General features: G+C 69.5%; 58 protein-coding genes and 1 tRNA gene (1 of these 59 running past the window's edge). 32 read left to right on the top strand and 27 right to left on the bottom strand.

Annotated elements, in window-relative coordinates; all coding sequences use genetic code 11:
- The 6 genes from kdpA to BGP17_RS07260 all read left to right on the top strand — a co-directional run.
- Positions 1 to 390, top strand: the 3' end of a protein-coding gene (gene kdpA, locus BGP17_RS07285) for a potassium-transporting ATPase subunit KdpA (RefSeq protein WP_286711512.1). It extends 1,311 nt beyond the left edge of the window; 390 of the gene's 1,701 nt are visible here — the last part of the coding sequence; its start codon lies off the left edge, out of view; the stop codon is at positions 388 to 390.
- 11 nt (positions 391 to 401) lie between these two features.
- Positions 402 to 2,414: a potassium-transporting ATPase subunit KdpB gene (gene kdpB / locus BGP17_RS07280; RefSeq protein ID WP_167298189.1), complete on the top strand. Its 2,013-nt coding sequence runs from the start codon at positions 402 to 404 to the stop codon at positions 2,412 to 2,414.
- 113 nt (positions 2,415 to 2,527) lie between these two features.
- Positions 2,528 to 3,127: a potassium-transporting ATPase subunit KdpC gene (gene kdpC / locus BGP17_RS07275; RefSeq protein WP_167298190.1), complete on the top strand. Its 600-nt coding sequence runs from the start codon at positions 2,528 to 2,530 to the stop codon at positions 3,125 to 3,127.
- Complete coding sequence (locus tag BGP17_RS07270) at positions 3,124 to 5,784, top strand: DUF4118 domain-containing protein (RefSeq protein WP_167298191.1); 2,661 nt, start codon at positions 3,124 to 3,126, stop codon at positions 5,782 to 5,784. The genes kdpC and BGP17_RS07270 overlap by 4 nt, the downstream gene beginning before the upstream one ends.
- Entirely contained in the window at positions 5,781 to 6,464 is a 684-nt protein-coding gene (locus tag BGP17_RS07265; protein ID WP_167298192.1) for a response regulator, read from the top strand. The genes BGP17_RS07270 and BGP17_RS07265 overlap by 4 nt, the downstream gene beginning before the upstream one ends.
- A 51-nt stretch (positions 6,465 to 6,515) precedes the next feature.
- Complete coding sequence (locus BGP17_RS07260; protein WP_167298193.1) at positions 6,516 to 7,163, top strand: Crp/Fnr family transcriptional regulator; 648 nt, start codon at positions 6,516 to 6,518, stop codon at positions 7,161 to 7,163.
- On the opposite strand, the gene BGP17_RS07255 is transcribed toward BGP17_RS07260, so the two are convergent.
- From BGP17_RS07255 to BGP17_RS07225, 7 genes are all read right to left on the bottom strand, one after another.
- Positions 7,160 to 8,737 carry a tetratricopeptide repeat-containing protein gene (locus BGP17_RS07255; RefSeq protein WP_286711511.1) on the bottom strand — a complete coding sequence of 526 codons (1,578 nt, stop codon included), beginning with the start codon at positions 8,735 to 8,737 and terminating at the stop codon, positions 7,160 to 7,162. The genes BGP17_RS07260 and BGP17_RS07255 overlap by 4 nt on opposite strands.
- A gap of 21 nt (positions 8,738 to 8,758) precedes the next feature.
- Positions 8,759 to 9,364 (bottom strand): nucleotide synthetase, encoded by a 606-nt coding sequence (locus tag BGP17_RS07250; protein WP_167298195.1) that lies wholly within the window; start codon positions 9,362 to 9,364, stop codon positions 8,759 to 8,761.
- Positions 9,361 to 10,929 (bottom strand): toll/interleukin-1 receptor domain-containing protein, encoded by a 1,569-nt coding sequence (locus BGP17_RS07245; RefSeq protein WP_286711510.1) that lies wholly within the window; start codon positions 10,927 to 10,929, stop codon positions 9,361 to 9,363. Before BGP17_RS07245 ends, BGP17_RS07250 begins: the two co-directional genes overlap by 4 nt.
- 73 nt (positions 10,930 to 11,002) lie before the next feature.
- Positions 11,003 to 11,078 (bottom strand) — tRNA-Thr (locus BGP17_RS07240).
- Positions 11,079 to 11,152: 74 nt separating this feature from the next.
- A complete protein-coding gene (locus tag BGP17_RS07235) occupies positions 11,153 to 11,506 on the bottom strand; it encodes a YbaN family protein (protein WP_286711509.1) in 354 nt (117 codons plus the stop codon).
- Positions 11,507 to 11,543: 37 nt separating this feature from the next.
- Entirely contained in the window at positions 11,544 to 11,669 is a 126-nt protein-coding gene (locus BGP17_RS07230; protein WP_279589383.1) for a hypothetical protein, read from the bottom strand.
- Positions 11,653 to 12,465 (bottom strand): AraC family transcriptional regulator, encoded by an 813-nt coding sequence (locus tag BGP17_RS07225; protein WP_167298197.1) that lies wholly within the window; start codon positions 12,463 to 12,465, stop codon positions 11,653 to 11,655. Before BGP17_RS07225 ends, BGP17_RS07230 begins: the two co-directional genes overlap by 17 nt.
- Before the next feature lie 163 nt (positions 12,466 to 12,628).
- Between BGP17_RS07225 and BGP17_RS07220 the strand changes: the two genes are divergently transcribed.
- Entirely contained in the window at positions 12,629 to 13,375 is a 747-nt protein-coding gene (locus BGP17_RS07220; RefSeq protein WP_208413382.1) for a siderophore-interacting protein, read from the top strand.
- A gap of 102 nt (positions 13,376 to 13,477) precedes the next feature.
- On the opposite strand, the gene BGP17_RS07215 is transcribed toward BGP17_RS07220, so the two are convergent.
- The 5 genes from BGP17_RS07215 to BGP17_RS07195 all read right to left on the bottom strand — a co-directional run bounded on the left by BGP17_RS07215 (position 13,478) and on the right by BGP17_RS07195 (position 20,288).
- Positions 13,478 to 15,076 (bottom strand): serine hydrolase, encoded by a 1,599-nt coding sequence (locus BGP17_RS07215; protein ID WP_286711508.1) that lies wholly within the window; start codon positions 15,074 to 15,076, stop codon positions 13,478 to 13,480.
- A complete protein-coding gene (locus tag BGP17_RS07210; RefSeq protein WP_286711507.1) occupies positions 15,076 to 17,124 on the bottom strand; it encodes a TonB-dependent receptor plug domain-containing protein in 2,049 nt (682 codons plus the stop codon). Before BGP17_RS07210 ends, BGP17_RS07215 begins: the two co-directional genes overlap by 1 nt.
- A 21-nt stretch (positions 17,125 to 17,145) precedes the next feature.
- Positions 17,146 to 18,090 (bottom strand): hypothetical protein, encoded by a 945-nt coding sequence (locus BGP17_RS07205; protein ID WP_286711506.1) that lies wholly within the window; start codon positions 18,088 to 18,090, stop codon positions 17,146 to 17,148.
- 90 nt (positions 18,091 to 18,180) lie between these two features.
- The gene (locus tag BGP17_RS07200; protein WP_286711505.1) at positions 18,181 to 19,908 is read right to left on the bottom strand and encodes a M56 family metallopeptidase; all 1,728 of its coding nucleotides are present in this window, start codon (positions 19,906 to 19,908) and stop codon (positions 18,181 to 18,183) included.
- 2 nt (positions 19,909 to 19,910) lie between these two features.
- A complete protein-coding gene (locus BGP17_RS07195; protein WP_167298202.1) occupies positions 19,911 to 20,288 on the bottom strand; it encodes a BlaI/MecI/CopY family transcriptional regulator in 378 nt (125 codons plus the stop codon).
- Between the two features lie 185 nt (positions 20,289 to 20,473).
- Between BGP17_RS07195 and BGP17_RS07190 the strand changes: the two genes are divergently transcribed.
- Both BGP17_RS07190 and BGP17_RS07185 read left to right on the top strand, forming a co-directional pair.
- Positions 20,474 to 20,803, top strand: a complete 330-nt coding sequence (locus BGP17_RS07190) for a hypothetical protein (RefSeq protein WP_167298203.1) — start codon at positions 20,474 to 20,476, stop codon at positions 20,801 to 20,803.
- A gap of 60 nt (positions 20,804 to 20,863) precedes the next feature.
- Complete coding sequence (locus BGP17_RS07185) at positions 20,864 to 21,514, top strand: DsbA family oxidoreductase (RefSeq protein WP_286711504.1); 651 nt, start codon at positions 20,864 to 20,866, stop codon at positions 21,512 to 21,514.
- 8 nt (positions 21,515 to 21,522) lie between these two features.
- On the opposite strand, the gene BGP17_RS07180 is transcribed toward BGP17_RS07185, so the two are convergent.
- The 4 genes from BGP17_RS07180 to BGP17_RS07165 all read right to left on the bottom strand — a co-directional run bounded on the left by BGP17_RS07180 (position 21,523) and on the right by BGP17_RS07165 (position 24,582).
- Positions 21,523 to 21,888 (bottom strand): hypothetical protein, encoded by a 366-nt coding sequence (locus BGP17_RS07180; RefSeq protein ID WP_286711503.1) that lies wholly within the window; start codon positions 21,886 to 21,888, stop codon positions 21,523 to 21,525.
- Between the two features lie 119 nt (positions 21,889 to 22,007).
- Positions 22,008 to 22,871, bottom strand: coding sequence for a hypothetical protein (locus BGP17_RS07175; RefSeq protein WP_286711502.1), 864 nt, complete (start codon positions 22,869 to 22,871; stop codon positions 22,008 to 22,010).
- A gap of 29 nt (positions 22,872 to 22,900) precedes the next feature.
- On the bottom strand, positions 22,901 to 23,248 hold the full coding sequence (locus BGP17_RS07170; protein ID WP_286711501.1) for a hypothetical protein: 348 nt from the start codon (positions 23,246 to 23,248) through the stop codon (positions 22,901 to 22,903).
- The gene (locus BGP17_RS07165; RefSeq protein WP_286711500.1) at positions 23,245 to 24,582 is read right to left on the bottom strand and encodes a replication-associated recombination protein A; all 1,338 of its coding nucleotides are present in this window, start codon (positions 24,580 to 24,582) and stop codon (positions 23,245 to 23,247) included. Before BGP17_RS07165 ends, BGP17_RS07170 begins: the two co-directional genes overlap by 4 nt.
- Before the next feature lie 252 nt (positions 24,583 to 24,834).
- Between BGP17_RS07165 and BGP17_RS07160 the strand changes: the two genes are divergently transcribed.
- Positions 24,835 to 25,431 carry a PadR family transcriptional regulator gene (locus BGP17_RS07160; RefSeq protein ID WP_243857109.1) on the top strand — a complete coding sequence of 199 codons (597 nt, stop codon included), beginning with the start codon at positions 24,835 to 24,837 and terminating at the stop codon, positions 25,429 to 25,431.
- 77 nt (positions 25,432 to 25,508) lie between these two features.
- Positions 25,509 to 25,826, top strand: coding sequence for a DUF2218 domain-containing protein (locus BGP17_RS07155; RefSeq protein WP_380926292.1), 318 nt, complete (start codon positions 25,509 to 25,511; stop codon positions 25,824 to 25,826).
- A gap of 45 nt (positions 25,827 to 25,871) precedes the next feature.
- On the opposite strand, the gene BGP17_RS07150 is transcribed toward BGP17_RS07155, so the two are convergent.
- Positions 25,872 to 27,023 carry a glycosyltransferase family 4 protein gene (locus BGP17_RS07150; protein ID WP_167298210.1) on the bottom strand — a complete coding sequence of 384 codons (1,152 nt, stop codon included), beginning with the start codon at positions 27,021 to 27,023 and terminating at the stop codon, positions 25,872 to 25,874.
- Positions 27,024 to 27,202: 179 nt separating this feature from the next.
- Here BGP17_RS07150 and radA point away from each other — a divergent pair, with 179 nt between their 5' ends.
- From radA to BGP17_RS07095, 11 genes are all read left to right on the top strand, one after another.
- A complete protein-coding gene (gene radA, locus BGP17_RS07145) occupies positions 27,203 to 28,573 on the top strand; it encodes a DNA repair protein RadA (protein ID WP_286711499.1) in 1,371 nt (456 codons plus the stop codon).
- Positions 28,574 to 28,659: 86 nt separating this feature from the next.
- Entirely contained in the window at positions 28,660 to 29,211 is a 552-nt protein-coding gene (locus tag BGP17_RS07140) for a hypothetical protein (protein ID WP_286711498.1), read from the top strand.
- 41 nt (positions 29,212 to 29,252) lie between these two features.
- Positions 29,253 to 29,816, top strand: coding sequence for a lipocalin family protein (locus BGP17_RS07135; protein WP_286711497.1), 564 nt, complete (start codon positions 29,253 to 29,255; stop codon positions 29,814 to 29,816).
- A 63-nt stretch (positions 29,817 to 29,879) separates the two neighbouring features.
- Positions 29,880 to 30,440 carry a CvpA family protein gene (locus tag BGP17_RS07130; RefSeq protein WP_286711496.1) on the top strand — a complete coding sequence of 187 codons (561 nt, stop codon included), beginning with the start codon at positions 29,880 to 29,882 and terminating at the stop codon, positions 30,438 to 30,440.
- Positions 30,437 to 30,913, top strand: a complete 477-nt coding sequence (locus tag BGP17_RS07125; protein ID WP_286711495.1) for a hypothetical protein — start codon at positions 30,437 to 30,439, stop codon at positions 30,911 to 30,913. The genes BGP17_RS07130 and BGP17_RS07125 overlap by 4 nt, the downstream gene beginning before the upstream one ends.
- Before the next feature lie 65 nt (positions 30,914 to 30,978).
- Positions 30,979 to 31,404 (top strand): iron-sulfur cluster assembly scaffold protein, encoded by a 426-nt coding sequence (locus BGP17_RS07120; RefSeq protein WP_286711494.1) that lies wholly within the window; start codon positions 30,979 to 30,981, stop codon positions 31,402 to 31,404.
- Positions 31,404 to 33,188, top strand: a complete 1,785-nt coding sequence (locus tag BGP17_RS07115; RefSeq protein WP_167298216.1) for a monovalent cation:proton antiporter-2 (CPA2) family protein — start codon at positions 31,404 to 31,406, stop codon at positions 33,186 to 33,188. The genes BGP17_RS07120 and BGP17_RS07115 overlap by 1 nt, the downstream gene beginning before the upstream one ends.
- A gap of 100 nt (positions 33,189 to 33,288) precedes the next feature.
- Positions 33,289 to 33,561: a diacylglycerol kinase gene (locus BGP17_RS07110; protein WP_286711493.1), complete on the top strand. Its 273-nt coding sequence runs from the start codon at positions 33,289 to 33,291 to the stop codon at positions 33,559 to 33,561.
- Entirely contained in the window at positions 33,558 to 33,893 is a 336-nt protein-coding gene (locus BGP17_RS07105; RefSeq protein ID WP_286711492.1) for a DUF423 domain-containing protein, read from the top strand. Before BGP17_RS07110 ends, BGP17_RS07105 begins: the two co-directional genes overlap by 4 nt.
- Positions 33,893 to 34,534 carry an energy transducer TonB gene (locus BGP17_RS07100; RefSeq protein WP_286711491.1) on the top strand — a complete coding sequence of 214 codons (642 nt, stop codon included), beginning with the start codon at positions 33,893 to 33,895 and terminating at the stop codon, positions 34,532 to 34,534. Before BGP17_RS07105 ends, BGP17_RS07100 begins: the two co-directional genes overlap by 1 nt.
- A 55-nt stretch (positions 34,535 to 34,589) precedes the next feature.
- Positions 34,590 to 35,168 carry a class I SAM-dependent methyltransferase gene (locus tag BGP17_RS07095; RefSeq protein WP_286711490.1) on the top strand — a complete coding sequence of 193 codons (579 nt, stop codon included), beginning with the start codon at positions 34,590 to 34,592 and terminating at the stop codon, positions 35,166 to 35,168.
- A gap of 152 nt (positions 35,169 to 35,320) precedes the next feature.
- Here BGP17_RS07095 and BGP17_RS07090 read toward each other — a convergent pair whose 3' ends face one another.
- The 3 genes from BGP17_RS07090 to BGP17_RS07080 all read right to left on the bottom strand — a co-directional run bounded on the left by BGP17_RS07090 (position 35,321) and on the right by BGP17_RS07080 (position 40,233).
- Complete coding sequence (locus BGP17_RS07090; RefSeq protein WP_286711489.1) at positions 35,321 to 37,195, bottom strand: M1 family metallopeptidase; 1,875 nt, start codon at positions 37,193 to 37,195, stop codon at positions 35,321 to 35,323.
- Positions 37,196 to 37,265: 70 nt separating this feature from the next.
- Positions 37,266 to 39,281 (bottom strand): hybrid sensor histidine kinase/response regulator, encoded by a 2,016-nt coding sequence (locus BGP17_RS07085; protein WP_380926184.1) that lies wholly within the window; start codon positions 39,279 to 39,281, stop codon positions 37,266 to 37,268.
- 103 nt (positions 39,282 to 39,384) lie between these two features.
- Positions 39,385 to 40,233 (bottom strand): LytTR family DNA-binding domain-containing protein, encoded by an 849-nt coding sequence (locus tag BGP17_RS07080; protein ID WP_286711487.1) that lies wholly within the window; start codon positions 40,231 to 40,233, stop codon positions 39,385 to 39,387.
- Positions 40,234 to 40,366: 133 nt separating this feature from the next.
- Between BGP17_RS07080 and BGP17_RS07075 the strand changes: the two genes are divergently transcribed.
- Positions 40,367 to 42,301, top strand: a complete 1,935-nt coding sequence (locus tag BGP17_RS07075) for a TonB-dependent siderophore receptor (protein ID WP_167298223.1) — start codon at positions 40,367 to 40,369, stop codon at positions 42,299 to 42,301.
- Between the two features lie 3 nt (positions 42,302 to 42,304).
- On the opposite strand, the gene aroB is transcribed toward BGP17_RS07075, so the two are convergent.
- Entirely contained in the window at positions 42,305 to 43,393 is a 1,089-nt protein-coding gene (gene aroB, locus BGP17_RS07070; RefSeq protein WP_286711486.1) for a 3-dehydroquinate synthase, read from the bottom strand.
- Positions 43,390 to 43,929, bottom strand: coding sequence for a shikimate kinase (locus BGP17_RS07065; protein WP_167298225.1), 540 nt, complete (start codon positions 43,927 to 43,929; stop codon positions 43,390 to 43,392). The genes aroB and BGP17_RS07065 overlap by 4 nt, the downstream gene beginning before the upstream one ends.
- 75 nt (positions 43,930 to 44,004) lie before the next feature.
- Here BGP17_RS07065 and BGP17_RS07060 point away from each other — a divergent pair, with 75 nt between their 5' ends.
- The 5 genes from BGP17_RS07060 to BGP17_RS07040 all read left to right on the top strand — a co-directional run bounded on the left by BGP17_RS07060 (position 44,005) and on the right by BGP17_RS07040 (position 47,990).
- Complete coding sequence (locus tag BGP17_RS07060; RefSeq protein WP_167298226.1) at positions 44,005 to 44,142, top strand: hypothetical protein; 138 nt, start codon at positions 44,005 to 44,007, stop codon at positions 44,140 to 44,142.
- Entirely contained in the window at positions 44,123 to 45,940 is a 1,818-nt protein-coding gene (locus tag BGP17_RS07055) for a hypothetical protein (protein ID WP_208413384.1), read from the top strand. Before BGP17_RS07060 ends, BGP17_RS07055 begins: the two co-directional genes overlap by 20 nt.
- Complete coding sequence (locus BGP17_RS07050) at positions 45,937 to 46,845, top strand: tyrosine-type recombinase/integrase (RefSeq protein ID WP_286711485.1); 909 nt, start codon at positions 45,937 to 45,939, stop codon at positions 46,843 to 46,845. Before BGP17_RS07055 ends, BGP17_RS07050 begins: the two co-directional genes overlap by 4 nt.
- Entirely contained in the window at positions 46,842 to 46,970 is a 129-nt protein-coding gene (locus BGP17_RS07045) for a hypothetical protein (protein WP_286711484.1), read from the top strand. Before BGP17_RS07050 ends, BGP17_RS07045 begins: the two co-directional genes overlap by 4 nt.
- A gap of 72 nt (positions 46,971 to 47,042) precedes the next feature.
- Complete coding sequence (locus BGP17_RS07040) at positions 47,043 to 47,990, top strand: acetyl-CoA carboxylase carboxyltransferase subunit alpha (RefSeq protein ID WP_167298227.1); 948 nt, start codon at positions 47,043 to 47,045, stop codon at positions 47,988 to 47,990.
- A 2-nt stretch (positions 47,991 to 47,992) separates the two neighbouring features.
- Here BGP17_RS07040 and BGP17_RS07035 read toward each other — a convergent pair whose 3' ends face one another.
- From BGP17_RS07035 to BGP17_RS07025, 3 genes are all read right to left on the bottom strand, one after another.
- Positions 47,993 to 48,145 (bottom strand): hypothetical protein, encoded by a 153-nt coding sequence (locus BGP17_RS07035; RefSeq protein ID WP_167298228.1) that lies wholly within the window; start codon positions 48,143 to 48,145, stop codon positions 47,993 to 47,995.
- Positions 48,146 to 48,559: 414 nt separating this feature from the next.
- The gene (locus BGP17_RS07030; protein WP_086128950.1) at positions 48,560 to 48,727 is read right to left on the bottom strand and encodes a Flp family type IVb pilin; all 168 of its coding nucleotides are present in this window, start codon (positions 48,725 to 48,727) and stop codon (positions 48,560 to 48,562) included.
- Positions 48,728 to 48,858: 131 nt separating this feature from the next.
- The gene (locus BGP17_RS07025) at positions 48,859 to 49,014 is read right to left on the bottom strand and encodes a Flp family type IVb pilin (RefSeq protein ID WP_286711483.1); all 156 of its coding nucleotides are present in this window, start codon (positions 49,012 to 49,014) and stop codon (positions 48,859 to 48,861) included.
- Positions 49,015 to 49,108: 94 nt separating this feature from the next.
- Between BGP17_RS07025 and BGP17_RS07020 the strand changes: the two genes are divergently transcribed.
- Complete coding sequence (locus BGP17_RS07020) at positions 49,109 to 49,543, top strand: (deoxy)nucleoside triphosphate pyrophosphohydrolase (RefSeq protein ID WP_286711482.1); 435 nt, start codon at positions 49,109 to 49,111, stop codon at positions 49,541 to 49,543.
- Here BGP17_RS07020 and BGP17_RS07015 read toward each other — a convergent pair.
- Positions 49,540 to 51,063 (bottom strand): FAD-dependent monooxygenase, encoded by a 1,524-nt coding sequence (locus tag BGP17_RS07015; RefSeq protein WP_286711481.1) that lies wholly within the window; start codon positions 51,061 to 51,063, stop codon positions 49,540 to 49,542. The two genes, BGP17_RS07020 and BGP17_RS07015, sit on opposite strands and share 4 nt — an antisense overlap.
- Before the next feature lie 226 nt (positions 51,064 to 51,289).
- Entirely contained in the window at positions 51,290 to 52,135 is an 846-nt protein-coding gene (locus tag BGP17_RS07010; protein ID WP_286711579.1) for a methyltransferase domain-containing protein, read from the bottom strand.
- Between the two features lie 72 nt (positions 52,136 to 52,207).
- Between BGP17_RS07010 and BGP17_RS07005 the strand changes: the two genes are divergently transcribed.
- Genes BGP17_RS07005 through BGP17_RS06995 form a run of 3 tightly spaced genes read left to right on the top strand, consistent with a single transcriptional unit; the run spans position 52,208 to position 53,702 of the window.
- A complete protein-coding gene (locus BGP17_RS07005) occupies positions 52,208 to 52,924 on the top strand; it encodes a ComF family protein (RefSeq protein WP_286711480.1) in 717 nt (238 codons plus the stop codon).
- A gap of 34 nt (positions 52,925 to 52,958) precedes the next feature.
- Entirely contained in the window at positions 52,959 to 53,216 is a 258-nt protein-coding gene (grxC, locus tag BGP17_RS07000; protein WP_286711479.1) for a glutaredoxin 3, read from the top strand.
- Positions 53,217 to 53,231: 15 nt separating this feature from the next.
- Positions 53,232 to 53,702 carry a DUF1178 family protein gene (locus BGP17_RS06995; RefSeq protein WP_286711478.1) on the top strand — a complete coding sequence of 157 codons (471 nt, stop codon included), beginning with the start codon at positions 53,232 to 53,234 and terminating at the stop codon, positions 53,700 to 53,702.
- Positions 53,703 to 53,807 lie beyond the last annotated feature (105 nt).

The raw sequence follows: 53,807 nt of genomic DNA, 5'->3' as shown, positions 1-53,807 counted from the left end.
TCGGTGCTGCCGGCGGGGCTTGCGGGCCCGCTAAACAAGGGGCCGCACGGCTTCACCGAGATCCTCTATGCCTTCACCTCGGCCACGGCGAACAACGGATCGGCCTTTGGCGGCCTGAGCGCGAACACGCCCTTCTACAACGGCATGCTGGGCGCTGCGATGTGGGTCGGCCGCTTCTTCATCATAGTGCCCGCGCTCGCCATTGCCGGCAGCCTGGCCGCGAAGAAGGTGCACCCGGAAAGCGCGGGCTCGTTCCCGACCACCGGCCTGCTCTGGGTCGGCCTGCTCGTCGGCATCGTCCTGATCCTGGGCGGGCTCACCTTCCTGCCCAGCCTCGCGCTCGGTCCCATCGCCGATCATCTCGCGATGATCCACGGCCAGCTCTTCTGAGGTCCATTTCCATGACGACCGCAACCCTGTTCACGCCCGCCCTGATCGGCCCTGCCATCGGCGATGCGTTCACCAAGCTCGATCCGCGCCAGCTGGTGAAGAACCCCGTGCTCTTCACCACCGCGGTGGTCGCGCTCCTCCTCACCGTGCTGCTGTTCATCGGCGGCACCAGCCTTTCCTTGTCCTTCCAGGTCCAGCTGATCGTCTGGCTGTGGCTCACCGTGCTGTTCGGCACCTTCGCCGAGGCGCTGGCGGAGGGGCGGGGCCGCGCCCAGGCCGCGTCGCTGCGCGCCACCAAGTCGGAGCTCACCGCCCGGCTGCCGAACGGCAAGACCGTTCCGGCCTCGCAGCTGAAGAAGGGCGATATCGTCCTGGTCGAGACCGGCGACCTGATCCCGGCCGATGGCGAAGTGATCGAGGGCGTCGCCTCGGTCAACGAAAGCGCGATCACCGGCGAAAGCGCGCCGGTGATCCGCGAGGCGGGCGGCGACCGTTCGGCCGTCACGGCCGGCACCCGGGTGATCTCGGACCGGATCAGGGTGCGCGTCACCCAGGAGCCGGGCCAGGGCTTTCTCGATCGCATGATCGCGCTGGTCGAGGGCGCCGAGCGCCAGAAGACGCCGAACGAGATCGCGCTGACCATCCTGCTGGTCGGCCTGACCATCATCTTCCTGATCGCCGTCTCGACCATTCCCGGCTTCGCCGCCTATGCGGGCGGGCAGGTGCCGGTGGCGATCCTGGCGGCGCTGCTGATCACGCTGATCCCGACCACGATCGCGGCACTGCTTTCGGCGATCGGCATCGCGGGCATGGACCGGCTGGTGCGCTTCAACGTGCTCGCCAAGTCGGGCCGCGCGGTGGAAGCGGCGGGCGACATCGACGTGCTGCTGCTCGACAAGACCGGCACGATCACGATCGGCGACCGTGCCGCGAGCGAGTTCCGCCCGCTGGGCGGCGTCACCACCGACGAGCTGGCGCGTGCCGCGCTGCTCGCGAGCCTGGCCGACGAGACGCCCGAGGGCCGCTCGATCGTGACGCTGGCCCAGGGCAGATACGCCGTCGAGATCCGCAGCCTGCCCAAGACTGCCGAAGTCATTCCCTTCACTGCCCAGACTCGCATCTCGGGCGTTCGGATCGGCACCACGCTGATCCAGAAGGGCGCGGTCGACGCGGTGCTGCGCGCCAATCCGGGACTGGGCGAGACGGCGACGGGCGGCGACCTGCGCCGCATCGCCGAGGAGATCGCGCGCCAGGGGCAGACGCCGCTTGCCGTGGCCGAGGACGGCCGGCTGTTCGGCGTGATCGCGCTCAAGGACGTGGTCAAGGCCGGGGTACGCGAACGGTTCGGCGAGCTGCGTCGCATGGGCATCCGCACCGTGATGATCACCGGCGACAATCCCCTCACCGCCGCGGCGATCGCGGCCGAGGCGGGGGTGGACGATTTCCTCGCCGAGGCCACGCCCGAGGACAAGCTCGCGCTGATCCGCAAGGAGCAGCAGGGCGGCCGCCTGGTGGCGATGTGCGGCGACGGCACCAACGACGCGCCGGCGCTCGCCCAGTCCGACGTGGGCGTGGCGATGAACACCGGCACCCAGGCCGCGCGCGAGGCCGGCAACATGGTGGATCTCGACAGCGACCCGACCAAGCTCATCGAGATCGTCGGCCTGGGCAAGCAGCTGCTGATGACGCGCGGGGCGCTGACCACCTTCTCGGTCGCCAACGACATCGCGAAATATTTCGCGATCATCCCGGCGATGTTCGTCGCGCTCTATCCGTCGCTCGGCGTGCTCAACGTGATGCAGCTGTCGAGCCCGCAAAGCGCGATCCTCTCGGCGATCATCTTCAACGCGCTGATCATCCCCGCGCTGGTGCCGCTCGCGCTCAAGGGCGTGAAGTACCGCCCGATCGGGGCGGGGCCGCTGCTCGCGCGCAACCTGGCGATCTACGGCCTGGGCGGCGTGCTCGCGCCGTTCGCGGGGATCAAGCTGATCGACCTGGTCGTGGCGGGGCTGGGGCTGGCGTGACGCATTTGCCCGCCTTCCTGATTCGTCATCCCCGCCCGCGCGGGGATGACGGAAATTCCCTTGGCACTCCGACGCATTCTACCTCCCGGCATGAGGGAAGCAAGGAACTAGAAATGTTGAACGACCTCACCACCGCTCTCCGTCCGGCCATCGTCCTGACGGTCCTGTTCGCCGCCCTGCTCGGGCTCGCCTATCCGGCAGCGCTCACCGGCGTCGGCCAGCTCGCCTTCCCGCACCAGGCGAATGGCAGCCTGATCGTCGAGAACGGCCGGGTGCGCGGCTCCGAGCTGCTCGGCCAGGGCTTTGCCGGCCCGGGCTATTTCCACGGCCGCCCCTCGGCCGCCGGCGCCAATGGGTACGACCCCACCGCTTCCTCCGGCTCCAATCTCGGCCCCACGTCGCAGGCGCTCGCCGATCGCGTCGCCAAGGATGTCGCCGCCAACCGTTCCGCACCAGGAAACTCGGTTCCCGCCGATCTGGTGACCACCTCCGCCTCGGGGCTCGACCCTGACATCAGCCCCGAGGCGGCCTTTTTCCAGGTGGATCGCGTCGCCAAGGCGCGCGGACTGAGCGTCGAGAAGATGCGGGCCATCGTGAACGCGCATGTCGAGCAGCCGCTGCTCGGCTTCCTGGGCGAACCGCACGTCAACGTGCTCGCGCTCAATCGCGATCTCGACAAGCAGGCGGCGCAGGGCGCAAAAGCCGCCGAGTGAGCGACGACGATCAGCGACCCGATCCCGATGCCCTTCTGCGCGTGGTTGCGCAGGAGGGTGTCGGCCGTCTGAAGGTATTTCTCGGCGCGGCGCCCGGAGTGGGCAAGACCTATGAGATGCTCACCGAGGCGGCGGCACGGCGCAAGGCGGGCATCGACGTCGTCATCGGTGTGGTCGAGACGCATGGCCGGATCGAGACCGAGGCGCTCGTCCAGGGGCTGGAGATCGTGCCGCGCCGCCCGGTCGAATATCATGGCCGGACCATCGCCGAGATGGACATCGACGCGATCCTCGCCCGCACGCCGCAACTGGTGCTGGTCGACGAACTCGCCCACACCAACGCGCCGGGCAGCCGGCACGACAAGCGCTACCAGGATATCGAGGAGCTGCTCGCAGCGGGGATCGACGTCTATTCCACCGTCAACATCCAGCACATCGAGAGCCTGAACGACGTCGTCGCCTCCTTCACCAAGGTGCGCGTGCGCGAGACCGTTCCCGACCGCGTGCTCGAGGCGGCGGACCTGGAGATCGTCGACCTGCCCCCCGACGAGCTGATCGAGCGGCTGCGCGAGGGCAAGGTCTATGTCCCCGAGGAAGCGACGCGGGCGCTGGGGCATTTCTTCTCCAAGTCGAACCTGACCGCGCTGCGCGAGCTGGCGCTCCGCCGTGCCGCGCAGGCTGTCGACGCGCAGATGCTCGACTATCTGCGCACGCACGCGCTGGCCGGCACCTGGGCGGCCAGCGAGCGGCTGGTGGTGGCGGTGAGCGAGCTGCCCGGCTCGGCCGAGCTGGTCCGTGCCGCCAAGCGCGTCGCCGACGGCCTGCGCGCCCCCTGGACCGCGGTGCATATCGAGACGCCGCGCACCGCCCGGCTGAGCGACGCGGAGAATGCCCAGATCGCCGCGACGCTGCACCTCGCCAGCCAGCTCGGCGGGCAGGTGGCGACGGTGCCGGCGGAATCGGTGCTGGAGGGCCTCAAGCGCTTCACCGCCGAGGCGCGCGCCACCCAGCTCATCGTCGGCAAGTCGGCGCGCTCGCGCTGGTTCGAGCTGCGGCACGGCTCGGTCGTCGACCGGCTGGTGCGCGAGACTCCCGGCATCGCGGTGCACGTGCTGCCGATGCTCGAAGCGCCTGCGCGCGGCCGGCACCTCCGCCCGCGCGGCCGATGGGGCTCCCCGGTCGACTATATCGTGTCGCTCGGCCTGGTCGTCGCGGTCACCGTGCTGGGGGCGACGATCTTCTCGCTGGGCAACATCACCAATATCGGGTTGCTCTATCTGTTGCCGGTGATGGTCGCGGCGACACGCTACGGCGTTCGCCCGGGCGTGGTGACCGGGCTGGTTTCGTCGCTCGCCTATAATTTCTTCTTCATCCCGCCGACCCGGACCTTCACCATCCAGGACCCGCAGAACATCATCACCGTGCTGGTGCTGATGGGCGTGGCAGTGGTCTCCAGCCAGCTCGCCGCGCGCGTGCGGGCACAGGCGGAGCTGGCCCAGCGCAGCGCCGCGCAGAACAGCACGCTGGCCGGCTTCGCGCGGCTGCTGACGGGGGTGAGCACGCAGGAGGACCTTGGCCAGACGCTCTGCGCCGAAGTCGCCCGGCTGCTCGACGTGAGCGCGGTGCTGCTGCTCCCCGAACATGGCCAGCTCGGGCTGCGCGCGGCCTATCCGCCCGAGGATCGCCTCGAGATGATCGAGCAGGCGGCGGCGCAATGGTCGTTCGACCACAACAGCCCGGCGGGGCGCGGGTCGGACACGCTTACCGCCTCGGAATGGCTGTTCCATCCGCTCGCGGCGGGCGGGCGCGCGCTGGGGGTATTGGGCGTCGCCCGCATCGACGCGGGCAATCCGCTCCGCTCGGATCAGCTGCCGCTGCTGCTCAGCCTGCTCGATCAGGCCGCGCTCGCCTTCGAGCGGATCGCGCTGGAGAGCGAGATGGCGATGGTAACGCAGCTCAAGGAGCGCGATCGGCTGCGCGCGGCCCTGCTTTCCTCGGTAAGCCACGACCTGCGCACGCCGCTCACCACCATCCTCGGCATGCTGGGCGAGATGCGGCCGGCGAGCGAAGGGCAGGGGGAGCAGCTGTCCGCTGCCCGCGCCGAGGCCGAACGGCTCAACCGCTTCGTCGCCAATCTGCTCGACATGGTGCGGATCGAAGCGGGGGCGCTCCACCAGTCGATCGAGCCGGTCGACCTTGCCGAGGCCGTCGCCGCCGCCGTGCACGACCTGCGGCGGGTGCTGGAGGACCATCCGGTGCGGCTCGACGTGCCGCCCGAGCTCCCCTTCGCTTCGGTCGATCCGCAACTCTTCCACCACTGCCTGATCAACCTGATCGAGAATGCCGGGAAATATGGCGATCCGGGCTCGTCGATCACGCTCACCGCGCGCCGCCAGCCGGGCAGCATGACGCTGAGCGTGATGGACGAGGGCCCCGGCCTGCCGCCGGGCGACGAGGCGCGGATCTTCGAGACCTTCACCCGGATCGAGGGATCCGACCGCAAGGGCGGCACCGGGCTCGGCCTGGCCATCGTGAAGGGATTTGCCGAGGCGATGGGGTTGAGCGTCTCCGCGGCGAACCGCACCGACCGGGGCGGGGCGATCTTCACCATCCGCTTCCCGGAAGCCCTGCTTCGGAAAGGAAATCCAGGCGAATGAGCCAGCAGGCGAAAATTCTCGTGGTGGACGACGAACCGGCGATCCGCCGCCTGCTCGGCGCGGGGCTGGGGCGTGCCGGCTACCGGGTGGTGGAGGCGGCGAGCGCGCGCGATGCGCTGAGCGCCATGCAGATCGACAAGCCCGAGGCGGTGCTGCTCGACCTCGGCCTGCCCGATCGCGACGGGCTGGAGCTGGTGCCGCTGCTCAAGGCGGCGGGCGCCTCCGTGCTCGTCGTCTCCGCGCGCGATGCGACCGAGCAGAAGGTCACGGCGCTCGACCTGGGCGCGGACGACTATGTCACCAAGCCGTTCGATACCGAGGAAGTGCTTGCCCGCGTCCGCACCGCGCTGCGCCACCGCCTTTCGGTGGAGGCCGAGATGCCGGTGGTGCGGATCGATGCGATCGAGATCGACCTGGGCGCGCGGCTGGTGCGCAAGGGCGGCGAGGAAGTGCATCTTACCCCCAAGGAATTCGGCTTTCTCGCGGAGCTTGCCAAGCATCCGGGGCGCGTGGTGACTCATGCCCAGCTGCTGCGCACCGTCTGGGGGCCGGGGCACGAGCATGACGTCGAATATCTCCGCGTCGCCGCGCGCGGCGTCCGCCGCAAGCTGGAGGACGACGCGGCGGCACCGTCGGTGATCCGCAACGAGCCGGGCGTGGGCTATCGCCTGATGGCTTGAACCCGGGGCCGGACCCGCCCAATGTGGGCGGGACGGGAACCGGGGGGTGCCTTGGCGCTTAACGACTTCATCGAGCGGGTCTTCGCCTGTTCCGCCGAGACCGCGCGGCAGATCGAGGCGCGCGCACGGCCGCGCGCCTATCCGGCGGGCAGCGCGATCGTTCGACAGGGCGAACGCTGCCACGACGTCCATCTGCTGGTCGTGGGACGGGCGCGCTCCTTCGTCATCTCGCCCGAGGGCCTGTTGATCCGCTTCTACGACTTCGCGCCCGGTGACCTGTTCGGCGCGCTGTCCGGGGCGCAGGACCATTTCAGCGAGATCTCCGCGCTGGAGGACCTCGATTCCGCCATCTTCGGCGGCGCGGACTTTCTGAGCCTGTTGGAGACGCACAGCTGTGTGGGGCTCACGCTTTCGCGGGCGCTGCTCCGCCAGCTGGCGCGGGTATCGGAGCAGATGCTGTCGCGCGCGACGCTCTCCGCCGCCGGGCGGGTGCATGAGGAACTCCTGCGCCTTGCGGGGGCGGACGGCATGACGATCGCGCCGGCACCGGTGCTCTCCGAACTGGCCGCGCGCGTCTACACCACGCGCGAGACCGTGTCGCGCACGGTCAGCGCGCTCGAACGGCGCGGCATCGTGCGGCGCGACGCGGATGCGCTGGTGATCGTCGCCCCGGCGCGGCTGGCCGACATGGTGGTCTAGCGGCCGTATCCGCCCAGGGCATGGAGAGAGAGCGTGGTGCCCGGCAGCTCGCCGATCGGCTCCAGGCGGGCGTTCTCGTCCGTCCCCGTGCTTGCGGCAAGGGCCGCACCGAGAAACTCGGAAAAATAGACTGCAGTCGAAGGGGTTACATCGAGTATCCGGTCGATGCGGCGGGCTGCGGAGCCCAGCACCAGCGTGCCTCCTCCGAAGGGGGCGGGCACGATCCGCAGGACGCCGAGATCCCCGGCGATGCGCACCGGGCCATCTTCGGCGAGTGCGGCACGGAGCCGGGTCGCATCGGCAGCGGCTTCGCGGGCCGATCCATAGTGGAGCACGACGCCGTCCGCGCGCCACGCGGGCGGGGCGATCAGGCCGATCGGCTCGGGCAGCGCCGCCAGCCGTGCGGCGACCCGATCGGCCGCGGTCTCGTCGTCCGGCCCGCAGAGGCTGATCGCGACGATGGCGACCAATTGCGGGGCATCCGTCTCGCCGCCCGGCGTCGCGGCACCGGCGGGGACCCGGCCCGCGTCCAGCACATGTCGCGGACGGCCGGTCGCCGCCCAGCTCCGCGCGAGGCGTGCGCTGTTCGGGGCGGCCGGCGCGCCTTGCGACATCTCGCTGACGATCAGTTGCACGGCCTGTGTCTGCAGCTGGCGCGCGCGCATCACCGCGCCGCCCATGGCGAGCGCGTCGGCGAGTTCGCCCGCCAGCACAGGGTCGGCGTCGCGCTCCTCGCCGATCTCGCGCACCGTTGCCGCCTGCGCCAACAGGGCCTCGAAGCGCCCGGCGTTGCCGTCAAAGGCTTCGACCGACCGGCGGAGGAATGTCGTGCGGTCGCAGGGCAGGGTGACGTGCAGCTCCGCGCCGCGCGCGAGCAGCCGCTCGGCGATCAGCATGTCGGCCCCGGCGGCCAGCGAACCATGGCCGAAGCCGATATTCTCGGCCGCCAGCACGCCGTCGATCGCGGCTGCCCGTGCGGCGTCGTCGTCGATCCGCATCTGTCCGGCATAGTGCAGCGTGCGCGGCGGGCGATAGGCATCGAGCCAGGCCGGATCGAGCGCCAGCTCGGCGAGGATCGTTGCGAACTGGCGCAGCGTGGAGGCATGATCCTCCCAGGCACGCGGCGCCAGCGCGATGGCGGCGCGGAGCGCGACCTCCGCTGCCTCGCGCTTGCCGCCGAGCAGCAGCGCTTCGGCACGGGTCGCCTCGAGATAATAGGGCGTGTCGGGCTCGCCGGTGCCGGCATCGAGCAGCGCGATCGCTGCGCCCGCCAATCGCCGGGCCGCCTCGCGGTCGCCCGCGATCAGCGACAGCGTCGCCGCGTTGATCAGCGGGTAGGTTGCCGGGCGAAGCTGCGCTGCGGCGGCATAGGCGTCCGCGGCACGGGCAGCGGCCTCGCGCCGCGCCGCGCCGGTCAGGCCAAGCGCGCGATCCTTGCGCAGCCGGCCGTGCAGGGCGAGCACGGCCGGATCGTCCCCGATCCGATCGAGCCCCGCGGAGCGGAAGAGCCGCCATGCCAGCTCCTCCGCTCCGGACCGCGCCAGCGCGGTGATCGAAAGCAGCGTCGGCGTCATCGGATGGATGCGCGCATCGGACTATCGGCCTCCGTTTCCGCGATTTTCCACATCGGGATCGATGATCACCGGCAGGCGGCGGATGACGCTGCCGTCCCGCGCGCGCTCGACGAAGTCGACATGGAGATTGAAGCCATGTTTCACGCCGGTCCCGCCCTGGTCCCACAGCCGGAGCGGCGTTCGCGCGCAGAAGGAGACTGCCGAGATCCGGCCGTCGCTGTCGCGGCTGTGCGTCCGCAGGTTGTAGTAGCGGGCATTGGCATGCTGCTGCTTGGTGGTGACGGCGTTCTCGCGCGCGAATTCCCAGAACTGCCCCTCGAGACGGATGACGACATAGCATTTGTAGACGAGCCCGAAATCCAGCGGGCCGCCCACGGGCTCTGTCGCCGGCGGGTTCCGTCCGATGAAGCCGCTTATCGCGGCCTGGATCGCTTCCGGGTTCGCGCCGACATGGGCGCCGGCGCCATCCTCGCCATCGTCATAATATTGCGGAACGAATTGCAGCGCCTGGACCACCGGCGCGATCGCGCCATCCTTGCCGGTGATTGCTTCGAGTTGAATGGATATCTTCTTGACGTGCGCGATATCGGATTCGGGATCGCCTTCCGGTAATTCGAAGAAATTCATTGTCCTTCTCCCTTTCTGGTACGCGCCTCACCGAGTTCCTGCTTCATCTCCGCCAGCGTCTGCGCGAGGCTGCGATTGGCCGGGTCTCCGGCAACGATCGCCTCCAGGTCGTGGATCGCCTGCGCCAGTCGCGTCTCGCCGCGTGCGACGGCACCCGTCTCCAGTTCGATCAGTCCGAGCGCGCGTTGCGACCAGATGCGCTTGCGGCGCAGCTGGGCATTGGCGGGGTCGGTGCGGAGCAGATCCTCGATGATCGCCGCCTCGCGGTCGCGGTGCCGCCTCGCCGTGGCGGGGTCGTGGAGGCGGTGGAAATAGACGTCGGCGACCCAGGCGTGCCGGTTGGCGAGGCCGCGCAGCGCGTCGGCGTCACCGGGGCGCATCGCCGCGACGCGTTCCATCGCCTGCAGTGCCCGCATGCACAAGTCGAGCAATCCGTCCGTGCGGCGCATGTCGTAGCGGGCACTGCACAGGCTGCCATTGGCGAAGGCGACTTCCTGCAGGCTGCGCGCATCGTTCGGCGCGACGCGCGCCAGCCGATCGGCGAGCGCGATATAGGCCTGGAATGCGGTTTCCGCGCCGCGCAGGTCGTGGCGCTTGATCGCCAGGTCGCCGATCCAGAATTCGCTCTGCGCATGGGTGAAGAGCATCTCGGGATCGTCCGGCGTCCGCGCGAGCAGTGCGCCGGTGGTGCGGCGCGCTTCGGCGAATGCCGCGGCCGCGGCCGGATCGTCCTTGCGGTCGAGATCGTCCTCGCCGATCGCGTGCAGGATGCGAGCGCGCCGGGCCAGGGCATCGGGCGGCAGCTCGGCAAGGTCCTGCGCGGAATAATAGGCCAGCGTGCGCCGGTTGGCGGCGGTGAGCACGTCGAGGCGGTTCACCGCCTTCAATCGCTCGCGGAGATCGGTTTGCATGAACTCGACCAGCCCTTCCGCGGCCTGTCGCCGCTGTTCCGCCTCGTGCCGCGCGCGAATCGCAACGACGCTCGACGCCGTCAGCGCTAGCAGGGCGATCAGCGCCGCGACCGTGACGGCCGTCACGCGCCGCAGCCGGCGCTGGGCATCGCGCTGGACGAGTTCGCCGAGCGGCACGCCGGCCAGGCCGGCGAGCAGCTTGAGCAGGCCGAGCCGGCGCCCGTCGCCCCGGGCGCGGAAGTCTGCCGCCAGCGGTTCGTTGTCGCCGGCCCGGGCGAGCGCGGGAAATGCCGCATCGGGTTCACCGTCGACAAGGGCGAGCAGGAGCGGCGCCTGGGGATGCGCCGCGCGGAATGCCGCGATCTCGCGCGCGACCCAGGGCGAGGCGGCCGCGGCGGGCGAGCAGACGACGATGAGCGCTTCGGATGCCGCGATCGCCCGGGTCACGGCATCGCTGAGGCTCGTCGCTGCGGCGAACTCCTCCCGATCGCGGAAGATCGGCCCGAGCCGCGCCGGAACCGGGCCGAACGGCCCCGGCCTGCCGGTCAGCCGGCGGGGGAAGCGATAGGATTCGAGCTTCCGGTGCAGCCAGCGCGCGATCTGCGCGTCCCGATGGCTGTAGCTGATGAACGCGCGATAGCGTTCCCCGGTCATGCCACGCTCCCCCTCGACCCCGCTCCCAAGCTGCCAGAGCGGGATGGCGTGTCAACGGGGGACTGGACCGTGCTGGTGCCGAGTGCAGGGATCGAACCCGCGACCTTCGGTTTACAAAACCGCTGCTCTACCAGCTGAGCTAACCCGGCACCTGCCTGAAACCCGCGGTGATCCGCAGGTCGCCCGCCCCTTGGTCGGCTTCGCCCGGGCGGTCAAGACCGAACTATGCCGGGCCGATGGGCGCGGGGCGCGTGACGATCCACAGCGCGCAGGCAGCCATCGCCGCCGCGACGCCGAGCGCCAGCCCGACATGAGGGCGCACCGAGATCCAGAACAGCACATAGCCCAGCGCGATGCCGGCACAGGCCGCGACCTTGCCGCGGCGCGGGATCGCGCCCTGCTCGCGCCATTGCCGGATCGGCGGGCCTATCGCGGGATGATCGAGCAGCCAGGCCTCGAGACGGGTGGAGCCGCGGGCGAAGCAGCCCGCCGCCAGGATCAGGAAGATCGTGGTCGGCATGACGGGCAGCAATGCGCCGATCACGCCGAGCGCGACGAAGAAGAAGCCGAGCGCCACCCAGAACAGGCGCGCCGCGCGGCTGCCGAGGCGCGGCTCAGGCGGGATGGCGGGCGACCCGGAAGGGGGCGGGGATCATGCGGTTCTCCTTGGCGGGCGGCGGCAGGGTGGCGCGCGCGGGGGCCGGCGTCCAGCCCCCGCGCGGATCAGCGCCGGCTGGCATGGCGTTCCGCCATGTAGCGGCCCGGCGACGTGCCCAGCGCCTTGCGGAACATGGTCACGAAGCTCGGTACGCTCTCATAGCCGAGATCGGCCGCGACCTGCTGGATCGAGGCGCCGCCCGCCAGCCACTTGATCGCGAGCATCACGCCCAGCTGCTGGCGCCAGCGGCCGAAGCTCATGCCGGTCTCGCGGTGGATCAGCCGGGCGAGCGTGCGCTCGCTCAGGCCGGCGCGGCGGGCCCAGGCATCGAGCGTCCCGCGCTCGGCCGGGGCGGCCATCATCAGGTCGACCACGCGGCGGAGGCGGGCATCGGCGGGCATGGGGAGGTGAAGATCCTCGATCCGGGCCGCGGCGATCTCGTCGAGCAGGACCGAGACCAGCCGGGCATTGGCGCCACTCTCCTCGTAGAGGGCGGGCAGGGCCGCGGCGCGGGCGAGCAACTCGCGGAGCAGCGGGCTGACCGAGAGGGCGCAGCAGCTTCCGGGAAGGCCCGCCTCGGCGTCCGGGGCGATGAAGGCGTTATAGCCTTCCAGCGCACCCGTCGCCTTGACCGAATGGAGGGCGCCGCCGGGAATCCAGATGGCGCTGCGCGGCGGGACGATCCACAGGCCGCCGTCTACCTCGCAACTCAGCGCGCCGCGCTGGGCCAGGATGATCTGGCCCTTGGCATGGCGGTGCGGGGCGAGTTCGATGCTGCCGAACACCTCGGTGATGAAGCCATAGGTGACGACCGGGCGAGGCACCTCGTCCGGATCCATCCAATCGCTATCATGGCCCAGTTCGTTCAGGATCGGCATGCTTGCTTCCACGCGGATTGGCGGAATTGAATAATATTCTGTCCGTACTTCGCAATGACGACAATAATGCGAGCCATTATCAGTTGTTTTCGAACCCGTCGAGCCCGGAAGGATGGCGCAAGCGGCGGGGCCGTGACGAGGAATTCAGCGTGAGGACCATGTGATGCTGCCGATGGAATCGCCCGAACGCCCCGTGGCCAAGGCCCCCGGCCGGATCGGCCAGGCGTTGATCCGGCTGCTGATGAAGCGCGCGACCGTGACCGCCAGCGAGCGGCTCGCCCGGGACTTCCGGCTGATCACCCTGGAGGGCCCGGCGCTGGAGGGGGTCGCCTGGACGCCGGGGCAGAAGATCCAGATCGCGATGGGATCGGCGTTCACGGCGCGGACCTACACGCCGATCGAGTGGAACCCCGGGACCGGGCGCGCCTGTATTCTGGGCCATGTGCATGGCGACGGGCCGGGCAGCGCCTGGGTGCGCGACGCGGCGCCCGGCGACATGTGCGACATCTTCGGGCCCCGCGGCTCGCTCGATGCCAGCCGGATGAACGGCCCGCTGGCGGTGTTCGGCGACGAGACCTCGATCGGCCTTGCCCATGCGCTTGCCTATCAGGATCCCGGGCGCATGGTTGCCGGCTATTTCGAGGTCGGCGACGTGGAGGGCAGTTGCCGGGTGGCCGAGCAGCTGGGCCTCGTCCGCGTCGCGCTGTTCGAAAGGACGGCGGACGATGCGCATGTCGGCGAGATGGAAGTGCGGCTTGCGACGCTGGCGGCCGGCGGCACCGGCTTCGTGCTGACCGGCAAGGCAGGCACCGTCCAGCGGCTTCGCCAGCGACTGAAGCGGCTGGCGGTACCGGCGAGCCGGATCGCGACCAAGGCCTATTGGGCGCCGGGCAAGACCGGGCTGGATTAGAGTTCAGCCTCGACCAAGCCCGTCATCCCCGCCTGCGCGGGGATGACGAAGGAAAACGTGAAGATGACGCGGTAAAATCAGATACTTGTTTGAGTCCCCGCCCTACCGCTCGAGCTTCTCCAGCTGGCGCTTGGCATTGGCGTTGGTTGGATCCAGTGCGAGCGACCGCCGATAGTCGCGGATCGCGGCTTCCCGGCTGCCGGCGCGTGCATTGCCCTCGCCCAGGCTGTCCCAGGCATTGGCGTCCTGGGGATAGAGCACCGTGTTGCGCGCGAAGACGCGAACCGCATCGGCGATCTGGTTCTGGCGGAGCAGGCGGTAGCCGAGCAGGTTGAGGACCGATGGATCGTCCTTCCCGTTCCGCGTGCGGTCATATTGCGCCAGCGCCGCATCCACGCCGCGCCGGGCGGCGACGACGAGAAGCAGGTCCCCGGCGCTCGGCGGGCGGGCCGGATATCGCCAGCCCTGGGCATCGCCGACGACTTGGACGATGCGGTCGTAGATGGAACTGAAACTGTCCGAATTGCCGAGCAGGGCGATGCCCCAGCCCTTGTCGGCATCCATGAACATCAGCCCCTGAAAGCCTTCGTTCGCGCCGCTGTGGCGGAACTGGCCGGGATGGCCGCCATAGCCGACGCCGAAGCCCAGGCCGATGCCGCCGGGATTGCCGGGATCGTCGGGACAATGCGGGGTGAGCATCTCGCGCGTCATCGCCTGCGACAGGACATGGTTGGCCTTGCCTTCGCGGGAGAGCGACACTTCGATGCCCAGCCGGGCCAGGTCCTCCGCGGTGGTCCACAGGCCATCGGGGGCGAGTTCGGGATAGACATGCCATTTGCCCGGGGTGACGGCGCCGTCGGGCCCGGTGCCGCTGGCGGCGCGCGCCGCCAGTTCGGGGGGCAGGGCCTGGGCGAAGCTGCTGCTCGTCATGCCGGCGGGGCGCAGGACGCGTGCGGCCATGAAATCCTCGAACGACTGGTCCGCCGCCTCGCGGATCATCAGTCCCTCGATCGTCACGCCGCCGCCCGAATAGAGGCACTTGCTGCCGGGCTCCGCGATCACGCGGACCGCCGGGCTGTTGGCGGGTGGCTTGCCGTCGAGGATCTGCTCGATGCCCGGCACCGCGGTGCCCTGCGCATAGCCGGCAAAGCCATGGACGTTCAGGCCGGCATTGTGAGTCATCAGCCGGCGCAGCGTGACTTTCCGGGTGGCCGCGAGCGGGCTCTCGGGCAGTTTCCAGCGCTTGAGCTGGGTGTTCACATCGGCGTCGAGGGAGAGCTTGCCCCGCTCGACCAGCCACAGCGCCCCCATCGCGGTGACCGGCTTGCTGATCGAGGCGGCCTGGAACAGCGTGGCCGGGGTGACCGCGGTGGTGCCGCCGGCCTCGGTCACGCCGAAGCCGGCCGAGAAGGCGATGCGATTGTCCTGCACCACCGCAACGCTCATGCCCGGCACGCGAAAGGCCTGCATCAGCTCGGCCAGCGTCACGACGAGCGGCGGCTCGCCAGGCGCCATGTCGATGGTCAGCATCACCGTTTCGGGCGTGAGCAGCGGAGCCTGCCGGGCCTGGGGCTGCGCCTGAGCCTGGGCCTGAGCGGGGGCGGCCGTCGCGAGAAGGGCCAGGGCAGCGCCGGGGATTGCGACGGATAGAGGAAGGGTCGATGCTGCGATGGAGCGCAGGGCTCGGTCTATCAATTGCATCAGAAGCTCCCGCGTATGGTGAAGGTGAAGATCGGCCCGATCAGCTGGTCGTTATGTTGCCGGAACACCAGCGGAGTCGCATTGCGTCGCCCGGCATAGACCTGGCGATCATAATAGTGCCTGCCGTTGAGGACATTGCCCACCTGCGCGCGCACGGTGAGGCCGAACACGTCCTTGTGCTCGACAAAGACGTTGGCGAACCAGGGGCCTTCGTTCTCGCGGTTCACTTCGGTGAGATAATAATAGGCTGTATTGTGATTGAGGCCGGCCGTGGCGCCCCAGGCGAAATCGCTGTTCGGCAGGTCGTGGCGGAAATCGAGTTCGGCCCAGCGATCCTGCGTCCCGCTGATCGGGCGCATCTCGCCGGTGAGCGGATCGCGGACCCGGGCGATCTCGAAGCCCAACGTGGCGTCTAGCCGGGCGCCGGGCAGGCCCAGGGGCGCGAACTGGATCGTGCTGGTGCTCTCCATTCCGAAGCGCGTCGCCCGCGGCAGATTGCCGACGCCCTCGCCATCCGCGCCGATCGGCACGATGTCGACGATATCCTCGACTGCGTAATAATAGGCGCGCAGCCGGGTCTTGCCCGCGTCACCCAGCGTGCGGCCGACCTCCATTTCCGCTTCCCAGCTCTGTGGCGGGACGAGTTCCGCGTTGCCGGCATTCTGCCGCTCGGACTTGAGGTTGGGCTGGGCCAGGAAGTCGTAGAAGCTGATCTGGCCGACCCGGCGGCGCAGCTTGAGGCTGAGATCCCACTGCTTGTCCGGCCGCCACCCGAACGTGACGCTGCCCTTGGGCCGGAAGAAGTGCCGTGCGGGCAAGTCGCCATCGACTCGCTCGAGCGTGCTGAACTCGCCGCCGCCGGCGACCTGGAGGCTGATCCCCGCGCCGAGCGGGCGGCTGAACGTCACCATGCCCTCGTGGCGGACTTCGCGCACGATCCCGCTGCCGCCCGGGAAGGGAACCGGCACGAAGCTCCCCTGCGGATCGAGCTTCGCGAGCGAGCCGCGCTGATCGAGGCCGTTGGCCGCGCGTTCGAGCGACACTTGCCAGTCGCTCCCTCCCATCTTCCACCCATATTCGGCACGGGCGATGGTTTCGGTGATGTACGAGTTGCGCCCGAAACGGGTGCCCTGATCGGGCGCGCCGCTCGCGAAGCTGTCCACCTGGGTGGAAATGAGCGGCTCATGGTCGAAATGGCGCAGGCCGATGATCTTGAACCGGCCAGGCCCGAGCGGGAATTCATAATCCGCGTTGACGTCGTACATCCAGCCGTCGAGCCGGTTCAGGCGCAGGCGGGTGCCGTCGTTGCCGTCGGCACGATAGCGCCGCTCGAAATCATAGACCGGGCCCCAATAGGGCGAATAGTTGAGGATGAGATGGCCCTTGGCACCGCCCGGCCCGTCGAAGCCGAGCCTGAGCTTGGCGACGAGCGTGTCCGATTCCGAATGATATACTTCCTCGCGGCGCTCGATCAGCGATCCGTCGGCGGCATGGAACAGCTCCGGCCCGCCGAGCCCGCCGCGCCCGGTCTGGTCCTCGAGCGATAGCGTATAGTCGATCCCGCGCGCCCTGCCCGTGTAGCTGAGATTGCCACGGAACAGATTGGGGCGCGAATAATGGGCGCGGAAGTCCGGCCGCCATTCGAACTGGCCGCCGGCCTTGCGGGCCTGTTTGAGGATGATGTTGGCGACCTGGCCGGCAAGCCCGGCGATGCCGAGGGTGGAGGCGTCGACGATCTCGATCCGCTCGACATTGGCGGCGACGATGCGCTGGAGCTCGGCGATCGCGCCACCGGTCTTGTTGGCGATGCGCTCGCCGTTGATCAGTACATTCTCCGACGCCTGGCCGAGGCCGCGCTCCTGGTCCGCGCTGCGGATGGTGAAGCCGGGGACCCGGACGAGCATGTCATAGGCGGTCCGGGGAACGAAATGGGCGAAGTCCTCGGGAGCGAAGACCTGTTTGGCGACGGGCGGCGCGGTGGTGGTCTGGGCAGCCGCGCTCACGGGGAGGAGCGCGGCGCCGGCGAGAAGCAGCGCAGTTGGACGCATGTGGGAGAAGCTGCGCGGCGATCAGTTGCGCAGCGTGCGCAGCTGGACGAGCTGATCGGGCGTGGGCTGCGTGATCCCGATCTTGCGGGCGCGGCGCACGTCCTCAGCGGTGACGCCCACCGCCTTCATCTCGACCAGCCGGTTCGCCGGCAGATCGGCGTAGCCGATCGCGGCCAGCTCGCGAACATAGGCGGGCGTGACGCCGATCGCCTTGAGCTGCACGGCCTGGTCGGCGGTGAGGTTGCGCAGCCCCGCGCCCGCCATGTCCGAGAGAAACTCGGGCGAGACGCCGAGTGCCTTGAGTTCGATCAGGTTCCTGCCGCGGAGCTTGCCCAGCCCGGCGCGCAGCATCTTGCCGGCATAGTCGGCATCGATGCCGAGCGCGGCGAAAGCGGTTAGGTCTTCGAGATTGTCGGGGCGGAAGCCCTGGTGCGCAAGGTCGGCGACATAGGCCGGGGTGACGCGAAGCGCAGAAAGGGCGACGAGCTGGTTGATCGTCGGCTTGGGATAATCGGCCTGGGCCAGCGCTTCGACCAGCGCCTTGTTGGCGCCGACGAGCGTCAGGTCGAGCGATTCCTTGAAGCTCGGTTCGCCGATGCCGCGGCCGGCGAGATAGCGCGCGAATTCGGCGGCGGGCGTGAAGGTGCAGTTGCCGGTGGCGATCCGCTTGTCGGCATCGCCGGCACAGTCGAGCCGGCCGGGCTCGCGGGCCATGGCGAAGCGGACCGGGCCATTGGCTTCGAGCGCGCGGCCGTCGAGCCCGAGCTGTTCGTGGCTGACCTGGGTGTTCATGTTGCTGCGCGGGCCGAAGGTAAGGCGCAGCTCGAAACGGGTGCCGCTGGCTTCGAGCTGGAGCTTGAAGCCGATCGGCGTGGACGCAGTGACCGGGTCGCGGGCACGATCGCCGGCGATGGCGGTGGTGGCGAGCAGGGTAACGGAGGCGATGACGGCAAGAACGCGGTTCATGGCATTTCTCCTAGTGCAACGGGCAAGCCGGGGGCGTCCGCCCCGGACGGGGCGTTGGCGCTTCGGCAATGGGCAGGTGAAAGGGCGGGCTTAGTTGTCGGGATTGGGGTCCGGATCGGGATGCGGATTCGGATTGGGCCGCGGATTGGGGTTGGGGCCGCGCTTGCGGCCGTTGCGGGTGAGAGCGAGCGTGTCGATCTCGACCGGCATGCCGGCGCTGCGCAGGCGGCGGACATCGTCGGCGCTCACGCCCATGCCGGCGAGCGCGACATAATCGTCCAGCTGGCCGCGGAAGCCGGCCGACACCAGGCTGCGGACATAGTCGGGATTCACGCCCACCGCCCGGGCCGAGACGATGTCGTCGAACGACCGGATGCGCAGGCCGGTGGACATCATCGCCTGGACATATTCCGGCGTCACGCCGACGGCGCGCATGCTGGTCGCGTCGTCGAGGCTGATCGGGCCGAGCTGCGGCGCGGCGCGGCGGATCGCCTCGATATATTCGGGCGTGACGCCGACCGCGCGGGCGCCGATGATCGCATGGAGTTCGCGGTCGCGGCCGTCGTCGTTCCGGGCGTCGCGATCCTGGCGGGGATCGGCCTGGGCGAGGGCGGCTACTGGCGTGGGGGTGGCCGCGGCAAGGGCGGGGGCGCGTTCGGTGGCCGCCGGAGCCGGGGTCGGGGCCGCATGGGCGGCAGGCGACGTGGCGGGCGCGGCGACCGGGCTCGCCGGCACGCGCGTGCCGGCATTGCCCTCCCGTACGGGCTTGGCGGCGTCGTGGCTTTCGGCGGCGCCGACGGTCAGCGCGGCAAGCGGGGCGGCCATCACCAGCATGCCCGCGCCGAAGCCGGCGATCCACGAGCCCTGGGCGCGGCCGCGCGGCAGCGTCGCGTCGAGGACGCGGCCGACACGGCGCTTGAGGCTGCCCTTGCCGGGCGCGACGCCATGCGCGCCGAGCAGCAGGCCCTTGCTCTCGTGCCGGGCGACGCGGACGAGCAGCTGGGCATAGTCGGGCGCATCGATGTTCGCCGCGAGCACGGCATCGTCGGCGGCTTCCTCGCGCAGCTGGTGCGCTTCGCGTGCCAGCCGCCAGGCGAGCGGGTTGAACCAGTGGATCGCGGTGGCGACGCGGGCGAGCATCAGCTTGGCCCAGTCGAGCGCGGAGACGTGCGCCAGCTCGTGCGCGATGATCGCTTCGGCCTCGTCGGTGGCGGCGAGCGCGTCGGCGCTGAGCAGGATGGTGGGGCGGGCAAGGCCCCAGGAGATGGGCGAGGGCAGGGCATCGCTCACCAGCAGCGCGGTGCCGCTCTTCATCCCCATGCGGCGCTGGGCATGGGCAAGCGCGCTCAGCCAGACCGGGTCGACAAGGACTTCGGCATCGGCGCGCAGGCGGACGAGGCGGAGCAGCGCGACGATGGTGAGCAGCAGCAGCGCCAGCACGGGCAGGGCATAGGCATAGCGCTCCCAGCCCTGCGGCAGCGTGAGCCAGGGCTGAGCGGCGGCAGGGGCCCCGGCGGCGCTGGTGGGGGACGACGGCAATGCGGCAGGCGCCCCGTCGGCGATCGACGGCTTCGCGGCCAGCGGGCGCGTGACCTGGGCGGCCGGCGCCTCGAATCCGCTCTGGACAAATTCGGGCATCGGCAGGCGCATGGACGGCAGCACCAGCGTGGCCAGCGGCAGGATCACCAATCCGGCCAGGCCAAGATGCGCGATCAGCGAGCGTTCCGCCGCCGAACGGCTGCGGGTGAGGCGGAGCAGGATCAGGGTGATGCCGGCGATCACCAGCGACTTGAGCACGAGGCCGAGCAACGCGGTCATGGTCAGGCTCCCTTCTTGGCGCGCGCCGCGGCGATCATCGCCTCCAGCTCGTCGAGATCGTTTTCGTCCAGCTTCCCGCTCATGCCGAGCAGGGCGCTGGCGGCATGGGTGGTCGAACCGTTGAAGAAGGTGCGCACGACATGACCGAGCGCATTGACGCTCGCCTTGCTCTCGGCCTCGACGGGCGAGAACAGATAGCCGCGCTCGCTCTGTTCGCGCCGCACCGCGCCCTTCTGCTCGAGCCGGGTCAGCATCGCGCGGACCGCCGAGGCGGAGAGCTTGTCGGGCAGGGCGTCGCAGACGTCGGACACCGCCATCGCGCCCCGCTCGTAGAGCAGGTCGACGATCTGGCGTTCGCGGGGCGGCAGGTTGTTCAGCATGAGAATCCCTTTACGCTACATTTGTAGCTTACGCTACATTTGTAGTGCATGCAAGCCCCTTCGGCGACATGCGCAGGGTGCCGGGATATGCGATGGAATGGCGCCCCCGAGCGACCATTGCTGCCCGGAAACCTTCGCTTTTGCGCAAGGTCTCGTAGAATTGCATCCGCGCAGCGGGGACAGCGATGAACAAGCAGCACGACTATTACCAGGCCCGCGCGGCGCTCCAGCGCGAAATGGCGGCGGAACTGACGGGTTCCGCTCGCGAACAGCACCTGACCCTGGCGGCGATGTACGAGGCGCTGGCCACCGAGCCGAAGCGCGGGGCCGTGGCCGAACTGCCGGCGAAGGTGGCGGAGCCGGAAGTGGCGGAGGATGAGCGCGCCTATCTGCAGCGCCGGGCACGGGAGGAGCGCGCGCGGGCAGCGGACAGCGACGATCCCGGCGTACGGCGCATCCGCTTCGAGATGGCGGACGAATATCTCCGGCGGGCGGACGCGCTGAAGCGGGGCTGACATTGGCATCGGGACGCCCGGCTCCCATCTTGGCGGAACATGCCGACACAAGGATTGCCGATGCCCCGCTCTCTAAAGATCGATTTCGTCTCCGACGTCTCCTGCCCCTGGTGCATCATCGGCCTGAAGGGCCTGGAAGAAGCCCTGGCCCGGACCGGTGACCTGGTCGCCGCGCAAATCCGGTTCCAGCCGTTCGAGCTCAACCCGGACATGGCGCCCGAGGGCGAGAATGTCGGCGAGCACATCGCGCGGAAATATGGCTCCACGCCCGAGCAATCGGCGGTGAACCGCCAGATGATCCGCGACCGCGCGGCGGCGCTGGGCTTCACGATGAACGGTTCGGCCGACAGCCGCATCTACAACACGTTCGATGCGCACCGGCTGCTCCACTGGGCGGCGATCGAGGGCGGCCAGGCGGCGCTGAAGCATGCGCTGTTCGAAGCCTATTTCACCGACCAGCGCGACCCGTCGGACCATGACGTGCTCGTTGCCGCGGCGGAGAAGGCCGGGCTGGACGGCGCGGCCGCGCGTGAGGTGCTCGCTTCGGGCCGCTATGCCGCGGAGGTTCGCCAGGCCGAGCAGCTCTGGCAGGGACGCGGCATCCACTCGGTGCCCGCGATCGTCATCGACGACCGATGGCTGATCTCGGGCGGCCAGCCGCCCGAGGCTTTCGAGCAGGCGCTCCGCCAGATCGCGGCCGAGCCCGCCTAGGCGAGCGCCTATGAGCCGGGTGCGCCCGGCGGGTTCTGGCCGCGTGCGCGGAACTGCGCGGCGGTCATCCGCAACCGCACCACATCGCCGTCCAGCCAGGCCTCGCGGGCATAGATGCGCCGTTCCATGAACGGCCGTTCCTGCGCGGTGAAGAAGCTGGCGTTGGGCTCGTAGAAGCCGACAGGCGAGGGAATGTGCGCGGTCTCCGCGACGAGCACGCCGTCCGACGAATAGACCTTCATGCCGGTGCGCAGCTTGAGCACGGTCGGGGCGGGCGGCGTCTTGGCGGCAGATTGCGCCGGTCTGGCCGCCTGTTGCGGCGCGTCGTGCGGCGCCGCCGCGAGGCAGGAGAGGATGAGGAGGACGGCCTGCATGCAAATGCTCCCTGGAGAACGGCCCCGCGACGGGTGCCCTTTGGGGGACGCTGCTGGCTCGGCGGCGCGCGCACATCGCCCATGCGACGAAAATGCGCCTGGCCGAGATCAATGACGGCTCAGGGGACGCCGAAGGTCCAGCCTTCGGTGCGGGCCAATTCCGGCGTCAGGCCGGCGGGCGTCCAGAGTTCCGGCCGGCCGGCGACATGCCGCAGCCAGGCCGCGCTGAGCATCGCATCGGTGGCGTGATCGTCATAGCGGATGAGCGGTGCATGGGCTCGGGAGCCGAGCGCGGCCAGCATCCCGTCGAGCGTCGCGGCGTCGCGGATCTTGGAGATGCCCTTGCGCATGCCGGCAGCCCGCGCGGCGAGCGCGGTGTAGATCTCGACCAGCACCGGGCCGGCCTCGGGCAGCGGATCGAAGGGCCATAGCGGCAGCTTGCCCCGCAATCGGTGCAGAACGCGCATGCCGGTGAGGCTCGACTTCCCGACCTGGCTCGCGCCGACCAGGTTGAAGCAGCTATAGGGCGACAGGTGCATCGCCGCCTGGCCATGCTCGCACACCCGAAAACGGCCACGGCCGGGCGGGAAGAGGTCGCCGCAATCGCCCATCCGGCGGAAATGGCGGCGCGCCTCCGGGTGGCTCACGAAGCTGCTGGCGGCAAGGTGCGGGTCTTCGGCGGAGAGTTGGTCGACCAGCTTCCACAAGGCGGGCCCGTCGGGCGGGGAGCGTTCCCAGCCGGGAAAATACGCGCCTTCGTCGACCAGCGGGAAGGCGGGGGACAGGTCGAGCCCGATCAGCGCCCGCGTGCCGCCGTCCGCCAGTTCGGCGAGCCAGTCGGCAATGTCCTGGCGCGACCAGGCGCGCTCGACCAGTTCGGGCGGACCGGCGCCGGCCCCGGCGCGCGCCACGGCGAGCCCCCTGGGCCGCTCGACTGCCTGGCCCGACCAGTCGATCGCGATGAAATCGGTGAAAGCGGGCACTTAGTTCCTCGGAAGGAAAGGAGGAGCGCTCATGGCCGCTCCGCCATTCCGGCCGCGATGCGCTGGGGCTTCTTCGCGCGGTCCCACCAGGCGCGCTGGATATAGAGTTCGATCCGCTCGCGACTGTCGGTTCCGTAGCGCACGAGCAGCATCGGATAATTGGCGTAGTGAGCGGTCTGCCAGAAGGTCTCCGGATCGGTTTCGAACAGGATCTCCTTCTCGGGGCTGGTGACCATCAGCCCGAAGCTGCCCTGCTCGCGCCCGGGCGACATGAAGCCCTTGCCGTTGATCTTGGGGCAGGGCGTGCCCCACCATTTCTCCATCACCACGTCGGGCAGCGTGCGGGCATAGGCAGTGGCGTCTTCCCAGTCCTTCATTCGCCCGATTTCCTTCCGTCGTCCCGCCGCCGCTCGCGCATCTCGTTCCACCAGGCGATGCGTTCGGCGATGCGTTTCTCATGGCCGCGATCGGTGGGGGTGTAGAAGGTCTGCGGCGCCATCTCCTCGGGCCAGTAATCGTCGCCCGAGAAGCCGCCCTCGGCGTCGTGATCATAGGTATAGCCCTTGCCATAGCCGATGTCCTTCATCAGCCGGGTGGGGGCGTTGAGGATGTTCTGCGGCGGCATCAGCGAGCCGGTCTCCTTCGCCGCGCGCCACGCCGCCTTCTGTGCGGTATAGGCCGCGTTCGATTTGGGCGCGGTGGCGACATAGAGACAGGCCTGGGCGATCGCCAGCTCGCCCTCGGGAGAGCCGAGGAATTCATAGGTGTCCTTGGCCGCGAGGCACTGGAGCAGCGCGTTGGGATCGGCGAGGCCGATATCCTCCACCGCCATGCGCACCAGCCGGCGCAGCACGTAGAGCGGTTCCTCGCCGGCAGTGAGCATGCGGGCGAGATAATAGAGCGCCGCCTGGGGATCGCTGCCGCGCACCGATTTGTGCAGCGCGGAGATCAGGTTGTAATGCCCCTCGCGATCCTTGTCGTAGACCGCGACGCGGCGCTGGAGGAAGTTCGACAGGCCGGCGGGATCGAGCGGCGCCTCGAACCGTACCGAGAACAGAGTCTCGGCCTGGTTGAGCAGGAAGCGCCCGTCGCCGTCCGCGCTTGCCACCAGCGCGTCGCGCGCTTCGGGGGTCAGGGGCAGGGGGCGCGCCTCCAGCGCCTCGCCGCGATCGAGCAGCAGCGTGAGCGCCTCATGGTCGAGCCTGCGGAGGATCAGCACCTGCGCGCGGCTGAGCAACGCCGCGTTGAGCTCGAACGACGGGTTCTCGGTGGTCGCGCCGACCAGGGTGACGGTGCCGTCCTCGACATAGGGCAGGAAGCCGTCCTGCTGCGAGCGGTTGAACCGGTGAATCTCGTCCACGAACAGAAGCGTGCGCCGGCCGAGCCGGGCATATTCCTTCGCCTCGGCGAACACCTTTTTGAGATCGGCGACGCCCGAGAAGACCGCGCTGATCGCGACGAAGCGCAGGCCCACCGCATCGGCGAGCAGGCGCGCGATCGTGGTCTTGCCGGTGCCGGGCGGGCCCCAGAGGATGATCGACGAGAGCTTGCCCGCCGCGACCATCCGCCCGATCGCGCCTTCGGGACCGGTCAGATGCTCCTGCCCCACGACATCCTCGAGCCGTTGCGGGCGCAGCCTGTCGGCCAGCGGGCCGGCGGCACTTCCGGGGGCGTGCGGCGCCTGTTCCTCGGTCGCGAAAAGATCAGCCATCGTCGGCACAGATAAGCCCGGCGGGCCCGTTTTCCCACTGCGGATATCGGCGCCGGAAAGTCACGAAAGCCCCGACATCATCGCGCGCGGCTCGGCGCTTCCCTGTCTTCCCGCGCAGGGCGGCCGCGGGGAAGGAAAGGTTGGCAGGCATTGTGGAACAATACGGGAACAAGCAGGATTGTCAACGTCGAGGCTTGTAAAGAGTGATTTAAGATATATCTTAGAGCAATCACGAGTCGTACAGGAGATATTATGCGACATCATCATTGCGGCCATCGCGGCATGCATTTCGGCCGCCGCGGCGGCTTTGGCGGCGGCGCGCCGGACTTCATCATCGGATGGGGCATGGGGCGCGGCGGCTTTGGCGAGCGTGGGGAACGGGGCGGTCGACGCCGCATGTTCGACGGCACCGAGCTGCGCCTCATCCTCCTCAAGCTGATCGAGGAACAGCCGCGCCATGGCTATGACCTGATCCGCGAGATCGAGGAGCGTTCGGGCGGCGCCTATGCCCCCAGCCCGGGCGTGGTCTATCCGACCCTCACCATGCTCGACGACATGGGCCTGATCGAGGAGAGCAAGAGCGAAGGCGCCAAGAAGCAGTTCGCGATCACCGAGGCGGGCACGGCGCATCTCGCCGAGCGGACCGAGGAAGTGGCGGCGCTGTTCGAGCGGCTCCAGCAACTGGCGGGGCTGCGCGAGCGATCCCATGGCGGCCCGATCCGCCGCGCGATGGGCAATCTGCGTGCCGTGCTGCAGGAACGTCTTGCGGGTGAAAGCGTCGATGCCGACATGCTGCACGGTGTCGCGGAGATCCTCGACGAGGCGGCGCGGAAGATCGAGCGGCTCTGAGCCCGGTGCCGCGGATTGAAATGCTGAGGCGGCGGCTCGGGATCGTGCCGCCGCCGATGGAGACGAAGCGCATGACCATGACTCTGTTTTCGGCCGAGACGCTGGCCCCCACCGCACATGCCAGCCGCTATCTGCAGCAGCTGTGCAAGCATTGGGAGCACAGCCTTCAGGTGGAGTTCACGCCGGAGAACGGCACGGTGATCTTCCCGAAGGATGCGCGCGGCGCGGACCATCCCGGCGACGCGGTGGTGACCTTCAACGTCGCCGAGACCGGGCTCGACATCCGCATCGACGCCAGCTCGCCTGAGCAGCTCGAGGGGCTGAAGGGGGCGGTGGAGCGCCATCTCGACCGGTTCGCCTTTCGCGAGGACGGGCTGCGATATGCGTGGAAGTGACGCCTGAGGCGGGGACTCGCATCGCTTCCGCGTCCCCGCATTTTCTCACCCCCGCCGCGCGATCGCCTCGAGATAGGCGTCGAGCACCTTCTGGTTGATCGCGTCCCATTGATAGGTCTCGGCGATCGCATGCCCGGCCGCGCCCGCGGCTTTCCGCGCGGCATGGTTCTCGCAATAATGCTGGATCGCATCGGCATAGCGGCCCACCGCGCCCTTGCCGGGATCGACCAGCAGGCCGCTCACATTCTCCTCCACCATGCCGACCGGACCGACCGCATTGGCGGCGACCACGGCCACGCCGGCGGCCATTGCCTCCAGCGTGACGTTGCCGAAGCTCTCGGTGAGGGAGGGGTTGAAGAAGACGTCCATCGAAGCGACCGCACGCCCCAGATCGTCGCCCGCCTGGAAGCCGGCGAACACCGCGTCGGGCACGCGATCGGCGAACCATTGCTGCGCGGGGCCCTTGCCGATCACCAGCACGCGATGCTTCACGCCGCGCCGCTGCAACTCGCCGACCACTTCGGCGAAGATGTCGAGCCCCTTTTCCAGCACCAGCCGGCCGAGGAAGCTCACGGCGACTTCGTCATCCGCGATGCCGAGGGCGCGCCGCCATTCGAGGCTGCGCCGGCCCGGATTGAAGCGATCGTGATTCACGCCGCGCGACCAGATCTGCATCGGCCGCTCGACGCCCCAGCTGCGCAGCAGCTCCTCCATGCCGCGCCCCGTGGGCATCACGGTGTCGAACCGGTTGTAGAAGCGCGTGAGCGTCCAGATCAGCAGCGGCGTGACGAAGCCGATATGATAATAAGCTGGATAGGTCTCGAACCGGGTATGGACCGAGGCGACCGAAGCGATGTTGTTCCGGCGCGCCCAGGTGACTGCGCGGTGGCCGAGTATCTCGGGCGCGGAGACATGGACGAGATTGGGGGCGAAGGCCTCCAGGTCGGGCAGCACCGCCTTGATGCCCTTGGCGAACTTGTACTCGTCGCGCCCGCCCGGCACGGGCAGCGCGGGCACGCTCACCAGATCGCCCGTCGGCGGGAAGGCGGGCGTGTCGGTGGTCGGCGAATAGACGCGGACCTTCACGCCCTGATCGAGCAGATAGCCGACGAGCAGGTTGAGCGCCTGGTTCGCACCGTCGCGGACGTAGTTATAGTTGCCGCTGAACAGCGCGACGCGGAGGTCGGTAGGCTTCATGGCGCGCGCGATACCGCCCGCGGGCCCGGGGGGCAACCTTGGCGCATAGTTCTCCTTTGTGGAGGAGGGGTGGAGAAACCGTCGGTATCGCGTGCAGGGTCCCGGCCCCGCCCCCGTCGCCCGGCGAACGGGCGTTTCCAGGCTTGTTCCTATCTTGTTCTCTCGCTAGTCTCGCGGGCATGGCGAAACTCAAGAAGCGTTATGTCTGCCAGGCCTGCGGCTCGGTCTCCTCGCAATGGGCCGGGCAATGCGGCGATTGCGGCGAGTGGAACCAGATGGTGGAGGATGCCGGGGCGGTGGTGACGCCGTTCCAGGCCCGCCACAACCTCCAGTCCGGCGGGCGGGCGATCCAGCTGACCGGGCTCAACACCGATATCGCGCTGCCCGAGCGCACCTCGACCGGCATCGCCGAGTTCGACCGCGCGCTGGGCGGCGGCTTCGTCGAGGGCTCCGCCACGTTGATCGGCGGCGATCCCGGCATCGGCAAGTCGACGCTGCTGCTCCAGGCGGCGGCCAAGATCGCTTCGCGGGGGCTCTCCGTCGCCTATGTCTCGGGAGAGGAAGCGGCGGACCAGGTGCGGCTGCGCGCGCGGCGGCTGGGCCTGGGCAAGGCGCCGGTGATGCTCGCCGCGGCGACTTCGGTGCGCGACATCCTGACCACGCTGGGCGAGGGCGCGCCGCCCGCGCTGCTGATCATCGATTCGATCCAGACGATGCATTCGGACCTGATCGAAGGCGCACCGGGAACGGTGAGCCAGGTGCGTGCCGCCTCGGGCGAACTGATCCGCTTCGCCAAGGAGCGCGGCACCGCGCTGGTGCTGGTCGGCCATGTCACCAAGGACGGCAGCATCGCCGGCCCGCGCGTGCTCGAGCACATGGTCGACACGGTGCTGGCGTTCGAGGGCGAGCGCAGCCACCAGTACCGCATCCTGCGCGCGGTGAAGAACCGCTTCGGCGGCACCGACGAGATCGGCGTATTCGCGATGCAGACCGAGGGGCTGGAGGAAGTCTCCAATCCCTCGTCGCTGTTCCTCACGTCGCGCGACGAGAATGTGACCGGCACGGTGGTGTTCCCCGCGCTGGAGGGAACCCGGCCGGTGCTGATCGAAGTGCAGGCGCTCACCGTGCGGCTGGCGAGCGGCGCGACGCCGCGGCGCGCGGTGGTCGGCTGGGACAGCGGGCGGCTGGCGATGATCCTCGCGGTGCTGGAGGCGCGCTGCGGACTCAGCTTCTCGACCTGCGAAGTCTATCTCAACATCGCCGGCGGCTATCGGGTGCAGGATCCGGCGGCGGATCTGGCGGTGGCGGCGGCGCTCGTCTCGGCGCTGGCCGAACGGCCGATCGCGGCGGACGCCGTGGTGTTCGGCGAGATCGCGCTGTCGGGCGAAGTGCGCCCCGTCGCACATGGCGCGCTGCGCTGCCGCGAGGCGGCGAAGCTGGGCTTCGGCCGCGCGCTCGCCCCCGCCGTGCAGGCGAAGGACAAGGGAGGGCTGCAACTGGCGGGGTTCAAGTCGCTCGGCCAGTTCGTCGATCATCTGCTGGGGCGTTAGGGCGCGGCTCCGTCAATTGCCAAGGGGTTGCAATCGCTTGCCGGGCTATAGAATATCGTATCGCAAGCAGATTGGCGGGGCGATCGATGTTGCGAGAATTGGCCGGCGAATGGGCGCGCCCCGGGATGCTGGTGCCGACATCCTGCGCCGTGGCGCTGATGGGGGCGATCCTGTGGGCAGGCGCCGAGCCCGCCCGCACCCCGCCGCCATCGCTTGCGTTCGAAGGCTTGCCGGTGAGCGGCAGTGCGGCGGATGCGCGGCGCGCCGGCTTCACCGAATGCGTCAAGATCGACGCGTTCCGCGCGCGCTGCCGCCGCGCGGGGCTGATGGTGGTCGGCGAAGGCCCCTATGACGCGGCCATCGACCTGATCGGCAGCGACGGGCGCGGCGGCTTCGACCACCTGACCCTGTGGCGGAACGGGGACCAGAAGGAGATCTACAAGCTGGTCGAGGCACTGCAGCGGCGGGGCTGGATGCATTGCGAGACCGGCAACGAGCGATGGGGTGACCAGGACATCTACACCCGCAAGGGCGTGCCGGTGCGCGTGTCGATGGACCTCAGCTATTACGGCAAGCGCCGGGTGCGGATCATCCCGCCGTGGAACCAGAGGGAGCGGAGCTGCACGCCCTATCATTGAGAGGGCTATCCTTTCCGCGCCTTACGCCCCACATTGACGGAATGAAGCGAAGCACTGCCATTTCCATCGCCTCGGGAGTCGCGGTCGCCGCGATCGGCGGCCTCTTCCTCTATTCGCGCGCGACCCGCCCGCCGGTGATCAACAAGAAGGTGCCCGAGCCGGCGCGGCCGGTCGATCTCACGCGCTATCTCGGCAAATGGTACGAGCTGGCGCGGCACGAGAACCGCTTCGAGAAGGGCCTGGACGCCGTGACCGCCGAATATGCGCTGCTCGAGGACGGCAAGATCAGCGTGACCAACAGCGGCACCCAGGGCTGGCCGGACGGCGATCGCAGCGTCTCCGAGGGCAAGGCCGTCGTCGCCGACGAGGCGACCAACGCCAAGCTGAAGGTCTCGTTCTTCGGTCCGCTCTACACCGGCGACTATTGGATCCTCGATCATGACGAGGAGTATGCATGGTCGATCGTCGGCGAACCGAGCGGGCGCTATCTATGGGTGCTGTGCCGCGAGGCGGTGCCCTCCTCGGCGCTGGCGCAGGCGATCATGAAGCGCGTCGAGGAGCTCGGCTATGACCGCTGGGCGCTGCGGATCACCCGGCAGGGCTGATTTCCTCTCCCGTTTCCCATCCATCCTCCGCTATAGGCCGTCCCCGGGGAGGGACGTGTTCCAATGACTTTGACCGGGCTCGACATCATCGTGCTGCTCGCGATCGGCGGCGCCGCCGTGCTGGGCTTCCTGCGCGGCTTCGTCACCGAAGTGCTGGCGCTGGTCGCGTGGCTGCTGATCGTGCTCGCGCTCAAGCTGTTCCACACGCCGCTCGCCGCGGCGCTGGCCGGGGTGGTCGGCACCGAGCAGGGCGGGGCGGTGCTCGCCTTCGTGATCTTGACCGGCGTCACCTATTTCGGCGGACGGCTGCTCGCCCGCGCGATCGGCTCGCGAACCCGCGAGAGCTTCCTTGGCCCGATCGACCGTGCCCTGGGCCTGGGTTTCGGCGCGCTCAAGGGCCTGATCCTGGTCAGCATCGGCTTCCTGCTGATCGTGCTGCTGTTCGACACGGTGAGCGGCGGCCCGGCCAATCGGCCGCAATGGATCACGAAATCGACCACCTATCCGCTGCTCAACGCCACCAGCGCCAGCATCGCCGATTTCGTCGATCGCCGCCGCAAGGGCGAGCCGGTGTTCGGGGATGAGGTCGACAACGGCACCGGAGCCGCCGGCAACGCGCAATGAGCCGGCGGGCGGCCGCGGCGCTGGCGCTGCTGGCGCTCGCTGGCTGCGAATCGCCGCTCGATTTCTGCCGGGCGTGCATCAAGACTCCGCCGGCCGACGAAGTGGCCGATGCGGATCGCGCGCGTATCCGCTTCACCGGCCCCGGCACGCTGCCGGCGGACGCCCGGCACCTTCATTACTACGAGCAATGCGGCGTCGATTGCCGGCACTGGATGCGGTTCGAGCTGCCCGAGGCGGAAGCCCGGCGGTTTGCCGCCACGGTGCTGGGTGGAGGAACGCTGCGGCCGGGACGCGATCCATTCGACGGGAGCGCAGGCGGCCCCTTGTCGCCGCCCGTGCCGTGGTGGCCGGCCCATCTGCCGGCCGATGCCGAGGGCGCGAAGATCGAGACGCAGGAGGCGCGCGGCGGAGCGCTGGTGCTGCGGGCGGAGAAGGGGCTGGCCACGGTCTGGTTCTTCGAATTCGACATGTGAACGGGGCGAATTCCATGCATCAGGGGGGTCGCACTTCGCGCGCCTCTCCCCTAAGTCGGAACGAGATGAACGCGCCGCTCTACAACACCGAGATATTGCGCCTAGCGGCTTCCGTGCCGTTCGAGGCGCGGCTGGAAGGCGCGATGGCGTCGTCCGAGAAACGCTCCCCGGCCTGCGGGAGCCGCGTCACTGTCGATGTGAACCTGGACGAGGACGGGCGGATTGCCGCGATCGGCATGGTAGTGCGTGCCTGCGCGCTCGGCCAGGCATCGGCGGCGCTGATGGAGGCGCATGCCGTCGGCCGTTCGCCGCAGGAGCTCGAAGCCGCGCGCGACGATCTTGCCGGCTGGCTGTCCGGCGCACGCGCCACGCCGCCCGACTGGCCGGGGCTCGACCTGTTCGCGCCGGCACTGGAGCATCGCGGGCGCCATCCGGCAATCCTGCTCGCTTTCGAGGCGGCGGCCGAGGCCGCCCGGCGGGCGCGCGGCTGATGGAGCACGCCAACGAGGCTTCGCTGCTCGGCGAATATGTGCCGCTGCTCGGTTTCGCGCTGGTCTTCGTGCTGGTGTTCCGCCGGTTCGGGCTTGGCGCCACGCTGGGCTATCTGGTCGCCGGTGCGATCGTCGGGCCGCAGGTGCTCGGGCTGGTCGGCGATGCCGAGAGCAAGATGGGCATCGCCGAACTGGGCATCGCGCTGCTGCTCTTCCTGGTCGGCCTGGAGCTCAGCCCCTCGCGATTGTGGCGGATGCGGCGCGACATCTTCGGGCTCGGCCTGCTGCAGGTGGTGATCTGCGGCCTGGTGATCGCGGGCATGGTGTGGCTGGCTACGGGCAGTTCGATCGGCGCGGCGCTCGCGCTCGGCCTGCCGCTGGCGCTGTCCTCGACCGCGCAGGTGCTGCCGATGCTGCAATCGGCGGGGCGCCTGCGCACCCCGCTCGGCGAGCGCGCCTTCGCGATCCTGCTGTTCCAGGACCTCTCGATCGTCCCGCTGATCACCATCGTGGCGGCGCTCTCGCGCAACCCGCAACATCAGAGCAGCACCCCCGGCTGGCTGCTCGGCGTCTATACCGTGCTGGCGATCATCGGCCTGATCCTGGCCGGCCGCTATCTGTTGCGCCCGCTGTTCCGGCTGATCGGCAATCTCGGCGAGCGCGAGATGTTCATCTTCGCCGGGCTGTTCACGGTGATTGCGGCCGCGGCGATCATGGAGGCGCTGGGGCTTTCCGCGGCGCTGGGCGCATTCATCGCGGGCGTGATGCTGGCCGATTCGCCCTATCGCCACGAGCTGGAGGCGGATGTCGAGCCGTTCCGCTCGATCCTGCTCGGGCTGTTCTTCCTCGCCGTGGGCATGACGCTGAACCTCCACGCGATCGCCGAGCGGCCGTTCTTCGTCGTCGGCATGGCACTGGCGCTGATTGCCGCCAAGGCCGCGATCATCATGGGGCTGGGCATGGCGTTCGGCATGCCGCGGCGCCAGGCCTTCGCATTGGGCGTCCTGCTCAGCCAGGGCGGCGAGTTCGGCTTCGTCCTGTTCGCCCAGGCCCAGTCGGCGATGCTGATCGAGGGGCAGGCGGCGAGCATCTTCGGCGCGATCGTGACCCTGTCGATGGCGACCACGCCGTTCCTGATGATGGCGACCAAGCGGCTGCGGACCGAGCCCGCGCCGAGCGTGGAAGGCGTCGAGGGGCCGCAGCACGAGGGCGCCAATGCCGTGGTGGTGGGCTATGGCCGTTTTGGCCAGACGGTGGCGCAGATGTTGCTCTCGCAGGACATCCCCGTCACCATCATCGACACCGATGTAGAGATGATCCAGACCGCAAATGATTTCGGCATGAAGGTCTATTATGGCGACGGCCTGCGCATCGACATGTTGCGCCAGGCGGGCGCGGCCGAGGCGGAGCTGGTGCTGTTCTGCAACGATGGCGACAAGATCGACACCGAGTTCCTCGAAGCGGTCCATTACGCCTTCCCCAGGGCGACGGTGTTCGTACGGGCCTATGACCGGCGCAGCGTGATCAAGATGAAGGGCGCGCCGGTGGGCGGCGTGGTGCGCGAAGTGCTCGAGAGCGCCGTGATGATGGCGCGCCAGGCGATGCAGGCGGTGGGCGTCGACCAGATGGAGATCGACAGGACCGAGGCGGAATATCGCCGCCGCGACAATGCCCGGCTGGACGTGCAGCGCGAGACCGGCGATCTGCGGGCCGGAATCGACGGCATGGTCACCCATGCGAGCAGGGCGGCCGCGATCGAGATCGACCTCGAGTCCTCGGGATGAAGGGGCGGCCCTTCCGCGCGCGGATGGGGTTCGCGCTGGCCGGCATCCGCGCCGGCTGGGCGCGCGAGGCGAGCTTTCGCAGCCAGGCGCGCCTCGCGGGATGGCCCTGCTCGCGCTGCTCCTGCTTAGGCCGGCGCCCGTCTGGTGGGCGCTGGTCGCGGTCTGCTGCGCGATCGTGCTGGCATTGGAGCTGGTCAATTCGGCGATGGAAGCGGTGATCGACCTGCTGCATCCCGGCATCCATCCGTCGATCAAGGCCGCGAAGGACATGCTGGCGGGCGCGGTGCTGGTGATGAGCGCCGCGGCGCTCGCCGTGGCGGTGGCGATGGTGGCGGCGAGCGGGCCGCATTTCCTGGAGGAGATCGGGCTGTGAGGATCGTGACGGTGCTGGCGGCGCTTTCGGGCGCGGCGGCGGTGGCGGCAGGGGCGTTCGGCGCGCACGGCGCGAGCGGCGAGGCGGCGGAATGGCTCAAGACCGGCGGGCATTACCAGCTGGTCCACGCAGTGGCGGCGCTGGTCGCGGTGCGGATGGGCGCGCGGATCTCGCCCTGGCTGTTCGTGATCGGCGGCGCGGTGTTCGCGGGGACGCTCTACCTGATGGCGCTGGGCGGTCCGCGCTGGCTGGGCGCGGTGACGCCGCTCGGCGGCGCGGCGCTGATCGCGGGGTGGCTCTGCCTGGCCGCGGGCGCGTGGAGGGCACGCTGATGGCATTGCTGCTGATCCTGGCGCTGGGCGCGGCCGATCCCGGGCCGCTGGTGATCGATGCGGGCGCGGATCTCTATCCCGCCGACGCACTGGCACAGAAGCTCGAAGGCGATGTGGCGGTGAAGCTGAGCGTCTCGGCCGATGGCGCGCTCCGATGCAGCGCGCCGGGCGGCGGAGCGATGGCGCCGCTGAAGCGAGCCAGCTGCGAGCTTGTCGCGGCGCGCGACATCTTTCCGCCGCGAGTCGAGAAGGGCCAGGCAGTGCCGGCCGACTATTCGGTGATCGTGCGCTGGAAGCTGGGGACCTCCAACCGGCAGTTCGGCGGTGCCGTGCCGATTGGGCGGGCCGGCTGGATCCGCTATTCGGACTATCCGCCGATCGCCTGGAGGCAGGTGAACACCGGCAAGGTGCGCATCGCCTATGACATCACGGCGCAGGGCCGGCCGCAGAATTGCCGGATCGAGAGCACCAACACCACCCAGGCCCTGGCCGGCAACATGTGCCCGCTGTTCGTGGAGCGCGCGATCTTTCTTCCCGCGCTCGATCCCGACGGCAAGCCACGCCCGACCCGCGGCTGGTTCAATCTCGACTGGCGCTGGTGCGAGACCGCACGCTGTCCGGCGCCCGACACTGGCGAATAGGAAGACCCGCCTGAACCCGAGCGATTTCATCCGGGCACGCCTCCCCGTGCTGCCGGTGCCGGGCATTGCAGGGATCGCGCTGCACAAGGCGGTGCCCGCCAGCGGGCTTGGCCGGCTGGCGGCGGCGGATCGGGACTTCGGCTCGCCTTATTGGGCTTATTACTGGCTGGGCGGGCTGGCGCTGGCGCGGTTCGTGCTCGACCGGCCGGAGGTCGTGGCCGGGCGGCGGGTGCTCGACCTGGGCTGCGGCTCGGGGCTGGTGGCGATCGCGGCGGCGAAGGCCGGGGCGGCGAAGGTGCTGGCGGTGGACATCGACCCCTATGCGCTGGCGGCCGCGGCGCTGAATGCGGCGGCGAACGGCATGGCAGTCGAGACGGTGCACGCCGATCTGACCGGGGGGGCGGCGCCGGAGGTGGATATCGTGCTGGCCGGGGACGTGTTCTACGATCCCGAGCCGGCGTCGCGGGTGGAGCCCTTCCTTGCCCGCTGCCGGGCGGCTGGGGCGGAGGTGCTGGTCGGCGATCCCCGCCGCGCGCCGTTGCCGCTGGAACGGCTGCGGGCACTGGCGGAATATCGATTCGCCGAGACGGATAGCGGCGCGATGCGGACCACCGAGGTGTTCGCGTTCGACTGACGCTCGACCGTCCTCCCGGCCTTGCGCGGGGATCCGCCGGAAGGCGGGCTTTGGACAAGGCGCGGCAAGTCAGTGGGCGCGGCACCGTCGACCCCGGCACGGCCAGGGTGACAGGCCGGGGCAACGGGTTTGCATCAGGATAATGGCGGAGGCTATTCCGCCCCGACGATCTTCGCCACGCCCGCTGCCGCATTCGGGTGATAGCCTGCCTTGGCACCTTCGTAGAAGCGCAGAGCGATCGGCTTGCCCCAGTCGCCCTGGGCCATCAGGTCCTTGTAGATCGGGTAGATCAGCAGGCCACGGCCGACCCGCTTCACGAATTCCTCGATCCCGGGGAGTGCCGGCTCGTAGCGATTGGCAATGGCCAGTTCGGCCCAGGCCGACCGGACATAGGCATTGTTCGAGGTGGAGAGGCCGAGCGCCCCATCGAGTTCCGCAAGGCGCGCGGGCGGCTGCTGGCGCGGGAGGCCGTTCAGGAAGCGCAGCCATTGCTGGGTCGCCCAGCCGGCCGGCTGCACCGCGCTCGCCGGGCCGCCGGCGTTGAACGCCGCGAGCTTCGCGTCGACGGCGGCAAGCGTTGCCGAAGTCACGTGCACGGCATTGTCGGGCAGCCCCGGGCGATAGGCCCAGCGATCGAGCTCCAGCTTCGCCTCGAGCGCCTTGTCGCCCCTGATCAGGTTGGCGCGCAGGTCCGCCAGGAAGCCGGTGGTGGTCTGCGGCTGGAAGGCGTGGCGATCGAAATAGGCGCGCAGATAGGCGTCCCATTTCGCCCGGCCCACCGCTGCCTCGATCGTGCGCAGGAAGGTGGAGCCCTTGAAATAGTCGAGCTGGCCGAAGGTCGCGCCCGGATCGCCGTGGAGGCGCGTGGTGGCCGCGTCGCCGCCGCCGGCATCGCGGATGTCGCGCTGCAGCCCGTCCCAGTCGAGATCGGCGTACATGGCGGCGCGCTCCTTGCCATAGACCGCCTCCATGATCCGATTCTCGAAATAGGTGGTGAAGCCTTCGTTGAGCCAGCTGTCCGACCAGGTCGCGTTGGTGACGAGATTGCCCGACCAGCTGTGCGCCAGTTCGTGCGCGACGACGTCGGTGTTCGAGCGGTCGCCGGTGATGATCGTCGGCGTCAGGAAGGTGAGGGTGGGGTTCTCCATGCCGCCATAGGGGAAGCTGGGCGGCAGCACGAGCATGTCGTAGCGGCCCCAGCGATAGGGGCCGTAAAGTGCCTGTGCCGCGTCGATCATCTTCTCGACATCGCCGACCTCATGCGCTGCGGCATCGAGCATCGAAGGCTCGGTCCACACGCCCGATCGCTTGCCGGTCGCCTTGAAGGCGAGGTCGCCCACGGCCATCGCGACGAGATAGGGCGGCACCGGCTTGTCCATCCGGAAGCGGAACCTGCGCCTGCCGTCCGGCGCGGCCTGGCCCTTCTCGCCGTCGAGCCGGTCGCCGCTCATCACCGCGACGAGGCCGGCGGGCACGGTGAGCGTGGCCGACCAGGTCTGGCGGATGCCCGGGCTGTCCTGGGTGGGAATCCAGCTGCGGTTGTTGATCGGCTGGCCCTGGCTGAACAGATAGGGCTTGCGCTTCCCGGCGGTGAGCTCTGGTGCGAGCCACTGGAGCGCCGATGCGCCCGGCCGCGTCTTGTAGCGGATCAGGATCTGCTTGTTGCCCTCGAGCTGCACCGTGAGCGCCGAGCCCAGTTCCTTGTCGCGCGGGCCGATCGCGAAGGGGAGCGGCTTGCCCTTGGGGCAGGTGACCGAGATCACGTCGAGGTCGTCGACGTCCAGCACGACCTCCTTCGCGCCCGCAGCGGCGAGCACGTCGAGCGTCGCGACGCCGGACAGCGTCTTGCCGGCGAAATCGACGTCGAGGTTCAGATCGACATGCGTGACTCGCGCCACTTCGGGCACGGCATGGGTCCACGCGTCCTTCGCTTCGGGCGTGGTCAGGATCGGGGCGGGCTTGCCGGTCTGGGCGGCGGCGGGCGCGGCGATCACGATCGCGGCGGCGAGAGCGGGGAGGATGCGCATGCCGATGTGCTAGGCGGATCGGGGACGAACGGCAACCGACGCGCAGCACCTCTCCCTTTCATACGGGGAGTCACTGGTCGAGCATCTCGCGAACCTTTGCCGCCAGGTCGGTATAGGTGAAGGGCTTGGGCAGCAGCTGCACGCCGGGATCGAGCCGGCCGTGATGGACGATCGCGTTGCGGGCATAGCCGGTCGTGAAGAGGATCTTGAGATCCGGCCGCTTCGCATGCGCCTCGCTGGCGAGCACCGCGCCGGTCATGCCGCGGGGAAGCACGACGTCGGTGAACAGCAGGTCGATCGATTCCGGCGCGGCGTCGATCGCGGCGAGCGCGGTGGGGCCGTCCCCCGCCTCGATCACGCGATAGCCCAGCTCGCGCAGCACCTCGACCGTATAGGCGCGGACATTCTCGTCGTCCTCGCACACCAGGATCGTCTCATGGACATTGCCCTGCGGTGCGGAGGGGGCCGGGGCACGGGCCGCCGTGTCGCGCGCTGTGCCGTGGAAGCGGGGCAGGTAGATCCGCACGGCCGTGCCGTCGCCGCACGCCGAATGGATGCGGACATGCCCGCCCGACTGCTTGATGAAGCCATAGACCATCGACAGGCCCAGGCCCGTGCCGCGTCCCACTTCCTTGGTGGTGAAGAAGGGCTCGAAGGCATGGGCGAGCGTTTCCTCATCCATGCCGGTGCCGGTGTCGGATACGCAGATCAGCACATATTGGCCGGGCGCCACCTCGGCATCGAGCGCGGCATAGTGGCTGTCGAGATGGGTGTTTGCAGTCTCGATCGTCAGCTTGCCGCCCTGCGGCATCGCGTCGCGCGCGTTGATCGCCAGGTTGAGCAGCGCATTCTCCAGCTGGTTCGCATCCACTTCCGCCGGCCAGACGCGCGCGGCCTGCACGATCTCCACTTCGATCCTCTCGCCCAGGCTGCGGTGGAGCAGGTCGGACATGCCGGCGATCAGCCGGTTCGGATCGATCCGCTTCGGCGCGAGCGGCTGGCGGCGCGAGAATGCCAGCAGGCGCTGGGTGAGCACCGCGGCGCGCTGCGCCCCGTTCATCGCCGCGCCGACTGCGCGCACCAGCCGCGGTTGCTCGGGCGGCAGGTTGCGCTGGAGAATGTCGAGATTGCCGGTGACGATCTGAAGCAGGTTGTTGAAATCGTGCGCGACGCCACCGGTCAGCTGGCCCACCGTCTCCATCTTCTGGGACTGGCGCAGCGCCGCCTCGGCCGCTGCAAGGGCCTCGGCCGCCTGGCGCTCGGCAGTGATGTCGCGGGCCACGCAATAGAGCAGGTCGCCTTCGGGCACTGCGGTCCAGCTGAACCAGCGATAGTCGCCGTCCTTGCCGCGGAAGCGGTTCTCGAAGCGCAGGGTGGGTGCGCCCTGCTGCAGCCCGGTCAGCTCCGCGCGGGTGCGTTTGCGGTCGTCGGGATGCTCCATCCATTCCGAGGTGCGGCCGACCAGCTCGTCGGCGTTCCAGCCGAGAATTTCGGTCCAGGCGGGGCTGACGTTGCGCCATACGCCGTGGCTGTCCGCGATCAGGAACGGGTCGCGCGCCAGCGTCCATAGCCGGTTGCGATCGGCGATCGCCTCGCGTTCGGCGAGCACGCGGGCCGTCGTCTCGCTGACGATGCACAGCACGCCGCCCACCGTCCCGTCGTCGTCGAACACCGGTGAATAGCTGATGTCGAAATAGGTGGTCTCGCCGCGCCCCTGGTCGCGCTCGATATAGAAGGGGCGGTCCTTGGCCCAGAAGGTCTCGCCGGTGTCGCGCACGCCCTGGAGCAGCGGGCCGAGATCGTCCCAGAGCTCGCCCCACCATATCAGCGCCGACTGGCCGAGCGCGCGCGGATGCTTGTCGCCGATCGTCGGTGCATAGGCCTCGTTGTAGAGTGCGCAGAATTCGGGGCCCCAGAACATCACGATCTCGGCGCGCGCGGGGAGCATCATGCGCAGCGAGGCGAGGAGCGCGTTCGACCAGCCGGCGGCGGGCCCCAGCGGCGATTCGTCGCCGATCGCGGCCGTCAGTCGGCCCAATTCTCCAAAGGCTGCTAGCGAAGTGGCTGGAGAGATCGCGGTGGCCATCCGTCCCCCGGAGAGTGTCTGTTTCGTTGCGCGAACGAAATCGCCGTCCGCCGTCAAGTCAACGCGGCAGGCGCCATTCGGCTCCCGAAAAGCTGGGGATGATTCACTGCGCGAAAGCGGCGAGGGCAGTGCGATAGCTGCGGCCGAGCGGGACGATGGCGCCGCAGCTGAGCTGCACGGCGAGCCGGCCGCTCGCCTCGCGAAAGATTTGCGAGACATGGTGCTGGTTCACGACGATCTGACGATGCACGCGGATGAACCCGAACGCCGCGAAGCGCCCCGCCAGCTCGGACAGCGGCGCGCGCACGAGGTGCACGCGGCCATGGGCGAGGATCTCGCTATAGTTCCCCGCCGAGCGGATCTGCGCGACGTCGCAGGCGCGCACGCGCAGGAAGGGTGCCTCGGGCAGGCTGAGCCATTGTTCGGCGCTCGCCGGTGCGGGCGGCGCCGGCGGCTGCTCGGCGAACGGCGCGTCCGCCGCATCGGGATCGTGCCGGTTGGCGAGGTGGCGTCTCCAGGCCATCAGCGACAGCCATGCAGTCGAGCCCAGCGCGATCGCGCGGGGCAGGAAATTGTCGACCGGTACCGGCGGCGGTCCGTTGGGCCCGCAAAGCTGATAGGGAGAAATGGCGATCGCGAAGCGCGATGCGGCCAGTTCCGTGAGCATTACCGGCACGAAGGCGAATGCGCCGAGCAGCAGGGGCGATCGCTTCGGCGCCTGCAATATCTCCTCCATCGGCTTGCGGCTCGCCCAGGCGATGGTGAGCATGGCGCCCCAGACGAGCAGCCGCGCCAGCCGTGCCTCGTCCGGATGCTCCGCGGCGAAGCTGCCCGTATTCGCTTCCAGCCCGCCTATCCCATAGCCGAGCAGGAAGGCGAACAGCGCGAACGCGGTCGCCGCGCTCAACGGGATCCTGATGTTCCAGATCGACTCGCGCGCCGTCACTTCCATGCATGCACGATAGCCCGCGAACGCGCGCGCGCGAACTGCCGTTCGTCACGCCCGCGATCCATTCGTCCCAGCCCGCTCCACGCGCCGCAGCCGCGCCGGCCAATCCGGCCGGGTTGGGAAGAGGGTTCGTGTCATGCGTCATTCGATATTCTGCCTGCCGCTTCTGGCGGCGCCCGCCGCCCATGCGCAGACGGTGCGGGCACCGCAGCCGCCGGCGAGCGGCGATGTGGTCAGCGCCGCCGACGATGCGTTCGGCCGGCGGATCGGGATCGAGGAAGTGGGGCTCTATTCGGAGAGCGAGGTGCGCGGGTTCGACCTGCAGGCCGCCGGCAACTACCGGATCGAGGACCATTATTATGTCCGCGTGGCCGGCATGCTCCAGCCGCTGAACGGCGGCACCGCGATCCGTGTCGGCGCCAACGGCCTGCGGACCGATTTCGCCGCTCCCTCCGGCGTGGTGCAATATACGATGCCCGGCGCCGCGCCCGGCGTGCGCGCTTCGATCGAGGCGGGCTGGTGGGGCGGTTCGGGGCCGGTGGCGATGCTGCGCGGCGCGGCGGGCACGGCCGACGGGCGCTGGTCGTTGGCGGGCGCCCTCCAGCTCACGCCCGCCCAGCAATATACCGACGGCACGACCGGCGACTTCACTGCGATCGGCCTCGTTCCGCGCTGGTCGCCGGCGCCGGGCGTGCGGATCACCGGCGTGTGGAGCCACAACTGGTTCCCGCGCGAAGGCGATACCTATTATGCCAATCCGGCCGGCGCGCCGCGCGAAGTGAAGCGCTGGACCAACCGCACCCAGAGCTGGATGGACGCGCGCAACGAATCCGACCTGATCGGCGCCTTTGCGGATGTGGATGCGGGCAAGGATTGGCGGTTCGGCGCCTCGCTGTTCTACAATGCGCTACCCTATGACCACAGCGCCTACAGCGTGCTGCGCTTCACCGGCAATGGCCGCGAGGCGGTGGCGAGCGGCCTGTTGTTCGGCGCCGAGACGCGCCACTCGATCTCGGCCGAAGTCACCGCGGCCAAGCAGTTCGTCACGGGAAATCTCACCCACCGCATCATCGCCATGGCCCGCCGGCGGGATTCGATGGTGGAGAGCGATCCCGGCGTGCCCTTTGCGCTCGGCACCTATGCCGATGTGAACGACCGGCCGCGTATCGCCCGGCCTGCGGTCGCGCTCGGCACGGCCCGCAAGCGCGACGATGTCGGGCAATGGACCGGCGGCCTTGGCTATCGCCTGTCGATCGGCTCGCTGGCGGAACTGCGCCTGGACGCGCAACGGGTCGAATATGCCAAGCGCGTCCGGGCACTCGACGGCACGGTGACCGAGCAGACGACCCGGCCCTGGCTCTATGGCGGCGCGCTGTCGGTGGGGATCACTTCCCGGCTCACCGGCTTTGCCAGCTATGCGCGCGGGCTGGAGGAAGCGGGCGTGGCGCCCGCCAATGCCAGCAATCGCGGCGCCGTGCTTCCCGCCGCCATCTCGCGCCAGGCCGAGCTGGGGCTGAAATACGGCTTTGCCGGCGGGCCGACGCTGATCGCCGGCCTGTTCGACCTGTCCAAGCCGACGCCCGGGATCGATGCCGCGGGCGCGTTCGATTTCGTCGGCACGGTGCGCCATCGCGGCGTGGAGCTGTCGCTGGCCGGGCCGCTCACGTCGCGGCTGAATGCGGTGCTGGGCGCGACCTGGCTCGATGCCAGGATCGACGGCGAGCTGGTGGATCGCGGCGTGATCGGCGTCCGCCCGATCGGCCGGCCGCGCGTGACCGCGCTCGCCAACCTCACCTGGCGCGTGCCCGGCGTGGAGGGGCTGACGGTGGATGGCGGCGTGAACGTCCGCGGCGCGCGCTATGCCGATCGCGAGAACAGCGTCGCGCTGCCCGGCTATGCGCTGTTCAACCTGGGGCTCCGCCAGGCCTTCGCGGTTGGCGGCCATCCGGTGACGCTGCGCGCGCGCGTGACCAACCTGACCGATCGCTTCGCCTGGAACCCGGCCAGTTCGGGGCTGATCACGCCGATCGCTCCGCGCACGCTGACCTTGACGCTGACGAGTGCGCTCTAGGGCCTAGCGGGGCTGGGCGTCGAGGAATGCCGCCACCTCGCCAAGGTCGACATTCCTGTCGAGATATGTCTGCCCGATCCCGCGCGCGAGCAGGAAGGGCAGGGCGCCCCCACTCATCTTCTTGTCGTGGAGCATATGCTCCACGAGCCGCGCACCGGAGGCGGTGATCCCCGCCGCCTTCAGCCCATTGGGCAGGCCCGCAGCAGCCAGGTGCGCGGCAACCCTTTCCGCTTCCTGGCCGGGGCAGATGCCCTTGGCGGCGGAGAAGCCGAAGGCGAGCGCCATGCCCGCAGCCACGCCCTCGCCGTGCAGCAGCCGGTCGGAGAAGCCGGCCTCGGCCTCCAGCGCATGGCCGAAGGTGTGGCCGAGGTTGAGCAGCGCGCGCATGCCGCTGGTCTCGCGCTCGTCGGCCGCGACGATCCGCGCCTTGGCCGCCACCGAATGGGCGATGGCATGTTCGCGCGCGGCCGGGTCGCCCGCGAGCAGCGCGGCGGCATTGGCCTCGCACCATTCGAAAAAGGCGAAATCGTCGATCAGCCCGTATTTCACCACTTCGGCATAGCCGGCGCGCAGGTCGCGGGCCGGCAGCGTGTCGAGCACCCGCGGGTCGATCAGCACCGCGGCCGGCTGGTGGAAGGTGCCGACCAGGTTCTTGCCGGCGCGCGTATTGATCGCGGTCTTGCCGCCCACCGAGCTGTCGACCTGGGCGAGCAGGGTGGTGGGGATCTGGACGAAGCCGCAGCCGCGCTTGAGCACCGAAGTGGCGAAACCGACGAGGTCGCCGATCACCCCGCCGCCGAGGGCGATCACATGGTCGCCGCGCTCGACGCCCAGTTCGAGCAGCCGGTCGAGCAACGCTTCGAGCTGCCCCCAGCTCTTCGTGCCTTCGCCGGGCGGCAGGACGATCGCCTCGCTCGCGCCCAGGCTAGCCTGCAGCGTGGCGAGGTGCGGCAGGAGGTTCCGGTCGGTCACGACGACGCGGCGTCGACCCTTGTCGAAGGGGGCGAGCGCTTCGTCGGCGCGGCCGAGGAGCCCCGCTTCGATGCGGATGTCATAGCTGCGGTCGCCAAGCGCGACGGGAACGATTGTCACGGGTGCAGGGCCTTCAGGATCGCGTCGACGGTGGTGTCGTGCGGCGCTGCTATGCTGGGCACCCGGATCGGCGCAAGCGCGTAATAGGGATTGCGGATCGCGGCGAGCTCGGCGAGCACCGCCTCGGGGTCGCGCCCGCGCAGCAGGGGGCGGGTGTCGCGGCGGCGGACCCGGTCGGCCAGCACCGCCGGTTCGGCATCGAGCCACACCGCGATCGCATGTTCGAGGATCAGCGCGCGCGTGCTCTCGTTCATGAACGCGCCGCCGCCCGTGGCGATGATCTTGGGAGCGCCATCGACCAGCCGGGCGATCACCCGGCGCTCCCCGTCGCGGAAATGCGCTTCGCCGAAACGCTCGAAGATGTCGGCCACGGTCATGCCGGCGGCTGCCTCGATCTCGTGATCGGCATCGACGAAGGGCAGGCGCATGCGCTGCGCCAGGCGCCGGCCGACCGTGGTCTTGCCCGCACCCATGAGGCCGATCAGGACGATGGCCTTGCCCGTCCACGCGGTATTCGCTGCCTGCGTTTGTAACATGTTCGGAAGGGCTATACAGCGAGGGCGGGTCTCGGGCAAAAGGCCCGCGAAGTCACAATTTCCGGACCCGTTTTCATGTCCCGCTTGATCGTTGCGCTGATCGTCATTCTCGTCGTCCTGGTTGGCGGCCTCTTCTTCCTCGCGGGCCGCGAGACGAAGAAGGAGCCGGTGCGCATGGAGAAGGTGGTCCCGCTTGACAATCTCGCGAATTAAGCGCCGCCACATCGCCCTCGGGGCGTTGCTGCTGGCCGGCGCTGCGGTGCCTGCGCTGGGGCAGCAGGACAAGCCCGAATCGCTGCTGCCGCCGGGCTTCGACGAGCCGGCGCCCACGCCGGCGCCGCGTCCCGCGCCTGCTCCGTCCGCAACGGCGCCCGCCGCGACGGCTCCCGGCGCGTCCGGCACCGCGCCGATCCCGAGCGTACCCATGCCTGGCGGCGACACGTCGCTCTCCAATGTCAGCGCGGCCGAGGAAGTGGCGGCCACCGGCCCGGTCGATCTCTCGCGCTACGAACTGCCCGACTTCGCAAAACATTCGCTGAACCGCGTCGGCGTGCTCGCCGCGGGCAATACGCCGTTCCCCGCCAAGGGCTTCGGCAATGCCGACGGCCGCACCCTCGCGGTGCTGATGCAGCGCCTGCGCGCGCCGGTGGCCTCGCGCTGGGCGTCGATCGCGCTCCGCCGCGCGCTGATGTCGCCGCTCGACACGCCGCGGCACGTCAACGGCGCCGATTTCGCCGCCGAACGCGCCTGGCTGCTGCTGCGCATGGGCGAGGCCAATGCCGCGCGCGCCGTGGTGAACGACGTCGATGGCGACAATTACACGACTCGCCTGCTCCAGGTGGCGATGCAGGTTTCGCTCGCTACCGCCGATCCGGGCGGCATCTGCCCGATCGCCGAGCGCGGCAATCAATATATCCAGCAGCGCGGCTGGGCGCTCGCCCGGGCGATGTGCGCCGGGCTCGCCGGCAAGCCCAACGAGGCGGGCCAGTTGCTCGACCAGGCGCGCGGCGGCACGCCGGCCAGCGATATCGACAATCTTCTGGCCGAGAAGGTGCTCGGCACCGGCGCGCAGGGGCGCCGCGCGGTCACGCTCGAATGGGGCGGCATCACTCGGCTGACCGCCTGGCGCTGGGGCCTCGCCACTGCGACTGGCCAGGAAGTCCCCGCTTCGCTTTATGGCACCGCCGGCCCGCAGGTCCGCTATTGGCAGGCGCTTGCCCCGCAGCTTTCGCCGCGCCAGCGCGCCGCCGCCGCCGAGCTGGCCGCCACTGCCGGCGTCTTCTCCAGTGCCGGCCTCGTCGATCTCTACAGCGAGATCGCGGAGGGCGATGATGCGAACACCACCGAGGGCGGCGTCGCCCGCGACTTGCGCACCGCCTATACCGACGGTGACGTGGGGGACCGGATCAAGGCGATCCGCACGCTCTGGGCCGAGGCCAGCACGCCGCGCACCCAATATGCCCGGCTGATCCTCACCGCGCGCGCAGCCTCCTGGATCCCGGCCGACGCCAAGGTGGAGGAGCCCGAGAAGCTGATCGCCTCGATGCTTTCCGCCGGCTATGAATCGAAGGCGATGGAGTGGCGCCAGGTGGTGCCGCGCGGCAGCGTCGCATGGGGCCTGCTCGCGCTTGGCGATCCGGGGGCGCAGGGGCCGGTCGCCTATGGCGATTTCGATGCGTTCAAGGATGCCGCCGGCCAGCGCCGCGCGCAGCTGGCCTTTGCCGGCCTCGCCGGCCTCGGCCGTTTCGAGAGCAGCGACGCGCGCCGCGGGGCCCAGGCGCTCGAAGTGCAGATCGGTGCGCAGAACGACTGGACCCGTGCGATCGACGCCGCCGGCCGGCGCGGCGATTCGGCGATGGTCGCGCTGCTCGCCGCAGTCGGCATGCAGTCGCGCGTCTGGGACAATGTGACTCCCGAGGCGCTGTTCCACATCGTCGCGGCGATGCGCGCGGCGGGAATGACCAGCTATGCGCGGATGATCGCCGTGGAGGCGGTCACGCGGTCGGCTTGAGCGCCTCCGAAGATCGGGCGCTGATCGAGCGCTTCCTCGAGATGATGCAGGCGGAGATGGGCGCCGCCGCCAACACCGTTGCCGCCTATGGCACCGACCTGCGCCTCGCCTCGGAGTTCCTCGGTGGCGGGCTCGGGGGCGCGGAACGGCCGGAGCTGGAGCGGCTCGGCGCCGAGTGGCAGCCGCTCGCGCGCGCCACCGTTGCCCGCAAATCGGCGGCACTGCGCCGCTTCTATGCCTTTCTTGCCGATGAGGGCCTGCGCCGGGACGATCCCTCGGCCGCGTTGCCGCGCCCCGGCACCGCCCGGGCATTGCCCAAGGTGCTCAGCATCGAGGATGTCGACCGGATGTTCGCCGCGATCGCCGATCGCATCGCCCGGGTGCCGCCCGATCCCAACGACTTGCGGCTGCTGGCGCTGATCGAGCTGCTCTACGGCTCGGGCCTGCGCGCCACCGAACTGGTGTCGCTTTCTCGCAATGCCGTGTCGCCGGACCGGCCCTATCTGATCCTCAAGGGCAAGGGCGGGCGCGAGCGGCTCGTGCCGATCTCGGACCGCGCCCGCGCCGCCGTCGCCGCCTGGCGCACGCATGTCGCGGCCGATCGGCCGTTCCTCTTCCCTTCGGGCAAGGGGCATTTGTCGCGCGTCCGGCTCTATCAGCTCGTGCGCGCATTGGCGGGGGAGGCGGGCATCCCGCCCGACCGGGTGAGTCCCCATGTCCTGCGCCACGCCTTCGCCACGCATCTGCTCGAGGGCGGCGCCGATCTGCGGGCGCTGCAGGCGATGCTCGGGCATGCGGACATCGCGACGACCGAGATCTACACCCATGTCGACAGCCGCCGGCTGGTCGAACTGGTCAACCAGCGGCATCCTCTGGGCGAGGCGCTGGGGAAACGAGGCCAATGATGCGACTGACCGGCCCGCTGGCTTGCGCGGTACTGCTCGGCGGCAGCGTCTCTGCGATCGTGTACAAGCGCGGCGCCCACGGCCGATGGCGGCGGGTTGAACGGGACATGCTGGCGATCAGCTGAAGCACGGCCCGTGCGCCCTTGCCGCGCCGCCCTCGTTGACGCGGGCAGCCTACAAGGTTAGCCCGCGCAGCGATGACCACTTTCCTCGACTTCGAGAAGCCGATCGCCGAGCTTCAGACTCGCATCGACGAACTGCGCCAGACCGCAGAGGGCGGCGCCGTCGACATCGATGCGGAGATCGCTCCGCTCCAGGCCAAGGCCGAGAAACTCCTCAAGGACACCTATGCCAGGCTCACGCCGTGGCAGAAGACCCAGGTCGCCCGCCACCCCGAGCGCCCGCACTTCAAGCATTATGTCGCCGGGCTGATCGAGGAGTTCATGCCGCTGGGCGGCGACCGCGCCTTTGCCGACGACAATGCGATCCAGGGCGGCCTGGGCCGCTTCCGCGGGCGCCGCGTGATGGTGATCGGCCATGAGAAGGGCGACGACACCGCCAGCCGGCTCAAGCATAATTTCGGCATGGGCAAGCCGGAGGGCTATCGCAAGGCCATTCGCCTGATGGCGCTTGCCGACAAGTTCCATCTGCCGGTGATCACCCTGGTCGACACTTCGGGCGCCTTTCCGGGCGTGCAGGCCGAGGAGCGCGGCCAGGCCGAGGCGATCGCCCGTTCGACCGAGGCATGCCTCAACCTGGGCGTGCCGCTGGTCGCGTCGATCCTGGGCGAGGGCGGCTCGGGCGGCGCGATCGCGCTCGCCGCGGGCAACACCGTGCTGATGATGGAGCATGCGGTCTATTCGGTGATCTCGCCCGAAGGCTGCGCCTCGATCCTGTGGCGCACCGCCGACAAGGCGGCCGAGGCGGCGGAGGCGATGAAGGTCACCGCGCAGCATCTGAAGGAGCTGAAGGTGATCGACCGGATCGTCAGCGAGCCGCTGGGCGGCGCGCACCGCGAGCCCGGGGCAGCCATCCATGCGCTGGGGGATGCGATCGAGGAATCGCTGAAGAAGCTCGACGGCATGTCGCCCGAGAGCCTGCGCCAGGCCCGCCGTGCCAAGTTCCTGGCGATGGGCCGGATCTGACGCTAGCGGACCGGGGCGATGTGCTCGGCGGCGGCCATGCTCGCGCCGATCATGCCCAGGCCCTGGACGACCGCCAGCACCGCGCAGAGCGCCAGGAACGCGACCACCGCGACCTCGATCGCCGTCACTGCCTTTTTGGAGGAAAGCTGCTTCATTCCTTCCTTATAGGGGAGTCGGCTGTACGCCGGGTGAAGCGGCCCGTTTGCCGGGGTTCAGGAAATCTACCGGGGTGCGCCCGAAGGTGGCGGCCCCGAACCCGTCGGGGTTCGCAAGCGCGAACGCGCGCCCGAGCTTATGCGAGGCTCTGGTTCAGGAAGTCTACCAGGGTGCTGCGCCCGAAGGTGGAGGCCTCGAACCCGTCAGGGTTCGCAAGCGCGAACGCGCGCCCGAGCTTATGCGAGGCTCTGGTTCAGGAACTCTACCGGGGTGCGCCCGAAGGTGGCGGCCTCGAACCCGTCGGGGTTCGCAAGCGCGAACGCGCGCCCGAGCTTATGTGAGGCTCTTCTAGCAAGAAAAGAGCGGCGGAACCGAGGTTCCGCCGCCCGTTTTCGTTCGCTTCGGCAGAAGGCTTACGAGACCTTCATGCTCGCCGAAACGTTGGTGAAGGTCGACTTCAGCGAGTTGCCGAGGCCCTGCATGGCGGCAATCGCGGCGACGGCGATCAGAGCGGCGATCAGGCCGTACTCGATGGCGGTCGCACCCTTCGAATTCTTCAGGAAGTTGCGAATCTTCTGCATAACCGGTCTCCAGTGTTCAAGGATTGCTTCATTCACCCGGCCTCACCGGAGACTCCGGTTCGGCACCTTGAAACTACGGAGGGGAAGTAAAGAAACGGCTAAGACCGAGTGTTACGATTCCGTAACCAAGATCAGGATTGCGTGGCTGCCTGCACCTTGTTGGTGACGTTGCTCCACATGTCCGTGGTGGTGTTGGCAACGCTCATCAGGCTGGCCATCATTGCGATGACGATGAGCGCGAGGATGAAGCCATATTCCACTGCGGTCGCTGCGCGGCGGTCATGCATCACATCGCGGATCGCTCGTACAAGGGCTCGCATTGTGGGCGCTTCTTCTCCAATGATGGCAACAATCTAGCCGAAGAGGCTTAACGAAAAGCTGATGATCGCTTCCGATATGTTGTTCGTCGTGGCGGCCGCCCTGATCGATGATCGCGGCCGCGTGCTCCTCCAGCAGCGCCCGCCGGGCAAGCCGATGGCGGGCCTCTGGGAGTTTCCGGGCGGCAAGGTCGAGCCCGGCGAACGCCCCGAAGCGGCGCTGGCGCGCGAGCTCCACGAGGAGCTGGGGATCTCGCTCGACCCGTCCGGCCTGAAGCCGCTTGCCTTTGCCAGCGAGCCATTGGAAGGGCGGCACCTGCTGTTGCTGCTCTACACGCTGCGGGCATGGGAGGGCGAACCGGCGGCCCATCACGCGACCGCGCTGCGCTGGGTGACGCCGGCGGAGATGCGGGGAATGGCGATGCCGCCGGCCGACGTGCCGCTGGTGGAGGCGCTGGCAGGGGTGGGTAGCGTCGCGAGCGCGCCCGGGACGGCCTAGCCGAACCATCGCTCCGCGGCCCGCGCCGCCTCGCTCTCGTCCGGCGTGTCTTCGCTCGCCCAGGCGACGACGCCGTCGGGCCGCACCAGCACTGCGCTCAGGCCGAGCCGCTCCCGCGCATCGCATGCCGCATAGCCGATCCGCCCATCCCAGCGCGCCGCCACCGCGCGCAGCGATGGGCGCGCATCGAAGTCCAGCAACAGGCCCGCGCTCCCGCGCAGCAGTTCGCCGGCCCGCCGCCCGTCGACGAGCGCGAAGTCCGGAAGGCTTCGGCCGGTCAGCGGGTGCGCGCCGCCCAGCGCGTAGCGCAGCGAGACGCCGGATACCCGCTCGGCGAAATAGGTGGCGCCGTCGCGGGTCGCGGTCAGGTCGCGGACGATGGCCGCAAGTGCGCGGGTGCCGGGGGAGGGCCGCATGAGGGCCACTTGCGCCCGCGACCAGTCGAGCACCTGCGCGCCCACCGGGCGGCGCTCGGCCTCGTAGCTGTCGAGCAGGCCGGCGGGCGCCGTGCCCCGGATCGTGGCGGCCAGTTTCCAACCCAGGTTCATCGCGTCGCCGATCCCGAGGTTGAGTCCTTGCCCGCCCAGCGGCGAATGGATGTGCGCGGCGTCGCCCGCGAGCAGTATGCGCCCCTTGCGATAGGCGGTCGCCTGATGGGCGCGGTCCGTCCAGCTGGTGGCGAGCCGAAGCGCGCGCAGCGTCACCGTCGTGCCGGTCACGCGGCGCAGCACCGCTTCCACATGTTCGCGCGTGATGGGCCGGGTGCGGTGGAAGGCGCCTCCGTCGAAATCGACCATCGCGATCGTGCCCGGCAGCGCATAGGTGTACATGCCGGCCGCAGTATAGTGCCGGCCGGGCGGCAGCGCTTCCGGATCGGCCATTTCGACTTCCACCGAATAGCCCGTGAACTCGGGATCGGTGCCGGCGAAGTCGAAGCCGGCGGCCTTGCGCACCGCGCTGCGCCCGCCATCGCAGCCGATGAGCCAGCGCGTACGGAACGTCTCGCCGCCGGCATGGACCGCCACTTCATCCTCGGACGGAGCAAGTCCCTCGACGCTGCAGCCGCGCCGGATGCAAACGCCCATCGCGCTTGCCCGTGCCGCCAATACGGTCTCGAACGCCTCCAGCGTCACCGCCATGCCGGTGCCGGCGGGACTTGGTAGATGCCAGGGCCAGGCCGCCGGGTCGACATCGTCCTGATAGAATTGGATGCCGGCGAAATGCCCCGCCGGCCGGCGCGGCTGCTGCGCCCAATGCGCGGCGGCGGGGGAGGCGGCATCGGCGCGCTGCGCGGCGACGACATCGTCCAGCAGGCCGCGCCGATAGAGCGCCTCGAGCGTCGGCGCCGACAAGCCGCGCATCCCGAAGGGGAGCTGCTTCAGCGGAGAATGCGGGTCCTCCGCCTGCTCCAGCACCAGGACGGACAGGCCGGCCAGGCGCAGCTCGCAGGCGAGGAACAGGCCGACGGGCCCGGCTCCGGCAATGATGGCATCATGAAGGGCGATATGGCGGTGCGGCATGTACTGCTCCCAAGTCGATGGTTCGACCGGAGCGTTTCTCGCGCTTGAGAACCACACGGACGAACCGCGGAGCGCCCGGTGGCGTCCGATGTTCGTCGTGGGGATCCCGGGCACGAGGCCAAAGACCAGAGCTTTCGTTACCGAAAGGACTTGGGCTTACCAAACCAAGTCTGCCTTTTCCGACGCGGGCGCCCTTAGCGCCTTGGCCGCGAAACTGCAACCGCGCTCATTGCTTCGGGCGCAAGGCCTCGGCCAGGCTCGTCGTCGCGCTGCCGCGCCGGGCCGGCCTGGGCTGCGATTCGTCCGGTGCCCAGCCGGTCAGGTAGACGATCTCGAAGCGTTCCGCCGTCCTGCCGTCCGGATCGGCGCGCTCGGCAAAGGCCTCGGCGGCCCGGGCTAGCGTATCGCGCGTGAGGGGCGGCGTGCCGGGCAGCAGGTTGGTCGCCGCCATGCCGCGCAGGTCGCGGAGCAGCGAGAACATGCTGCCATAGCGCACCGTCAGCGTCTCGACATCGGCGACCGGCAGCGCGAAGCCGGCACGGGTGAGCAGGTCCCCGGCGGCGCGCACGTCGATCTGCGGGTGGAAGCGCGCGGCCGGCCGCTCCGCTTCGGCCTTGAGGAAGGCGCCGCGCAGAGTCGCCAGCGTGCCGGCGCCCAGGAATGCGCCGAGGAACAGTCCGTCAGGCCGGAGCGCCCGGCGCGCAAGGGCGAGCGCACCCGGCACGTCGTTGATCTGATCGAGCACGCCCACGCTCACGACCAGGTCGAAGCTCGCCTCGGGAAAGGGGTGGCGGTCCTCATCGGCCTGGATGCCGCCCGCCATCGTTGCGAAACGCGCGCCGGCATCGATCCGGGTGATGCGCGCGCCCGGCAGCGCGAAGCCGCCGCCGAAGCTGCCCAGGTCGAGCACGTCGCCGAACGCGCGCGTCACCGCCGCAAGCCGGTCCTGGATCCCTTCGAGCATGTGCTCGCGCACGAACCCCTCATAGCGGCGGGCGGCGCGGTCCCGGCGCTTGCGGCGCAGGGCGCGGTCGAAAATCTCGGAGGAATCGCTGGGTCCATTATGGGGCATGGCGCGCTTGTGCGCCGCCGCGCCGCCGGGGACAAGGCGGGCATGGCCCGGTTCCGCGACTATTGCGCTCCCATGCGCCACATCGCGGATCTCGCGCTGCCGCCGCGTTGCCCGGGCTGCGGCACGATCACGCCGGCGGACCACCGCTTCTGTGCCGCTTGCTGGGCCAGCCTCCGTTTTCTCGGCCCACCCTGGTGCGCCGCCTGCCACGCACCCTTCGATCACGACCGGGGCGAAGGCGCACGCTGTGCCGCCTGTATCGCCGATCCGCCGCGGCATGACGGCGTCCGCGCCGCAGTCGCCTATGGCGAGGTGGCGCGGGCGATCGCGCTCAAGCTCAAATATTCGGGACGGCTCGCCTGTGCCGCCACCATGGCGCGCGCCATGGCCCGGATGATGCCGGCAGAGGCCGAACTGCTGGTCCCGGTGCCGCTCCATCGCTGGCGGCTCTGGGCGCGCGGCTATAACCAGGCCGGGCTGATCGCCGCCTCCCTCTCCCGTGCGCATGGCGTGCCGTTCGCGCCCGATCTGCTGCGCCGGACAAGGGCCACGCCGGTGCTGCGCGGCCTCGGCGGGGCGGCCCGCGCAAGGGCGGTCGCCGGTGCCTTCGCGCTCGCGCCGGATGCCCGCGCGCGCCTTGCCGGCAGAACGATAGTGCTGGTCGACGACGTCCATACCAGCGGTGCCACTGCCGATGCCTGTGTCCGGGCGCTCAAGCGCGGCGGCGCGGCGCGGGTGATCCTTCTGTGCTGGGCGCGCGTTCTGGCAGACGGAGAGGGTGCGGATTGACAAGCGCCCGGCACGACCACAGGTGTATTCCGCAATGCCCAAGATCGAAATCTATACCAAGGCGTTCTGCCCTTATTGCTACCGCGCCAAGGCGCTGCTCGACGGCAAGCACGCGGAATATGAGGAGATCGACATCTCGATGGGCGGCCCGCGCCGCGCCGAGATGGTCGATCGCGCCGAGGGCCGCACGACCGTCCCCCAGATCTTCATTGCCGGCAAGCATATCGGCGGATCCGACGACCTGGCGGCGCTCGACGCGCGCGGCGGGCTCGATCCGCTGCTCGCTGCCTGACGCGATCGGGCGGCCATGATCGTCTTCGACCTCAAATGCGGTGCCGGTCATGTCTTCGAGGCATGGTTCGGATCGAGCGCGGCCTATGAAGGCCAGCGCGCCGCCGGGCTGGTCGCCTGCCCGATGTGCGGGAGCGCGGAAGTCGCCAAGGCAGTGATGGCGCCCAATGTCGGCGCCAAGGGCAATCGGGTGCCGATGCCAGCGCCGGCATCCGCGCCGGCCGCACCGGGGCAACCGGCACTTCCGCCCGAGATGCTCAAGGCCGCGATGGCTGCGCTGGCGGGCGCGCAGGCGAAGTTGCTCGAGGGCTCGCAATGGGTCGGCACCGCCTTTGCCGACAAGGCGCGCGCAATGCATCTGGGCGAGGCGCCCGCCGCTCCGATCCACGGCCAGGCCTCCCGCGCCGAAGCCGAGGCGCTGATCGAGGAAGGCGTCCCCGTCGCCCCGCTGCCGCTGCCGGTGGTCCCGCCCGAAGCGTGCAATTGACCGGCCGCGCGGGGCCCGATACGACGCGCCTCCGAAACCCAATTGTGCCCCGGTAGCTCAGCAGGACAGAGCAACGGTTTCCTAAACCGCAGGTCGGGAGTTCGA

This window comes from Sphingomonas sp. 67-41 (assembly GCF_001899725.1).
Lineage (GTDB): Bacteria > Pseudomonadota > Alphaproteobacteria > Sphingomonadales > Sphingomonadaceae > Sphingomonas > Sphingomonas leidyi.
Note: the sequence above shows the minus strand (reverse complement) of the source record. Positions and strands in the feature narration are given on the sequence as shown.

What these genes read in the sequence shown, in the direction of transcription:
- kdpB (WP_167298189.1), top strand. Translation starts at nt 402, where the DNA reads ATGACGACCGCAACCCTGTTCACGCCCGCCCTGATCGGCCCTGCCATC.
- kdpC (WP_167298190.1), top strand. Translation starts at nt 2,528, where the DNA reads ATGTTGAACGACCTCACCACCGCTCTCCGTCCGGCCATCGTCCTGACG.
- BGP17_RS07265 (WP_167298192.1), top strand. Translation starts at nt 5,781, where the DNA reads ATGAGCCAGCAGGCGAAAATTCTCGTGGTGGACGACGAACCGGCGATC.
- BGP17_RS07255 (WP_286711511.1), bottom strand. Translation starts at nt 8,737, where the DNA reads ATGACGCCGACGCTGCTTTCGATCACCGCGCTGGCGCGGTCCGGAGCG.
- BGP17_RS07250 (WP_167298195.1), bottom strand. Translation starts at nt 9,364, where the DNA reads ATGAATTTCTTCGAATTACCGGAAGGCGATCCCGAATCCGATATCGCG.
- BGP17_RS07245 (WP_286711510.1), bottom strand. Translation starts at nt 10,929, where the DNA reads ATGACCGGGGAACGCTATCGCGCGTTCATCAGCTACAGCCATCGGGAC.
- BGP17_RS07230 (WP_279589383.1), bottom strand. Translation starts at nt 11,669, where the DNA reads ATGCCAGCCGGCGCTGATCCGCGCGGGGGCTGGACGCCGGCCCCCGCG.
- BGP17_RS07225 (WP_167298197.1), bottom strand. Translation starts at nt 12,465, where the DNA reads ATGCCGATCCTGAACGAACTGGGCCATGATAGCGATTGGATGGATCCG.
- BGP17_RS07220 (WP_208413382.1), top strand. Translation starts at nt 12,629, where the DNA reads ATGCTGCCGATGGAATCGCCCGAACGCCCCGTGGCCAAGGCCCCCGGC.
- BGP17_RS07215 (WP_286711508.1), bottom strand. Translation starts at nt 15,076, where the DNA reads ATGCAATTGATAGACCGAGCCCTGCGCTCCATCGCAGCATCGACCCTT.
- BGP17_RS07210 (WP_286711507.1), bottom strand. Translation starts at nt 17,124, where the DNA reads ATGCGTCCAACTGCGCTGCTTCTCGCCGGCGCCGCGCTCCTCCCCGTG.
- BGP17_RS07205 (WP_286711506.1), bottom strand. Translation starts at nt 18,090, where the DNA reads ATGAACCGCGTTCTTGCCGTCATCGCCTCCGTTACCCTGCTCGCCACC.
- BGP17_RS07200 (WP_286711505.1), bottom strand. Translation starts at nt 19,908, where the DNA reads ATGACCGCGTTGCTCGGCCTCGTGCTCAAGTCGCTGGTGATCGCCGGC.
- BGP17_RS07195 (WP_167298202.1), bottom strand. Translation starts at nt 20,288, where the DNA reads ATGCTGAACAACCTGCCGCCCCGCGAACGCCAGATCGTCGACCTGCTC.
- BGP17_RS07190 (WP_167298203.1), top strand. Translation starts at nt 20,474, where the DNA reads ATGAACAAGCAGCACGACTATTACCAGGCCCGCGCGGCGCTCCAGCGC.
- BGP17_RS07185 (WP_286711504.1), top strand. Translation starts at nt 20,864, where the DNA reads ATGCCCCGCTCTCTAAAGATCGATTTCGTCTCCGACGTCTCCTGCCCC.
- BGP17_RS07180 (WP_286711503.1), bottom strand. Translation starts at nt 21,888, where the DNA reads ATGCAGGCCGTCCTCCTCATCCTCTCCTGCCTCGCGGCGGCGCCGCAC.
- BGP17_RS07170 (WP_286711501.1), bottom strand. Translation starts at nt 23,248, where the DNA reads ATGAAGGACTGGGAAGACGCCACTGCCTATGCCCGCACGCTGCCCGAC.
- BGP17_RS07165 (WP_286711500.1), bottom strand. Translation starts at nt 24,582, where the DNA reads ATGGCTGATCTTTTCGCGACCGAGGAACAGGCGCCGCACGCCCCCGGA.
- BGP17_RS07160 (WP_243857109.1), top strand. Translation starts at nt 24,835, where the DNA reads ATGCGACATCATCATTGCGGCCATCGCGGCATGCATTTCGGCCGCCGC.
- BGP17_RS07155 (WP_380926292.1), top strand. Translation starts at nt 25,509, where the DNA reads ATGACTCTGTTTTCGGCCGAGACGCTGGCCCCCACCGCACATGCCAGC.
- BGP17_RS07150 (WP_167298210.1), bottom strand. Translation starts at nt 27,023, where the DNA reads ATGAAGCCTACCGACCTCCGCGTCGCGCTGTTCAGCGGCAACTATAAC.
- radA (WP_286711499.1), top strand. Translation starts at nt 27,203, where the DNA reads ATGGCGAAACTCAAGAAGCGTTATGTCTGCCAGGCCTGCGGCTCGGTC.
- BGP17_RS07140 (WP_286711498.1), top strand. Translation starts at nt 28,660, where the DNA reads ATGTTGCGAGAATTGGCCGGCGAATGGGCGCGCCCCGGGATGCTGGTG.
- BGP17_RS07135 (WP_286711497.1), top strand. Translation starts at nt 29,253, where the DNA reads ATGAAGCGAAGCACTGCCATTTCCATCGCCTCGGGAGTCGCGGTCGCC.
- BGP17_RS07130 (WP_286711496.1), top strand. Translation starts at nt 29,880, where the DNA reads ATGACTTTGACCGGGCTCGACATCATCGTGCTGCTCGCGATCGGCGGC.
- BGP17_RS07125 (WP_286711495.1), top strand. Translation starts at nt 30,437, where the DNA reads ATGAGCCGGCGGGCGGCCGCGGCGCTGGCGCTGCTGGCGCTCGCTGGC.
- BGP17_RS07120 (WP_286711494.1), top strand. Translation starts at nt 30,979, where the DNA reads ATGAACGCGCCGCTCTACAACACCGAGATATTGCGCCTAGCGGCTTCC.
- BGP17_RS07115 (WP_167298216.1), top strand. Translation starts at nt 31,404, where the DNA reads ATGGAGCACGCCAACGAGGCTTCGCTGCTCGGCGAATATGTGCCGCTG.
- BGP17_RS07110 (WP_286711493.1), top strand. Translation starts at nt 33,289, where the DNA reads ATGGCCCTGCTCGCGCTGCTCCTGCTTAGGCCGGCGCCCGTCTGGTGG.
- BGP17_RS07100 (WP_286711491.1), top strand. Translation starts at nt 33,893, where the DNA reads ATGGCATTGCTGCTGATCCTGGCGCTGGGCGCGGCCGATCCCGGGCCG.
- BGP17_RS07090 (WP_286711489.1), bottom strand. Translation starts at nt 37,195, where the DNA reads ATGCGCATCCTCCCCGCTCTCGCCGCCGCGATCGTGATCGCCGCGCCC.
- BGP17_RS07085 (WP_380926184.1), bottom strand. Translation starts at nt 39,281, where the DNA reads ATGGCCACCGCGATCTCTCCAGCCACTTCGCTAGCAGCCTTTGGAGAA.
- BGP17_RS07080 (WP_286711487.1), bottom strand. Translation starts at nt 40,233, where the DNA reads ATGGAAGTGACGGCGCGCGAGTCGATCTGGAACATCAGGATCCCGTTG.
- BGP17_RS07075 (WP_167298223.1), top strand. Translation starts at nt 40,367, where the DNA reads ATGCGTCATTCGATATTCTGCCTGCCGCTTCTGGCGGCGCCCGCCGCC.
- BGP17_RS07065 (WP_167298225.1), bottom strand. Translation starts at nt 43,929, where the DNA reads ATGTTACAAACGCAGGCAGCGAATACCGCGTGGACGGGCAAGGCCATC.
- BGP17_RS07060 (WP_167298226.1), top strand. Translation starts at nt 44,005, where the DNA reads ATGTCCCGCTTGATCGTTGCGCTGATCGTCATTCTCGTCGTCCTGGTT.
- BGP17_RS07045 (WP_286711484.1), top strand. Translation starts at nt 46,842, where the DNA reads ATGATGCGACTGACCGGCCCGCTGGCTTGCGCGGTACTGCTCGGCGGC.
- BGP17_RS07040 (WP_167298227.1), top strand. Translation starts at nt 47,043, where the DNA reads ATGACCACTTTCCTCGACTTCGAGAAGCCGATCGCCGAGCTTCAGACT.
- BGP17_RS07035 (WP_167298228.1), bottom strand. Translation starts at nt 48,145, where the DNA reads ATGAAGCAGCTTTCCTCCAAAAAGGCAGTGACGGCGATCGAGGTCGCG.
- BGP17_RS07030 (WP_086128950.1), bottom strand. Translation starts at nt 48,727, where the DNA reads ATGCAGAAGATTCGCAACTTCCTGAAGAATTCGAAGGGTGCGACCGCC.
- BGP17_RS07025 (WP_286711483.1), bottom strand. Translation starts at nt 49,014, where the DNA reads ATGCATGACCGCCGCGCAGCGACCGCAGTGGAATATGGCTTCATCCTC.
- BGP17_RS07020 (WP_286711482.1), top strand. Translation starts at nt 49,109, where the DNA reads ATGATCGCTTCCGATATGTTGTTCGTCGTGGCGGCCGCCCTGATCGAT.
- BGP17_RS07015 (WP_286711481.1), bottom strand. Translation starts at nt 51,063, where the DNA reads ATGCCGCACCGCCATATCGCCCTTCATGATGCCATCATTGCCGGAGCC.
- BGP17_RS07010 (WP_286711579.1), bottom strand. Translation starts at nt 52,135, where the DNA reads ATGCCCCATAATGGACCCAGCGATTCCTCCGAGATTTTCGACCGCGCC.
- BGP17_RS07005 (WP_286711480.1), top strand. Translation starts at nt 52,208, where the DNA reads ATGCGCCACATCGCGGATCTCGCGCTGCCGCCGCGTTGCCCGGGCTGC.
- grxC (WP_286711479.1), top strand. Translation starts at nt 52,959, where the DNA reads ATGCCCAAGATCGAAATCTATACCAAGGCGTTCTGCCCTTATTGCTAC.
- BGP17_RS06995 (WP_286711478.1), top strand. Translation starts at nt 53,232, where the DNA reads ATGATCGTCTTCGACCTCAAATGCGGTGCCGGTCATGTCTTCGAGGCA.